The organism is Faecalibacterium sp. Marseille-Q3530 (assembly GCF_017377625.1).
GTDB classification, from domain to species: Bacteria; Bacillota; Clostridia; order Oscillospirales; family Ruminococcaceae; genus Faecalibacterium; species Faecalibacterium prausnitzii_E.
On sequence record NZ_JAFREH010000004.1, the window covers coordinates 57672 to 113387 of the forward strand.

Genomic DNA, 55716 nt, shown 5'->3' on the forward strand with positions numbered 1-55716 from the left:
CCCCCGGCCAGTATGACCTGATCCTGATGGACATCCAGATGCCCAATCTGGACGGTTACGAGGCCACGCGGCAGATCCGCGCCCTGCCGGACGCCGAGAAGGCCAACATTCCCATCTTTGCGATGACGGCGAATGCCTTTGAAGAAGACCGTCAGAACGCGCTGGAGGCCGGTATGAACGGCCATATCGCAAAGCCGCTGGACGTCCCGCACCTGCTGCGCGTCCTCGCAGATGCCCTGAAAAAATAACCCCCAATAAAGCCGAAACGGCCTGAACTCTGTGTCGCACAGGGTTCAGGCCGTTTGTGGTCTTATTCGGTTTTGGGAGCGCGGAAACAAGATCGGATCACTTCACCTGTGCCCCGGTGGTCAGCGCCTCGGACACGGCGTCCATCAGCGCGACCATGGTGCAGTAGTTGGCACCGTAGGTCTCGGTGTAGGCAGTGTAGGTGTCGATCTGCTCCTGGGTGGGGGCGATGTCCATCGCCTCAGCCACTGCCTGGTAGAGCAGCGCTTCGCGGGCATACTCGGTGATGCTGTCACTCATGGCATCCAGCAGGTCGTCGGCACTGTTGTAACCGGCAGCAGCCTGCAGGAAGCTGTCGAGATCATAGCCGTAATGCTGGGCCATGGTGTAGTAGTAGTTCAGGCACTGGTTGACCTGATAATCGGTCACTTCTTTGGGCAGGTCCTTAAAGGTGGAGTTTGCCAGCAGGTAATCCATCACCGCAGTGTTCAGGTTGTTCTGATACAGCATCTTCTGGTATTCGGCCCGCAGGTCTTCCACGGTGTGGACGCCGTCGGTGCTGCTGAAATTCTCCTCGACCCAGGCATCGGTCAGTTCCGGCAGGATTTCCTCGCTGATGTAGTTCAACGTGACGGAGAAGACCGCCTTTTTGTTGCTCAGGACCACCGCATTGCCCTCGGCGTCGGTGGAGTCGCTGTAGCCGTCCGGGAAGGTGACGTTGACATCAAAGGTCTCGCCGGGCTTGTGGCCCACGATCTGGTCTTCAAAGCCGTCGATGAAGGAACCGCTGCCCAGCGTCAGGCTGTAGCCGCTGTAGGTGCCGCCGGTAAAGGCCACGCCGTCCACGGTGCCCACATAGTCGATGTTGACGGTGTCGCCGTCGGCAGCAGCACGGTCGGTGATCTGCTGCGTGGTGGTGTTCTGGCTGAGCAGGCTGTCGATCTGGGACTGCACGTCCTCCTCGGTCGGCTCGATGTCCGCCTTTTTCAGCGGGATGGAAGCGTAGTCCTCCGGCAGGGTCACATAATCCAGTGCGCGGATGCCGGACCAGTAGCCGTTCTCGTCCAGACCGTCACTGTAGGCAAAATTCTGGTAGTCATAATCCGAAGCGCTGCCGTAGACAGACGCCTCCGAGCTGGCCGATGTGGAAGAGGACGCCGCAGACTTCGAGCAGCCCGCAGCCGTTAGCGCCAGCGCACCGGCGCAGAGAAGGCAGACTGCCTTCGAGATGATTCGTTTCAAGTGGATACCTCCTGTATCCCGGACGCCGCCGGGAACTGCAATTTTTTCAGACAAATCCTATTATAAAGGGTAAAAATGAAAAAGAAAAGGATTTTGCTAAATTTCCACAAGTTTCACGCAGCCTGCCACGTAAGGTCGTTGCTTTTTGTCAAAAGCTGTGATATCCTATAATTGCCGCAGCAAAGCGGCAAGGCGCTGTGTCCAGAACGCAGGCGGCAACTCCCTACCGGATGGCTTTGTTTCCATAAACAGGGCGCCGGGAGGGCGACTTTTGAACGTTTCTCCCCGGAGGCTCTGGCCGAAAGGGGGAATGTACCCATGACATTGACCGAGATTCTTGCGCTGTTGACGTTCCTCGTCACAACGGTTTACGACACGATCGACATCGTGCTCCGATTCCGAGAGTTTCGCACAAAAAATGGACAAAAGAAATGACCGCCCCACGTTTAGCACCCGTTGGCGGTCATTCTTTTGATTTGCTGGTAGGGAGCTAGCCGTTTGTTGGGCCAGCGCCTTTTCTATTTGTAGTATAATCGTTCTATCGTCGTTTGTCAAGCTGTCGCCCCGCACACGCAAAAATCCTCTTGCGCTGCCGGGTCTGCGGCTTTATTATAATAAGAGAAGCCCATCAACACAAGGAGGAACATCCATGGATTACAACAAAGCCGCTCTCGAAATGCACGAGAGCCACCACGGCAAAGTCGGCATCGTGAGCAAGGTCGAGGTCAGGACCCGCGACGACCTGTCCACGGCTTACACCCCCGGCGTCGCTGAGCCCTGCCGCAAGATCAAAGAGAACCCCGACGACGTGTACAAGTACACCTTCAAGAGCAACATGGTGGCCGTCGTGTCCAACGGCACCGCCGTGCTGGGCCTGGGCGACATCGGCCCCGAAGCCGGTCTGCCGGTCATGGAGGGCAAGGCCGTGCTGTTCAAGGAATTCGGCGGCGTGGATGCCTTCCCCATCTGCATCGACGCCCACGACGCCGCCAGCGTCATCGCGGCCTGCAAGGCCATCGCCCCGACCTTTGGCGGCATCAATCTGGAGGACATCAAAAGCCCGGAGTGCTTCGAGATCGAAGAAACGCTGGAGCGTGAGCTGGACATTCCCGTCTTCCATGACGACCAGCACGGCACCGCCATCGTCGTGACGGCTGCGCTCATCAACGCCCTGCGCGTGGTAGGCAAGAAGATGGAGGATGTCCACATCGTCCTGAACGGCCCCGGTGCTGCCGGCACGGCCATCATCAAGATGCTGATGACCGCCGGTGCCAAAGACATCGTGGCGGTGGACCAGTTCGGCACCCTGTACAAGGGCTGCAACAGCGCCGAGGCCCACAAGAACTGGCTGGGCGAAGTGACCAACCCCCGCCAGATCAAGGGCGGCCTGAAGGAGGCCATCGAGGGGGCCGATGTCTTCATCGGCGTGTCCCGCCCCGGCATCCTGACCACCGAGCTGTGCAAGACCATGAATCCGGACGCCATCGTTTTCGCCATGGCCAACCCCACCCCGGAGATCATGCCCGATGAGGCCAAGGCAGGCGGTGTGCGGGTCATGGCCACCGGCCGCAGCGACTTCCCGAATCAGGTGAACAACGTGCTCTGCTTTCCCGGCCTGTTCAAGGGTGCCCTGAGCGTCCGCGCACGGGACATCAACGATGCCATGAAGCTGGCCGCAGCCTACGCCATCGCCGACCTCATCACGGACGAGGACCGCAGCGAAGAGAACATCATCCCCGGCGCATTCGACCCCCGCGTGGCCGAGGCCGTGGCCTCTGCCGTGGCAAAAGCTGCCCGCGAGACCGGCGTGGCCCGTCTGTAAAGGAGGCACGGCATGAGGACGATCTCCGCACAGTCCATCACCGACACCGTCGCCCGCCTGTGCATCGAAGCCAACACCCGCCTGCCCCAAGACGTGGAAGCGGCTCTGGCCAGAGCGCGGGAGGAAGAGCCGTGGCCGCTGGCGAAAACCACCCTCGACCTGCTGTGGTCGAACCTCGGTGCGGCGCAGGAGAAGGCTCTGCCCATCTGTCAGGACACCGGCATGGCCTGCGTCTTCGTGGAGCTGGGAACGGATGTCCACATCGACGGCAGCTTTGAGGCCTCCATCCACGAGGGCGTCCGCCGGGGCTACACCGACGGCTACCTGCGCAAGAGCATCGTGGCCGACCCCCTGCGCCGGGGCAATACCGGCGACAACACCCCTGCCGCCATCACAGTCCACCTCGTGGACGGCGACGGCTGCACCATCACCGTGGCCCCCAAGGGCTTTGGCAGCGAGAACATGAGCCGCATCCAGATGCTCAAACCGGCCGACGGCGTGGAAGGGTTCAAGAAATTCGTGCTGGAAACGGTCACGCTGGCAGGCTCCAACCCCTGCCCGCCCATCGTGCTGGGCATCGGCGTGGGCGGCAGCTTCGACAAGGTCGCCTATCTGGCCAAAAAGGCTCTGCTCCGCCCACTGGACATCCCCAACCCGGACCCCTACTATGCCGCCCTCGAACGCGAACTGCTGGCCGCCGTCAACGAGACCGGCATCGGCCCGCAGGGCTTTGGCGGCAGGACCACCTGCCTGGGCCTTGCCATCGAGCAGATGCCCACCCATGTGGCGGGTCTGCCCGTGGCCGTGAACGTTTCCTGCCATGTCACCCGCCGTGCCAGCGCGACGCTGTAAACGATTCCCTTTCCGTCAAAGACATGAGCCTATTAGGAGGCTTGATGAACATGCAATACGAACTGACCACCCCCTGCACCGCGCAGGACCTGGCCCCGCTCCAGGCGGGCGACACCGTTCTGCTGTCCGGTGTGGTCTACACGGCCCGCGACCAGGCGCACAAACGGATGCTGGAAGCACTGGACCGGGGCGAACCGCTCCCCTTCGACCTCGAAGGCAGCGCCATCTACTACGTCGGCCCCACACCGGAGCGCCCCGGTGCGGTCATCGGCTCGGCCGGGCCCACCACCAGCGGCCGGATGGACGCGATGAGTCCCCGCCTGCTGGACCTGGGCAACAAGGTCATGATCGGCAAGGGCAAGCGGGATGCCGCCGTCAAGGAAGCCGTCGTGCGCAACGGCGCGGTCTATCTGGCCGCGCTGGGCGGGGCCGGTGCCCTGATGGCCAAGAGCGTCAAAACGCTGGAAGTCATCGCCTGGCCGGACCTCGGCTGCGAAGCCGTCCGCCGCCTGACCGTGGAGCAGATGCCCCTGACCGTCATTCTGGATGCCCACGGCGGCGACCTCTATCTCTCCGGCCCGGAAGCCTACCGCGCGTCCAGATAAGCACGTTCCACAAGATTTCAGGCCCTGTTTCCGGTCAAAATAGCAAAATCATGCAGAAGAAGCTCAGTTTGTTTTAGCAAACTTCCGCCGAACGACTTGCATCCCCCGGCAGAATGTGGTATCCTATAACAAACCGAACCGATGTGCGTTTTTCTGCTCCGGGCCGGAAATCAAGAAAGGCAGGAGGCCGACAACCATGCAGATCCACCAATCCGCAGAAGATTACCTTGAAACGATCCTGATGCTGAATCAGAGGATGGGCCGCGTCCGTTCCATCGACGTGGTCAACGAACTGGGCTACACCAAAGCCAGCGTCAGCATCGCGATGAAAAAGCTGCGGGAGAACGGCTACATTGCGGTGGACGGTGAGGGCAACCTGACCCTGCTGGAACCGGGCCGCGAGATCGCCGAACGCATTTACAGCCGCCACCGGCTGCTGACCCACTTCTTCGTGCAGCTGGGTGTGGAAGAGGACATCGCCGCAGAGGATGCCTGCAAGGCAGAGCATATCCTCAGCGAGCAGACGCTGGAAAAGATCCGCGAGTATGCCCTGCTCCACGACGCCGAGAGCACCCTGAAAAACGAAGACTGACCCAAAACCACAAAAGGGACTGCCCGAACCGGCAGTCCCTTTTCTGTTTTCACATCTTCAGTAGGCATCCAGCCCCAGGCTGACATCCAGTGCCTGATCGACCCGTTTCTGGTCTTCCGGCGTGATCTGCCCTGCGCGCTCCCGCAGGCGGTGTTTGTCCAGCGTGCGGATCTGCTCCAGCAGCACGACGCTGTCCTTGGCGAGGCCGGTGTCCGCTGCCCGGATATTGATATGAGTGGGCAGGCGGGCTTTGTCCAGCCGGGATGTAATGGCCGCCGCGATGACGGTGGGGCTGTGGCGGTTGCCGATCTCGTTCTGCACGATGAGCACCGGCCGGATGCCGCCCTGCTCGGACCCTACCACCGGCGAAAGGTCTGCGTAGAAAACTTCTCCTCTGTGTACTTCCATGGAATCAACCCTCCCTGTCTGCCTCTAGTATGGGCTGTGCCGGGCGGCGGTATGCACGCGGGGGCTTTCTTCCATTTTATGCAGCGGAGCGGATCAGGTTTCCGCCTGTTCCAGGACGCAGAACGCCAGCGCCATCCCGCCGTCGTGGCTGAGGGAAAGGCGGGCCATCACGTGATGCTCCTCCACCCAGGCCGCCGTCCGGCCGGAGAAGCAATACACCGGCGCCCCGGAGGGCAGGCGCAGCACCTCGATCTCACAGAGCGAAAACGGCTCCCGCAGGCCGGTGCCCGCCGCCTTGAGGAAGGCTTCCTTCGCCGCAAAATCTGCAGCGGCGCTGGCAGCTCTGTGGGCACGCCTGCGGGCGGAAGGGTCGGCCCGACACTCGGCCAGCGCAAGTGCCTGCCGCTCCCCGGTGCCAAATACCCGCGCCTCAAACGCCGCCCCGTACGCCCCAAACAGGCTTTTTTCCATCCGTGCCACCTCACAAAGATCACATCCTACCCCGAACAGCATGAAATCCTCCCCTTTCCAGGGCAAACGCCCCGTTGTTTTGACTTAAAATTTCCGTTGATTTTGGTGAATATGTGCAAATAGAGTCTGGAATCTTGAAGTTTACACTCGCTTCGTGTACAATGAACTATAGTTCTAGTTCCACTTCCGCTTTGGGCGTGGATAGAAATACCGAAGGGGGTGTACTGCGTGGGCGACGCAACTGCTATTTTTTCGATCCACGACAAAAAGGACGACGAAATTCATGAGATCATACAGCAAGTGTACGATGCATTGAAGGAAAAAGGCTACAATCCGGTCAATCAGCTGGTGGGCTACATCCTGTCCGAAGATCCCACTTATATCACGACCTACAAAGGAGCCCGCTCCCTCATCCGTAAAGTTGACCGGGACGATTTGCTGCAGGCTCTGCTCCGTAGCTACCTGAACGTCTGATCCGCTTTGTCCTTTCCGGCCCGCTGTCTCGCAGAAGACAGCGGGCTGTTTTCAGTTCAGCTGCCGCGTGAAGATCTGGTTCACCACCGTCTCATACTCCCACCCCTCGCGGGCCTTGCGGAGAGGCTTTTCCAGCGGGTCGGCCCCTTCGAACCGATGGATGAGATAGAACCAGTGCGCCTTCATCCGGCTGACGGCACAGCTGGCCGCGCCAAAGGCCTCGGTGTAGCCGTGGTAGAGGTCGTCACAGTAGCCGCGCAGTTCCTCTCTGGAAGCCGGTGCGCCGTCCCGCGCACGGCGGAACAGGGCCGGGTCTGCGATGAGCCCCCGCCCCACCATGATGCCCGACAGCTGCGGGAACTCCGCTTCCAGCGCGTGAAGCGCTTCCGGCGTCGTGACATCGCCGTTGTAGCAGACCGGCATCCGGCACTCCGGCAGCGCCGCGGCAAAGGCGGCACGGTCGGCCTGCCCCCGGTACAGCTGCTTCATCACGCGGGGATGGATGGTCAGCTCGCAGATGGGATAATGATTGTAGATATCCAGCAGAGCCGCAAACTCCTCCGGCTTCTGGACGCCAATGCGGGTCTTGACCGAGACCGGACCCTCCACCGCCGAAAAGACGGCGTCCAGAAAAGCGTCCAGCCGGGCGGGGTCCCGCAGCATCCCAGCTCCCTTGCCCTTGGCCGTCACCGTGCCGGAGGGGCAGCCGAAGTTCAGGTTGACCTCCGTGTAGCCCAGCTTCCGCACTTCGCCGATCATCCAGGCGGCCAGTTCGCCGTCTCTGGCCAGCAGCTGCGGGATCACGACCGTACCTGCATTGGCCTCCGGGGCCAGCTCCGCCATCTTTTTCGGGATGAGGACGCGGTTTTCCGGCGGCGACAGGAACGGCGCATAGTAGCGCGTGGGCGCATCGGCTGCGCCAAACCATTTCTGGTGCACCTGCCGCCAGATGCGGTCGGTCAGCCCCTCCATCGGGGCAGCATAATAGTTCATAGAAGACCTCACAATGTTAGAATGGCTCTATTGTAGCACAAAAAATGCCGCCGCGCATCTGTTTTGCGCAGCGGCATCGATCGATCTTGCAGGTTATTCGGCAAACAGCGGCGTGGACAGGTAGCGGTCGCCGGTATCGGGCAGGAGGACAACGATCTTCTTGCCTGCGTTTTCGGGGCGCTTTGCCAGCTCCAGAGCAGCCCAGACAGCTGCACCGGAGGAGATGCCCACCAGAACGCCCTCCTTGTGGCCGATCAGACGGCCGGTCGCAAAGGCGTCTTCGTTGGTGACGGGGATGATCTCATCGTAAATCTTGGTATCCAGCACAGCGGGGACGAAACCGGCACCGATGCCCTGGATCTTGTGTGCGCCTGCAACGCCCTGGCTCAGCACCGGAGAGGATGCAGGCTCCACGGCTACGACCTTGACGCCGGGGTTCTTGCTCTTGAGGTACTGGCCCACACCGGTGACGGTTCCGCCGGTGCCGACACCTGCCACGAAGATGTCCACTTCGCCGTCGGTGTCCTCCCAGATCTCCGGGCCGGTGGTCTCAATGTGCGCCTTGGGGTTGGCCGGGTTGACGAACTGACCGGGAATAAAGGCGTTCGGGATCTCCTTTGCCAGCTCATCGGCCTTGGCAATGGCACCCTTCATGCCCTTGGCACCCTCGCTCAGGACCAGCTCTGCGCCGTAGGCCTTCATCAGCTGGCGGCGCTCCACGCTCATGGTCTCCGGCATGACGATGATGATGCGGTAGCCCTTGGCCGCCGCCACAGCGGCCAGACCGATGCCGGTGTTGCCGGAGGTCGGCTCAATGATGACCGAACCGGGCTTCAGCTTGCCAGTGGCTTCTGCATCGTCGATCATCTTCTTGGCGATGCGGTCTTTGACCGAACCCGCCGGGTTGAAGTATTCCAGCTTTGCCAGGATGGTGGCCTTCAGGTCCTCCTGCTTCTCGATGTGGGTCAGCTCCAGCAGCGGAGTGTGACCGATCAGCTGATCTGCGGACGTATAAATCTTGCTCATAAGAATGTTCCTCCCTCTGCGGGCACCCGGCCCGGAACTATTTCGTCTCTCCATATTCCCTGCAAACCAACATCGTTTGTGGGTTTGATGGTATTATAGCCCTCTTTGCCCCGGTTGTCAATGGAAAAGTGCAAAAAACAGATTGAAAAGTTATAAACCCTGTTGTATAATAGGTTAAAATCAAAATTTCTCCCTCCCCTGCGGTGACATCTCCCCTGTTCGGAGGTCGGGCGGGCCGGTCTACGGCGTTGTCGCCTGCGGCTGCTGCCCATTTCCGCAGGACCAACGGTGAGACGGAGAGGTTGCTATACAATAAGGAGTGCACTATGATCGTTTCAACCAAAGGCCGCTATGCGCTGCGTGTGATGATCGACCTGGCCGAGCATCAGGCCGAACGCTATGTCCCGCTGAAGGAGGTCGCCGCGCGGCAGGATATCTCGGAAAAATATCTGGAGAACATCCTGAAAGTCCTGGTGCAGAACGGCTTTCTGGAAGGGCTGCGCGGCAAGGGCGGCGGCTACCGCCTGACCCGCAGCCCGGACCAGTACACGGTAGCAGAGATCCTGCTGCTGACGGAGGGCAGCCTTGCCCCGGTGAGCTGCCTGACGCCGGGAGCCCCGGCCTGCGAGCGGATGGCCAACTGCCGCACCTATACGATGTGGAAAGGTCTGAACGACCTCATCGCCGACTACTTCGGCAAGATCACCCTCGCCGACCTCGCCGCACCGGAGCAGGCGGGAAATGATTATGTGATCTGATCTGCATCCCCCGCATGAAAACGCAGGGGTGCAGAGCGGCCCCACAGCGGTCGTCATACCAGCCGCGCCCACGCCAGCCATCATTCAATGGCAGTGTGCGGAAAAGGAGAATATTTTATGTGGTTTGTTTTTGCGCTGGGCTCTGCGGTATTTGCCGCACTGACTTCCATTCTTGCGAAGATCGGCATTGACGGCGTGAACTCCACGCTGGCCACGGCCATTCGCACCGCCGTTGTGCTCCTGATGAGCTGGGGCATGGTGTTCCTGACCGGGACGCAGACCGGCATCGGGGATATTTCTCACAAAAGCTGGCTGTTCCTGATCCTATCCGGCCTTGCCACCGGTGCAAGCTGGCTGTGCTATTACCACGCATTGCAGATCGGTGCAGCATCCAAGGTGGTCCCCATTGATAAACTGAGCGTGGTCATCACGCTGGCACTGGCATTTTTCATCCTGCATGAACCGTTCACGGCCAAAAGCCTGATTGGCTGTGCGCTCATTGCTGCGGGGACTTTGTTCATGGTATTATAAAAGAGTATGAAAGCAGGAAAAGGGCGAAGCACGAGAAATTGACTATTTCAGTGCTGGAACGGTAGACAGTGTTATGCTCTGCATGAGACTTGCGCTGATTGATGCCCTTTTCAAGCAGGAAAAGCCTTTTGTTCTATTGGATGATCCTTTTGTAAATCTGGATGATGAGCATACAGAACGTGCGCTGGAGATGCTAAAGGAAATTGCAAAGAATAAGCAGGTCGTGTATATGGTTTGCAATAGTAGCAGGTGCTGATTTTCCACGGAAACTGGCATAATGAAAAGACGACCACTCACTACGCCTGCCGGCGGCGTGAGTGGTCGTTTGCTATATTGGATGATTATATTTCCAGTCTGCCATGGTCGCAACCAAGCGAGAGATAATGCTCAATCTCCCCTCTCAGCACAAGCTGAGCATACTCCAAGGGCTTATGGTACAGCAGCCAGTCCAGTTCTGCCCGCTGTGCCGGGGTGTTGCCGTACTCGTTCTCGACAGCGATGCAGTCAATGGCAATGGTAGTGCCACCCTCGAACCGGGCTTCCACCCGGTTGGTGTCCATGTTGTAGCGGCAGGAAAGTAGTTTGTTCATAAGAAAGCCTCCATGTTTTTCACATTTACTTCTTCTGCGGTGGAAAGTTCCGGCTGTCCGTTTGCAGATTCATGAACCCACTTTTTGATGTAGCCCTTTGCAGGTCTACACCCATCCACCACACGCCCGATTCTTACACCAAACGCAAACTTGTCGGGGCGGGGCCCCTCCATCTTGCTACGCAAGACCGTTCGGTCGCTTAAAAGCCCCACTGGGGCTTTCATTGCTCCGCTTCGCTGCGCAAACGCGAACAACGCTCTTTTTGCTCTGCACAAAATCATACATCATTTGGCGTAAAATTAGCGTATTGTGTAGTTTTCGCTGGAAATCCATCAAAAGAAAAAAACCGAAACTTCTCAGTGCATCAAGAAGTTTCAGGCTTTGTTTTGCTTAAATTGGAAATTTACTGCTCAATCGGCTTCATCGTGGGGATAGGTCAAGGAAGGCTCACAAATGGCTTTATTTTCCTTTATAAGCCTATCCATGCGGCTTCCTTTTTCCTGCTCCCGTACATCACCCTACGCAACTCTCCACAACTTACCGGCAATTTGGTGTAAAAGTGGTGTAGTAGTTGGTGTAGTGGATTTCAGACTGGAATGCCCAGTTTACCGTTCAGATTTGCAAAGGAATGGGCTTTGGCTTCCTTGGTGGCTTCCGCGTAAATCTCCATCGTGGTGCTGATGTCCCGGTGTCCCATGATGTCCTGAATGATCTTCAGGTTGGTTTCATTTTCACACAGCCGGGTGCAGAACGTGTGCCGGAGATTATGGCAGGAGAAAGGCGGCAGCAGCTGCGGCTCCCGTTTTTCCTTTTCGGCCTTTTCCAGTTCGGCTTCGTTGTATGCCACGCTGATGCGCTTGATGGCGCGGTTGACCGTCTGCGGGTTCTGCGGCTGGCCGAAGCGGTTCAGAAACACGAAGTCCGAGATTCCGTCGATTTCGTATTCGCATACCAGTTCCAGCTCCTGCTGGTTGATGCGTTCCTGCTCCAGTGCCTTCCGCACTTCGGGCAAGATCGGAATTGCCCGCTTGCCTGCGGCAGTCTTGGGTGTGGACATGGTGAAATAGCAGCCACCGTCCTCGTGGTCATGGTACACCAGATTGTGCTGGATGGTGATAAACCCACTCTCAAAGTCGATGTCGTTCCAGCACAGGCCAACCGTTTCCGAGATGCGGCATCCGGTACCCAGCATGAAGGTGAACATCGGGAGCCAGTGCTGGAACTTCGGCGTTTTCTTGATGAAATTCAGAAACGCCTGCTGCTGGGGCAGGGTCAGAGCGTGGCGTTTGGGCGTTTCGTACTGGTGGGCGGCTTTTATAGCCGTCAGGACACCATCCGTGGGATTCACACGGATGTACTCATCGTCCACCGCCACCGCAAAGACCTGATGAAGAACATTCTGAATGGTTTCCAGCGTGTTCAACGCCATCTTGCCGTTGCGGACGATGCCATTGTAGTAGCTGCGGATATCCGACTTGCGAATGTCCTTGAGCTTCATCATGCCGATCTCATCCCGGACGAACCGATTGTACATATAGACGTAATTGGCGAAGGTATGCTCTTTCAAGCCCACCTTGTTCTTACGCCACAGTTCAAACAGGTCATTCAGGGTCAGGCTGCACTCCGGAATGCGGATGCCATCTGCCAAGTCGTGCTGGATCTTCTCTTCCTTTTCGCGCAGCCCCTCCAAGGTTGCATCATAGATGGTATGGCGTTTTCCGTTTTTTGCAGTCCAACGGTACATATACAGCCCGTCGCTCTTGCGGTAGACCTCGCCATCTTTCAAAACACGGCCTTTATTATCTTTACGTCTTTGCATATAAACTCTCCTTTTCATTCACAGAATGTTGAAAAGGAGCCTTACGCCATGAGTATACCATGACGCAAGACTCCCTGCAACATCAAACGGTCAATTTTCTACACCGCATCAGATCGAGAATGCCGTGTCCAGATATTCGTCCAGCTTACGGCGTTTGATCAGCCGTTTGGTTCCGTTCCAAAGGACGAACTTGCATTCATCGCTATCGGTCATTGACCGCAGTTTATTGATACCGATCCCAGAGTAAGCCGCCGCTTCCTCCAAGGTCAGATTACTCTTTTGCCAAATCGGAACTTCTTTCACTTGCACCTCCATATCCTTGTAACCGGGTGCCGGGGCAGAAGGTGCCAGCTTTCTGCCCCAAACGCTCCCGATGAGGTTCAGATTTCCGAGTGCCCCTCCTGTGTGCGGGGTTGTGCCGCTGGTTTATTTTGTGCCTGTTCTGCCTGCAAGCGGTTCAGCAGTTGCAGAACGGAATCCCGTGCTTTCTCCTTGACCTGCTCCTTGCCTTTCTGCCGGGCCTCCGGTTTCAGGAGCTTCTCTTGCAGACGTGTAGCAGTGGTCTGCATAGTCTTGAGGAACTTGTCCAGCACGGTGTCCAATCGATGGGCGGCATACTCTCTCGTGGACTGCGGAGCCTTGCGTTCCGGGGACAGCACCCACTTCTTCGTTTCCTCGATCATCCGCATATCTTCCTTGCGGGTCTCGGTGCGTACTACATCCGTCACGACCTCCACCGCCTTGTCGTAGGCTGCTACCGAAACATCTTCCAGCAGGGTCTCCATGTCCGATACTTTCAGGGTCAATTCATCCAGCTTATTCTGCTGGGCGGCAAGTTGCTCCTTCTGCTTGGCAAGGATGAAATCCTGCTTTTCCAGATATTTGCGGCTGCCGTACTCCGCTTCTTCCTCCAAATCTAACCCATGACGTTTTGCAATCTCAAACAGCATTTTTCGACAGGCGGCATCGAAGGTGATTTTGCGGTTGTTGCGGCGGCTGAGGGGTTTGGCCGGGTCGGGCAGGTCGAAGCCCAACGCTTCCAGCGCCTTTTCCTGCTGGGGTGCCACCTCGCCGTACTTATTCTCACAGTCGAACACATGGCGCTCATGGATGTGGGGTGTGCTTTCGTCCAGATGCAGTGCCCAGTCCAGCACATGAACATGGTCGCCATACTTGGCTTTGAACGCCTCGATGAACTCGGTGACGATGTTCAGCAAATCCTCTGCGGAGGCATGGTCGTCCATTGTTCCCAGCTGATAGATAGTTTCTTCCGGGCAGGTCTTGCGGCTGGACAACAGGTCGGGAATGGAGCGGTTGCGCTCTGTGTGCCGGATCTTGGCGTTACGCTCATTCTGGCTTTCGACAAAGGCAGTGTAGTGGGTCTCATAGAATTGCCGTTCCACATCTGAAAAGGTCGCCGCCAGATCATCCGGGTCGGGTGGAGCGAGAGCCGAATGGAAGCCGTGGAAGCAGTCCCAGTAGATGTTGCCCTTGGCTCGTTCCGGGTCGATGTGCTCACTGTTAGCAAGGTTGAAACTGCGGTCATTGTGCTTGGGGTTGTAAGTGCCGTGTGCTCCGGCTCGTCCGTTGTGTCGTGTCAGTTTCAGATAGACATCCCTCCGTTTCAACAGCTTGGCGGGGAGAACGCAGCAGCGGAGCTGCTGGATCTGCCGCCGTTTTGCGCCAGATAATACCCAGTAGGATATGACGCACAGCATCATATCACTGGGGCAAAGAGCTGCGCTCTCTGCACTCTTGCTCCGGGCAAGCTGACAGGCAAAGATTTGCGAATCCCTGCCCGCAGCTCGTCCGGCTTTTTCAGTTGGCCAAATTGACCAACTGATTTTGCCTGTTCCCAAAATGGTAACAGGCAGATAGACGGTCTGATAACGGCCATCCCACCCTGATTCCCATTTTGGGGAATTGGGTAGGAGCTGGTAAGTACCGTTTCCCGTCACTTACCACTCTTGGCAAACTGTCAACCTGACACTTTGCCACCCCCCTATAAAGGAGAACTTTGGCGTTTTGCTGCGTACGTGCGTACGCAACAGGCGGCTTTCTTTGTACGCACGTACGCAGCGAAAGACCGAAAACGCACCATATAGGGGGATCAAAAGCGGGTCATGCCCGCCAGCTATTGGGGGTGAGGTCGGGCTGCACAAGGGCTTCGATGCCCACAAAGCCCCGGACACGCCGCCCGGACGAGTTGACGATGTTGTTGGTGGATTCCAGATTATACCTGCGCTGGTTGGCGATCAGCGCATCGCTGAACCCTCGTGCCTTGATCGCATTCAGGCTGTTCTCCTCGCACCACATCTTGTAGACCTCATACAGCTCTTTCGAGCTGGTGCAGGCATCCGCCTTCAGGCGGATGTAGCCCTCGGATTCGAGGAAATCGAACACATTGTTGTTGTCCCGCTTCACCAGTTCCCGGTTGCGCTTGGCACGGTCACTCTCGGTGAACTGGAAGCCATTCTTCACCAGCCGCTGCAAGCCCTCAAATGCCCACAGCAGGATGCCCTCGACCTCTGCCGCCATCTTCTCGGCAATGTCCGGGTCGTCCACACGAGACAGGGGCTTGTCCTTGGTGGTCAGGATGAGCTGACGGCGATAGAAACCGTCCGAGCGGTCATACAATGCCTGCAAATCGCCATTGCTAAACGCCAGCAGGCGGGCGTACATCCAACCCTGATAACTCTGCTTGCCCTTGCGCTCCAAGTCCATCTGCCCCTGTGCGGTCACGATGGACTTGACATAGTTGGTCTGGCGCAGGGCTTCCATCCGCATATCATCGTCCACGCAGAGCAGGGTGTGTTCGAGGTCGGCACGGGCAAAGCGGTTCTCCGAGATCTTGCCGATGCTGCCATCCTTCATGTTGCAGCCGAACAGCCGGGACAGCACCACGCCGATCTGCGACTTGCCCTCACCGCCGCTGCCCTTGATGACCATCATGCGCTGACCCTTGTTGCTGGGGATCAGGCAGTAGCCGATGAACTCCTGCACCGTGGGAACGTCCTCCGGGTAGAGCAGGTCGGACAGGAACCGCAGCCAATGGGTGGGCTGTGCAGCTTTCGGGTCATATTTGACCGGGAGCCGGTTGCGGACGATCTCCGGCTTGCCCTCCTGAAAGGTGCCGTCCAGATACAGGGTTCCGTTTGCCAGCGCAATGCGGTCGGTGACAGGTGGAAAGTCCTCCACCTGTGCCGCCAGTTTCAGCACATCCACCACATTGGTGACCTTCTTGGCAAGGTTTGCCCCGACATATTCACGCATCATCTCGAAAATCTCGCAGCGCAGGGGCATGGTATCGGTCATGCGGCCATCCGGGGTGAAAAATGCGCCATTCGAGTAAAGCAGCTGGTGGGTACTCAGAAAATCGTCACAGAACAGGGATTCGTTGAAAAAACCTTTCTTGAACCATGCAGGGGTAAAATTACTCATAGGCATTCCGTCCTTTCTTGGCGTTACGGAAAAACGATGTGATCATTTTGATCACATCGTTTTACTCCGCAACTGGGAAATCAACGTCCTGCCGTTCTCCCTGCATGGCTTTCCTGCCCCCCTTCCGGCGGCGTTTTCCGGCTCTCCTTCTCAGGGTCATCGCCGGGTATCCCATGCAGACGGTCATGTGGTTTTCAAGGTGCAACGGGCAAAACGGCAACAAAAAAGCCGTCACAAAACAGACCAGCCCTGCCTTCGCTTTTTCTGGAAGGTCATGCTAGTCGGTTATGTAACGGCTGAAAGCCAAAATGTTCAGCCCCGCAGGGCCAGAACGAATATGTAAAAATATGTTATATTCAATTGTTGGGATAGATTACCACAAAAATCGAGCCGTGTCAACAAAAAGTTTTGAGAACACGTCACTTTCGGCAGTGTGCAAGAAAAAACGAGGGAAACTTTGGCAAAAAGAGAGAGGGCTGGACAGTGCCAGCCCTCTTGACAAGCAGATTTATATAGTTTGAAGGCGATTTTTCAATGCTATGATATTTTGATGGATCTGCATGATCACATCCTTAAACGCAGCATCATCTTTTCCAGTCGGGTCTTCCAATCCCCAGTTATCATCAAATGGTCTACCAATAAAAGGACATCCCACATTGCAGCCCATGGAGATGGCGATATCCGGTTCTGGAATATCCGAAATCAGCTTAGAATACTGCGTCTGCTCCATGTCGATGCCATAAAGCTTCTTCATCAACCGCACGGCATCCTGATTGATTTGCGGCTTGGTTTCCGTTCCGGCAGAATAGCTTTCAAACACGTCGGACGCCAGTGCTTTGCCCAATGCCTCCGCAATCTGGCTGCGGCAGGAGTTATGGACACAGATAAATGCAACTTTTGGTTTGGTCATGCGGGAAACCTGCCTTTCGTTTTGTTTGCGATTTTTACGAGGAAAAGCATCACAGGCACTTCGGTCAATACACCAACCGTTGTGGCAAGTGCGGCAGGAGAAGTCGTTCCGAATAGAGCGACAGCTACCGCAACCGCCAATTCAAAGAAGTTGGATGTGTTACGTTCGTTCATGCTCTTACCTTCTTCAAAATAACGATGACTTCATCCTTTTTCAGCACCTTGCCATAGGACACCACCTGACCGTCCACCACCAAAGCGGGGGTGGTCATCACACCATAGGCGGCGATCTTTTCAAAGTCCCGCACATGGTCAATGGTCGTATCCATCCCAAGCTCCCGCAGTGCGTCTACAGTTGCCGCTTCCAGCGCATTACACTTGGCACAGCCGCCCCCAAGAATTTTGATCCCGGACTCCTTCTTTTCGGCTTCTGCCGCCTGCATGACTTCCGGCGTACAGCTCCCGCCGCAGCAGCAAGGCTGCTTTTGTTCTTCTTTTTTCTTACCAAATCCAAAAATTGACATTTTGATACCCTCCAATTATAAAATGAACCCCTGAAACAGGTTGAATAAGTAACCTACAACGATAATGCCCAAAGCGCAGATAGCGATAAAAACACCCAGCAGCTTCGGCTTAACTGCCTTGCGCAGCATGATCATTGACGGCAAAGACAGCGTGGTAACACCCATCATAAAGGCAAGCACCGTACCAAGCTGTGCGCCTTTTCCAAGCAAAGCCTCAGCAATGGGAATCGTGCCGAAAATATCGGCATACATAGGAATGCCGATGATGGTTGCTAATATTACGCCGAATGGGTTATGGCTGCCGAGAACCGCCACAACCCAGCTTTCTGGAATCCAGTTGTGAATGACAGCCCCGATGCCTACGCCGATGAGAATGTACGGAAAGACCTTCTTGAAGGTTTCCGCTACCTGATCCTTGGCATAAACTAGCCGTTCCTTCTGCGTCAGTGTTGGGGAGGCAATGTCCACGGCAGATGCCCTGCGGATAAATTCCTCCACCTGATTTTCCATGTGCAGCTTTTCAATCAGCGTACCGCCAGCCACAGCAATCACAAGCCCCAGCACCACATAGAGAATCGCAACCTTTGCCCCGAAAATACTCATCAGAAGAACAAGACTTCCCAAGTCCACCATAGGCGATGAAATCAGGAATGAGAAGGTCACACCCAGCGGCAGTCCGGCACTGGTAAATCCGATAAACAGTGGAATGGACGAGCAGGAGCAGAACGGTGTTACCGTGCCGAGCAGGGCTGCGATGCAGTTTGCCCAGATACCGTGAAACCGCCCCATAATTTTCTTACTGCGTTCCGGCGGAAAATAACTCTGAATGTAGGAGATCAGATAAATCAGCACACAGAGCAGCACGGTGATCTTAATCACATCATAGAGGAAGAACTGAATGCTCCCACCGATTCGGCTTGTTGCGTCCAATCCCAATGTGCCGAGTAGATTTCCAATCAGCGTATTCAGCCACTTCATGCCGAGGATTTGATCGGTGATAAACTTGCCCATCAGGAGCAGCACCCCCCTTCGCTATTAGAGCCGCAGCCGCAGCAGGTCAGTCCCTCTATAAATTCTTTGAACTGGGTCAGGGTTTCGCAGTTCAGGGAGTAGTGCTGCCACTTGCCATCCTTGCAGGCATTCACTAGTCCGCACTCCATCAGAATCTTCATGTGGTGAGAGAGGGTCGGCTGGGTAATTTCAAACCGTTCCAGCAGCTTACAGCCGCACTTCTCACCGTCCGACAGCATCTTTACGATTTCCAGCCGGTTCGCATCGCCCAGCGCCTTGCAGATCAAAGCCACATCCATAGCATTCATAGAAACACCTCACATTGATAATCGTCTATGCGTATAGTGTAGCATATACATAGATGATTGTCAATACATTTGTGCAAATAAAAGCAGGTACACCGCATTTCTACAGTGTACCTGCTTTTCATCATATTGTGGGTAGTTTGTCTACTACACCAATCCGCCTATTCACTTGTTACACCACACCGCTTTGTAAGGCTCCTTTTCGGGAAAACGTCCCAAAATTGGTGTAGTTGTGGTGTAGTACCGCAGATGCCGTCTGAAATCTATTCTGAATTTCATCGTATCTGCGTTTTAATTTTGCATTTCACTGGTCAATCGGCTTCATCGTGGGGAACAGCAGCACGTCACGGATGGAGGCGCTGTCGGTCAGGAGCATGACAAGGCGGTCCACGCCGAAGCCGAGGCCGCCCGTGGGAGGCAGGCCGTACTCCAGAGCGTTGACGTAGTCGTAATCGACCTGAGCCTTGCAGTCGGGCTCGATGGCCTTGCGCTCGGCAACCTGGCGCTCGAAGCGGCCCTTCTGGTCGATGGGGTCGTTCAGCTCGCTGAAGGCGTTGCCGTACTCGGTGCAGTCGATGAAATACTCGAACCGCTCGGTGAAGGCGGGATCATCCGGCTTGCGCTTTGCCAGCGGGCTGATCTCGACGGGATAATCGTAGATGAAGGTGGGCTGGATGAGCTTGTCCTCGACGAAGGCGTCGAAGAACTCGGCCAGGATGGCACCCTTGGTGGGCACTTCGGGCAGCTCAACGTGGTGCTCCTTGGCCGCAGCGATGGCATCCTCGTCGGTCTTCCAGTCGTTGAAATCCACGCCGGAATACTTCTTGACGGCCTCTATCATGGTCAGACGCTCCCAGTGGCCCATGTCGATCTGCTTGCCCTGATACGGGATGACCATACCGCCGCAGATCTTGAGGGCCAGGCGCTTGTACAGCTCCTCGACCAGGTCCATCATGCCGTGGAAATCAGTGAATGCCTGATACAGCTCGATGGTGGTGAACTCCGGGTTGTGCTTGGGGTCCATGCCCTCGTTGCGGAAGATACGGCCGACCTCATATACACGATCCATGCCGCCGACGATCAGACGCTTCAGATAAAGCTCCGTCTCGATGCGCAGGACCATATCCATGTTCAGGGTGTTGTGGTGGGTGTAGAAGGGGCGGGCCGAAGCGCCGATCTCAAACGGCGTCAGGATGGGGGTATCGACCTCCAGGAAGCCCTTCTCGTCCAGATATGCGCGGATCTCCTTCAGGATCTGACTGCGCTTGACGAAGGTCTCCTTGACTTCGGGGTTGGCGATGAGGTCCACATAGCGCTGACGGTAACGGGTCTCGGTATCGGTCAGGCCGTGGAACTTCTCCGGCAGGGGGCGCAGGCTCTTGGCCAGCAGGGTGAGCTCTTCTGCGCGGACGCTCAGCTCACCGGTCTTGGTTCGGAACACTTCACCCTTGACGCCGATGATATCGCCGACGTCCAGCTTCTTGAACGCAGCGTAGGACTCTTCGCCCAGCTCATCGCGGCGGACATACAGCTGGATATCGCCCTTATCGTCGCGCAGATGGGCAAAGCTGGCCTTGCCCATGACGCGCTTGGACATCATACGGCCGGCCAGAGCCGCCTTCTTGCCGGAATCGGTCTCGTTGGGCAGGTCCTTGAATTCTTCCTTCAGGTCAGCCGAATAGGCATCCTGCGGGAACTTGGTCAGGGTGAACGGGTCGTGACCCGCAGCCTGCAGGTCGGCCAGCTTCTGGCGGCGCACCTGCACCTGTTCGCTCTCGCTCAGGCCGGCAGCAGGATTTCTCTTTTGTTCTTCCATTGCTTCCTCCCGTGTTCTGCTCAGTTGGCTGCGTGGGTGATGCTCCGCACCGTGTACTCCACGGTGTGGCCGGTGGGCAGCAGGACCTCTGCCTTCTCGCCCACGGCCTTGCCCAGCAGAGCATGGCCGACGGGGCTTTCATCGCTGATCTTGCCGCTCAGGGGGTCTGCCTCGGTGCGGCCGACGATATCGTACTCCTCGGTCTCATCCTCGCCAGTCATCAGGATGGTGACATGGGTGCCGACGGCAACGTTCTCCACGCTCAGCTCGCTCTCATCGATGACGACAGCGTTCTTGACCATCTGCTCCAGCTCGGTGATGCGGTTCTCGACCAGGCCCTGGGTGTTCTTGGCCTCATCGTACTCGCTGTTTTCCGACAGGTCGCCGTGGCTGCGGGCTTCCTTGATCTCTTCTGCCAGCTCCTTGCGGCGGACAGTCTTGAGGTATTCCAGTTCATCCTGCACAGCCTTCAGGCCGGCAGCGGACATCTTGATTTCTTGTGCCATTTTGGGATTCTCTCCTTGTCTATTGGATTGACGCAGCCGCAAAGCCGCGCACGAGTGCTATTTTGACTGTTCTATTATAATGGCAAGCCGGGATATTGTCAACAAAAACGACGGTTCTGCAATGCAAAAAACTGCAAAAGGCCCCACCGGCAGAGGGAATTGCCGACGGGGCCTTGAAGATGTTGATGTTTACCCTCTCAGTCATCGCTGCGCGATGCCAGCTCTCCCGAAGGGCGAGCCATTGGCAGATCGGGCAGCGAATACGGACTGCTTGGGTTCAATTTTCGGTAAAATGGCGAGCGCTGTGCTCAATCATCCGCAGCTTCGTCCAGGTTGCCCAGCTTTCTGGCCTGCTCGACGACGGCGGGCACCAGCATTTCGGGCAGGATCTCATAGCGGGCAAACTCGGTGGTGAACCAGCCGCGGCCCTGCGTGGTCTGACGGATGAAGGTGGTGAAGCTGCTCAGCTCGGCCAGCGGCACTTCGGCGATGATGGTCTGCATTCCGTCCTCATCCGGCTCCATGCCCAGCACACGGCCGCGGCGCTTGGTGACGTCGCCCATGATATCGCCGGTGTTGTCGTTGGGAACGTGCGCTTTCAGGGTGTGGATGGGTTCCAGGATGACGGGGCCAGCTTCGGGCATCGCGGCCTTATAGGCCAGCTTGGCCGCCATGATGAAGGCCATTTCGGAGCTGTCCACGGGGTGGTAGCTGCCGTCCAGCAGGGTGGCCTTCAGGCCGACCACAGGATAACCGGCCAGCACACCCTTTTCTGCGGCCAGACGGACGCCCTTTTCAACGGCCGGGAAGAAGTTCTTCGGGACACTGCCGCCGAAGACCTTTTCCTCAAAGACGACCTGCTCGCTGTCGCAGGGCTCGAAGTTGATGACGACATCGCCGAACTGGCCATGACCGCCGGTCTGCTTCTTATGACGGCCCTGCTTCTGGCAGGCCTTGCGGATGGACTCGCGGTAGGCGATGCGGGGAGCCTCCAGGCCAATCTCGACGCCGAACTTGTTCTTCAGCTTGGCCTTGACGACGTCCAGATGCTGCTCACCCAGACCGCCGATGATCTGCTGGTGGGTCTCGGCGTTGTTCTCGTAGCTCAGGGTGGGGTCTTCTTCCATCAGGCGGGCCAGCGCACTGCTGATCTTGCCCTCGTCGCCCTTCTTGGCCACGGTGACGGCCATGAACAGGCTGGGCAGCGGGAAGACCGGTGCGGGCAGCTTGACCACGCGGGAAGCATCGCAGAGGGTATCGCCAGTCTTTGCGCTGACCAGCTTTGCCACAGCGCCGATGTCACCGGCACCGATGCCGTCGTTCTCAATCTGCTTCTTGCCGATGACAGTCAGGGGCTTGTTGATCTTTTCGGTGTCGCCGGTGCGGGCATTGGTCAGGGCCAAGCCTGCGGTGACCTTGCCGCTGATGACGCGCAGATAGCTCAGCTTGCCCACGAACGGGTCGGCCACGGTCTTGAAAACGTAGGCAGCGGTAGGCTCCGATTCGGTGCAGTGCAGTTCGACAGGCTCGCCGTTGGCGTCCTCGGCCATGGTGCACTCCTCGTGCTCCGGGCTGGGCAGCAGCTTGTGCATGTTGAACAGCAGCATATCCAGTGCCTGCTGGTTGACCGCACTGCCGCAGAAGACGGGGGTGATGAGGCCGTCCTTGACGCCCTTGCGCATTCCCTCGACGATCTCCTCGGTGGTGAAAGGCTCACCGCCGAAGAATTTCTCCATCAGCTCATCGTCGGTCTCAGCGATGGCCTCGCTCATGGCCTCGATCAGGCCCTGGAAGCGGTGGCCGATGTCGGGCAGATCCACCTGAATCTGTTTGCCGCCCTCATACTTGAAGGCCTTCTGGCTGAACAGATTGATGTACACCGGGGTGCCGTCGTCGAGCTTGGCCGGGACGACGCAGGGGCAGATCGTGGAGCCGAAGCGGATCTTCATGTCTTCCAGGATCTTGAAGTAGTTCGCGTTTTCCAGGTCGCACTTGGAAACAAAGACCATGGTGGCCTTGCCGTTCTTGCGGGCCAGCTGGAAAGCCTTCTCGGCACCAACGGTCACGCCGCTGCGGCCGGAGACGCACACCAGCACGCTCTCCGCAGCCCGGATGCCCTCATACTCACCGGCCTCAAAATCGAACAGGCCCGGTGCATCAATGAAGTTGTACTTGATGCCCTCGTACTCCACGGGGACGACCGACGCCGACAGGCTGGCCTTGCGCTTTGCTTCCTCAGGGTCAAAGTCCGAAATCGTGGTGCCGTCTTCGACCCGGCCCATACGCTCCGCTGCGCCCGAAAAATAGACCAATGCCTCAGTCAGCGTCGTTTTGCCGCTGCCGGCATGGCCTGCAATCAAGATATTACGGATGTTGTTGCTTGCGTATTTCATATCGGTTTTTCCCTCTTTCCGCCGCACGGAGCGTTCTCTCCGTTTTTGTGGCATATTTTACAAAGATAATACCACACTTCAGGCGATTTTCAAATAGATTGCTTGAAAATTTTGCTCCTTGACCCGCCAAACTTGCCGCCCTGCTTTTGTGCATTTTGACCGTCCGGCTCAAAAATCGACCGGAAAACGCGCAGAAAGTTCTCGTAAGCAGAGGGCCGCCCGCTCACTCCCGCCGTGCGCATCGACCAGCACATAGCCGTTCGGCTGCGTACTGGTTCGCCAATAAGCCCGGCGCAGCGGATAAGGAACTCCGGGAGCTGGAAGCGTTCTGCTTCCTCTCCGGCTCCTACGGCGGCTACCTTTCCCAGCGTATCTGCCTGATGCGCAAAAAGCAGAAGAACGAGAGCGGCGTTGGCTGGAAACTGCAATATTTCTGGCACCGGCTCTTTCCGCCCTTTGCTATTTTGTGTATGCGCTACCCCAAGCTGAAAACGGCCCCCTGGCTGCTGCCCTATTTCTGGCTCTGCCGCCTGTTCGATTTCAGCTATTGGAAAAACAACTTCCACCGCGAGATGGCGACCCTGCAGCAGGTGGAACAGAAGAAAATGTGACGGTCCGTCCGGGTACTCGATGAGGTGGTGCATCGCGCCGAAATCCCCGAATGGCACTTCGGCTGCAAGTTCCATCCCAAGGTGCTGATTTCTTTCGCACTTCGACTTCGCGTCGGTGTCCAGCACGACCGGGATGCCGAGGCGGTTCCCCTCCGCAAAGACGATATCCATGACCTTGCGCATAAGCCCTGCTCTTGGTACGGCTCGGTCACACAGACCCTGCCGACATAGACGCAGGGCTTTTTCTGTTCTTTTGAGTTCCCCTCGTCAACTTTTATTTTTATTCTATCATCATTGTTCTTGTACAGAAGACAGTTATTCCAGACTTCCGCAGCCGGGGCAGACAAAAAGAAGCCCGCTGCAACCATACAGCGGGCTTCGGGAAAGGATCTTATTTTGCGTAATCGACAGCGCGGCTCTCGCGGATGACGTTGACCTTGATCTGGCCAGGGTAATCCAGCGTGTCCTCGATCTTCTTTGCGATCTGGCGGGCCAGCAGGATGACCTGATCGTCGCTGATGACATCGGGCTTGACCATGATGCGCACTTCGCGGCCTGCCTGAACGGCAAAGGCCTGCTCGACGCCCTCGAAGCTGGAAGAGATCTCCTCCAGATTCTCCAGACGCTTGACGTAGCTCTCGACGTTCTCACGGCGGGCACCGGGGCGGGCGGCGCTGATAGCGTCGCAGGCCTGGATGATGAAGGCCAGCGGGGTCTTCGGCTCCACATCGCCGTGGTGGGCCTCGATGGCGTGGATGACCTGGGTGTTTTCCTTGTACTTGCGGCAGATGTCCACACCGATCTGCACATGGCTGCCCTCGATCTCGTGGTCGAGCGCCTTGCCGATATCATGCAGCAGACCGGCACGGCGGGCCAGCGTGACGTTCACGCCCATCTCGCCTGCCAGCAGGCCGGCCAACCAGGCCACCTCCATGCTGTGGGTCAGAGCATTCTGGCCGAAGCTGGTTCGGTACTTCAGGCGGCCGATGAGCTTGATGAGGTCGGGGTGCAGGCCATGGATACCAAGCTCCATCACGGCCTTCTCGCCCTCGCGCTTCATCTGCAGTTCCAGATCGTGGCGGCACTTTTCCACCGTTTCCTCGATGCGGGCGGGGTGGATGCGGCCGTCGCCGATCAGGCGTTCCAAGGTCATGCGGGCCACTTCGCGGCGGGTCTGGTCGAAGGAGGACAGGGTGATGGCCTCCGGGGTATCATCGATGATGAGGTCCACACCGGTGGCCGTTTCCAGCGCACGGATGTTGCGGCCCTCGCGGCCGATGATGCGGCCCTTCATCTCATCGCTGGGCAGCGGCACCACGCTGACGGTGGTCTCGCTGCAATGGTCGGCTGCACAGCGGGCAATGGCCTGCCCGATGAGGTTGCGGGCCAGATTGTCGCAGTTCTCCTTCAGGTCGGTCTCGTAGGCTGCCACACGGACGGCCTTTTCGTGGGTCAGTTCCTCGTCCACCTTGTGCAGCAGCACTTCGCGGGCGTCTTCCTGGCTCAGACCGGCCAGCGTTTCCAGCCGCTCCATCTCCTTGGCGCGGATGGCGTCCACCTCCGCCAGATGGGCGTCGGCTTCCTCGTTCTTCTTCTTCAGCTCTTCTTCTTTTTTCTCCAGAGCTTCGGTCTTGCGGTCCAGAGCTGTTTCTTTCTGGTCGATGCGGTTCTCCTGACGGGTGATCTCAGCGCGGCGCTGCTTGATCTCCTTGTCGGCTTCCGCCTTCTGGGCGTCCACCTCTGCTTTCAGGCGGAAGGCCTCGTCCTTTGCTTCCAGAACAGCTTCTTTTCGTTTTTGGTCTGCGGTCTTGATCGCTTCGTTCACCAGCCGGGTCGCCTCGGCTTCGGCGCTGCCGATCTGGGCCTCGGCGGTCTTTTTACGGTTGTTGTAACCAATAAAATAACCCCCGCCGATACCGGCAGCTGCTGCGATCACGGCCACGATCAAAACCAATGCGATCGTGGGCATCGTGTTCACTCTCCTTAACGTTAAAGTTCAAATTCAACGAAATGCTGGAGACGCTGCCAGGCAAGGCGTGGGCAACAAGACAAAATCAAGCTCTCAACACAAAAGAAGCCGGACCGGAACACACCACCGGAAAGACCCTTCGGGTGCGCGTTCTGCACTTCTTTTTTATTTACAAGGTTTTCATATAAAAACGGGCAGATGAAGCCCCATTGAAATTTGGTTGCGGAATACCCCTGCACACAGCGTCATGGATTCCATACTACTTCTTATATTACGAAACATTTGAAGCAATGTCAAGGGAAGCGGGCGCAATTTTGAAAATTTACTCCAGATACATCCGCCGCAGCCGCATCAGGCGGGCCGGGGTCAGGCCGTATTCGGCTTCGAGGTAGGCCTCGGCGCTGCCGCATTTTTCCCGGATGGCGGAGAGCACCAGGTCCACCGATTCGGGGTGCACCCCTGCGATGCCCTGATAAAACTTCTTCTGTTCCGGGCGGGCGGCGATCTCGTCGGCATGTTCGGCCCAGATCTTTTCCAGCTCCGGGCGGCGGCATTCGTTCGTCCGGACGAAATCCTGACGGATCGTCTCGTCCGAAGCGCCCAGCGCCAGCAGGATCAGCATAGCCGCCACACCGGTGCGGTCCTTGCCGCCGGAGCAGTGGAAGAGCACCGGGGTCTCGCCCACTTCCAGAGCACGGAACAGCTCCTTGTAGGCCTTGTTGCCGAAGAGCATCTGCCGGTACATGGCATCGGCCATCCGGCGGCCTTCGTCCGGCTTGCCTTCCAGCAGGCGCTCGCGGTCCTCCGGCGAAAAATCCACTTCCTTGCCGTCGTCCAGGCAGAGCCCGCAGATGCGCACCATCCGGGCACCGTCCGGCACATAATCCGGCATCTTCTCGGCCTCCTGCTCGCTGCGCAGGTCGAGGATGAGGCGCAGCCCCAGCGAATCCAGCAGCTTCCGGTCGGCGTCGCTCGTCAGCAGACCGGTGGGGATGCCCCGGTAGATCTGCCCCCAGCGGACGTGTTTGCCCTCATCGGCCGGGTAGCCGCCCAGCTCCCGGAAGTTGTTCCCGCCCGCAAAGGGCAGCTGGGTGCCGGGCGCGGGGTGGGGTGCAGGCTTTTCCACCGCCGTGCTGGACAGCACCGGGCGGCTGTAGAACGGTTTGGCCGGGCGGCCCCGCCGGGGCGGCAGCGATGCCGTACCGCCCAGCACCTCCATCAGGTAGCTGCGCAGCAGGTCCAGGTAGGCCGAGTTGTGGTCCCGCCGCTGCACCATCGAGACGCAGAGCGGCGGCATATCCTCGATGAGCACATCGCGCACCCGATCCAGTTCCCGCCGTGCCCCCGGCTCATACCGGGTCAGGCAGGTGCACAGCTGCTCCTGCACCAGATAATAGGCCTGATAGAAGCTGGGGCCGATCTCGGCGTCGGGCGCAAAACCCGCCTTGGCGCAGGCGTCCCACAGGGGCGCAAACAGGTCCTGCCGCAGGCTGGGCAGCAGCACCCGCTGCCCCCGCAGCGCTGCCAGCGGCACCCGCTCCTTTTCCCAGAAGGGGTGGCCGCGCGGCACCAGCAGGCAGGCGGGGTCTGCCCGCAGCGTGGTGCGGGCCAGCACCTGCGCCGCGCAGCCCAGGTCCATGACCAGCCCCGCATCCAGCTCGCCCTGCTCTACTCCGTCGGCCACGGCGTCGTTGTCCAGCAGGCGGAACCGCATCTCGATGTGGGGGTACTGCTGGCGGAACTTGTCCAGCTGGGTCTCCAGACCGGGCAGATAGTCCGGCACCAGCGAGACGCTGATGCCGATGCGCACCGGCTGGGCGGACTGGATCTCGGCATGGAGGGCCGCCTGCATCTGCTGGAACTGCTCCACCACCGGGGCCGCATGGCGCTGCAGACTCAGCCCCCGCTCGGTGAGCGAGAGCTTGTGATGGGCGCTGACGAACAGCGGCCCGCAGAGTTCGGCTTCCAGCGCGGTGATGCTCTGCCGCAGCGCCTGCCGCGACAAAAACAGCCGCTGGGCCGCGCGGGTGTAGTTCATCTCCTCGCACAGGACCAGAAAATAATGCAGCTGGCGGATATCCATGGGGTTCCTCCTGAAACAGTGGTTGGTACATAAAGAATACCGCCTTTTGCGCGGAATGTAAAGCCGGACGGTGAAAAAAGTGCCGAATGATTGACAGCACCCGCCCGCCGGGTGTAGACTCAGCATAGCAAACACATTTCACATCTCAGATGAAGAAAGAAGGAGTATCCTATGAAAGTGATCGCTACAGAAAAGGCCCCCGGCGCCATCGGCCCCTACTCGCAGGGCTTTCTCTCCAACGGTTTTGTTTACACCTCCGGCCAGATTCCGGTGAACCCCGCCGACGGCACCATCCCCGAAGGCATCGCCGCACAGGCGGAGCAGAGCTGCAAGAACGTCGGCGCCATTCTGGAAGCCGGCGGCAGCGGCTTTGACAAGGTGGTCAAGACCACCTGCTTCCTGGCCGACATCGCGGATTTTGCGGCCTTCAACGAGGTTTACGCCAAGTTCTTCACCTCCAAGCCCGCCCGCAGCTGTGTCGCCGTCAAGGACCTGCCCAAGGGCGTCCTGTGCGAGGTCGAGGCCATCGCAGAAGCGTGATCCGCCGTCCGTACCCGGTTCCGGGTGCTGCATGAAGCTGCAAAAAAGCCAGAACTGCGCTGCCGTTTGGCAGACCAGTTCTGGCTTTTGTTATTTTATGATCGGGCCGGACGCGCTGCCCTGACGTGTGGCGCGTCGGTTACTTCAAAAACTTGTGCACAGCACGGGCGACGATGCCGCCCAGGATGCCGGACACCAGGAACTCGGCCACGCCCTGCACGCCGACCAGCAGGACGACGAACATGAACGGGTTGGCCGCGCCCTTGACGGACACGAGGTTCTGGACATAGTCGCAGCCATAGAAGGCCAGCACGATGTAGCCCATGAAGAACAGGGTGTTCAGAGCCGGGGCGCACATGGCGCTGAGGATGTAGCTCCAGGTGCCGGGCTTGTCCAGCTTCTTCAGGCCGTTGAAGATGAAGCCGACGCACAGGCCCATCAGCACACGCATCCCCACGCAGAGGATGAAGGTGTTGACCGGGCTGACCTGGAACAGGGCACCGGTCATGGCAGAAGCGCCGGTGATGGCGTCATAGAAGCTCACCGCGCCGAACACGCCGCCCAGGATGGCACCCGCAGCGGGGCCCATGGTGATGGCACCCACGGCGATGGGAAGGGTCAAAAAGCTCATGTAAAGCGGGCCCATGGGCACACTGCCCAGGCCGATGGCCTTCATGACCAGCTCGATGGCGACCAGCAGTGCCAGCCGGGTGAGAGTACGAAGATCGTTGTTTTTCATTTTGTTTTCCTCCTGCTGCCGTTCCGCCCTTACGTCGGATACGGCGCAAACCTGCCCGCTTTATGCGGGATAAATTTTGTTGATACGGACTTCAGACACGCTTGTCAGGGCATTGTCCGTGGTCAGAACTTGAGTCCTGCTGACCGCCGGGCCACGGTCAGCACCTTGCTGACGGCCACAGAGGTATCCAGCATCCGGCTGCAAAGCTCCTGGTCGCCGCCCTCGATGGCGCGGGCGAACGCATGGAACTCAGCCGCCTGCCGGGGGCGGCCGCCGTTGAGGTTGTAGTGCTCTTCCTTGCCCTCATTGGGGTGGAAGGTCACACCGCCGCACCAGTTGGCGGTGGATTTCTGCAAAATATAGCCCTTCGTGCCCTGGATGACATACCGGGCCGGGGCGCCGCAGTCCTTGGCGGCGATGCTCACCGCGCGGAAACTGTTATACTCCATGGTCAGGATGCCGCTGGTGTCGATGCCGCGCTCGATGTTGGCGGTGTAGTGCACCTGATTCGGCTCACCGAACAGGCCCACGATGTAGCTGATGTTGTAGACGTTCAGGTCCATCAGTGCGCCGCCCGCACGGGCCGGGTCAAAGGAGACCGGTGTCTCCCCGGCGCAGAAAGCATCGTACCGGCTGGAATACTGGCTGAAGTTGCACTGCACCAGCTTCACTTTGCCCACGCGGGGCAGCAGTTCGCGGATCTTGTTGTAATTTTCCAGATACTGGGTGGTCATGGCCTCGAACAGGAAGACCTTCCTGCGGCGGGCCAGATTCGCCAGCTCCTCTGCCTGCAAGGCATTGATGGCCATTGGCTTTTCCACGATGACGTGCTTTCCCGCCTCGATGGCCACCTTGGCATAGCGGGCGTGCTGGTTGTTCGGCACGGCCAGATAGACCACGTCCACGTCCTGTAACAACTCAAAATAGTTGGTGGTATGCTGGGGGATGCCGTACTGTTCGCACAGCTCCCCCGCCGCCTCTGCGCTGCGCTGGGTGCTGCAGATGGACTGCACCGTAAAAGGCGAGTCCGCCCCGGTCAGCCACGGCAAAAATTCCCGCACGATCATGCCCGTGCCCAGAATCCCTAATTTCATTCTCTTCTCCATCCTGTCTGTCGTCAGCCTGCTTTGGCCTCATCCTCGCGGCGCTCCCGGCGCTGCGGGTGGGGTCGGCGGACGCGGCGGAAGTTCTGGTTCCGCTTTTTGCCGCCGCCTGCGTGGTGCTGCGGCGCGTTCATCTGGTACAGGAGCGCCAGACCCTTCATCAGCAGTTCGGGGTCGTAGGTCAGCGGGTGGCGGCAGAGCGGGGTGACGTATTTGGCCAGACCGCCGGTCACGACCAGCGTTGCCGGGCGGCCCAGTTCTTCTTCGATGCGCTGGGCGATGCCGTCCAGCAGCACCGCCGTGCCCAGCACCGAGCCGGACAGCATACAGCTCTCCGTGTTCACACCAATGGCGCTCTTCGGGGAGCCGAGGCGCACCTGCGGCAGCTGGGCGCAGCGCTCCCCCAGAGCCCGCAGCCCGGTGGACAGGCCGGGGCAGATGACGCCGCCCCGGAACACCCGGTCCTCATCCACTACATTGAAGGTGGTGGCCGTGCCCAGGTCCACCGTGATGACCGGCAGCGGGAACTTTGCCGCCGCATAGGCAGCATCGACCAGACGGTCCTTGCCCACGGTATGGGGGTCGGGCACGCCCATGGTCAGGCCGGTGCGGATGTCCGGCGATACGATGACCGGCTTTTTGCCGGTGTAATGGCGGGCGCACTCGGCCAGCGCCCCCGTGATCTGGGGCACAACGCTGGTCAGCACCGCGCCCTCAAAGCGCATGGGGCGCTCCGGGTGGCGGCGGTGCGAAAACACCTTTTCCATCTCGGCGCGGTACTCCGCCGCCGTGCGGGTGCGCACCGTATCCATGTGGGCCACAAAGCATACACGTCCGTCCTTGATGCCCCCCAGGGCGACGGTGGTGTTGCCTATATCAATGGCTAAGATCATATTTGGGAAACCTTTCTGAAGATACGTACAACCTCTCAGTCTCGCCTTCGGCTCGCCAGCTCCCCTGGTAGGGGAGCCACTGGCGAGTCGGTAATGGCTGCGCTGAACGAGCAAAGTTTCTCGCGTTCGGAAACGACCGGGCTCCGCTGCCGAGATTCACGGCTGCTTGTCCCGCGCTCCTTGGTAGAGCGTAGTTCCGCTGTTGCTACCAATGAGGACAGGGCCCGGCACTTTGCGCCCAATTGGGCCTATGCGGACAGCAGGGCTTGCCCGGCCTGCCAAGGGCTCCCCCGATAGGGGAGCTGGCAATGCGAAGCATTGACTGAGAGGTTCCTTTCACTCTAAGTCAAGGGTTATTTTACCGCATTTTGCCTTCCGATACAAGTGCTGCAAAAAGATTTTATTGTGCTGGCGGCAATTTTGCATTATACTAAGGAGAGCAAACCAGAGATTTGGGAGGTTTTTGGATGGATCTGAACGGAAAATGCGTCCTTTTGGGCGTCACCGGCGGCATTGCCGCCTATAAAATGGCGAATGTCGCCAGCGCACTGCGCAAGCTGGGGGCCGACGTCGAGGTCATCATGACCCGGAACGCCACCCAGTTCATCACCCCCATCACGTTCGAAACGCTCACCGGCCACAAGTGCATGGTGGACACCTTCGACCGGGATTTCAAGTTCGAGGTCACCCATATCGCGCTGGCCAAAAAGGCCGACGTCATCCTCGTTGCACCGGCCACGGCCAACGTCATCGCCAAGATGGCCCACGGCATTGCCGACGACATGCTGACCACGACCGTCCTCGCGGCCAAGTGCCCGAAGCTGGTCTCCCCTGCCATGAACACCGGGATGCTGGAAAACCCCATCACCCAGGACAACATCGCCACGCTGGAGCGCTACGGCTTCACCGTCATCCCGTCCGAGAGCGGTATGCTGGCCTGCAAAGATGTAGGCAGCGGCCGCCTGCCGAAGGAAGATGTCCTCATCGAGTACATCCTCCACGCCATTGCCCGCCCGAAGGACCTGGCCGGGCTGCGCATCGCCGTGACAGCCGGCCCCACGCAGGAGCCGCTGGACCCCGTGCGCTACCTGACCAACCACTCCACCGGCAAGATGGGCTATGCCGTGGCCCGCGCCGCCGCGATGCGTGGCGCAGACGTCACCCTCATCCACGGCCCCACAGCCCTGCCGCCGGTTCGGTTCACCGAGGATGTGCCCATCACCACCGCACAGGACATGTACGACGCCGTGACCAGCCGCTTTGACGCAATGGACATCCTCGTCATGGCCGCTGCCGTAGCCGACTACCGCCCCGCCACCGTCGCCGACGACAAGATCAAGAAAAAGGACGGCGACCTGTCCATCCCGGTGGAGCGCACCGCCGACATCCTCGGCACCATCGGCCCCCGGAAGACCCGGCAGTTCCTCTGCGGCTTCTCAATGGAGACCCGCGACATGCTGGAAAACTCCTCGGCCAAGCTGACCCGGAAGAACCTCGACATGGTGGTCGCCAACAACCTGAAGGTGGCCGGTGCCGGTTTCGGCGTGGACACCAACGTCGTCACCTTCATCACCCCGGACGGTGCCCGCGAACTGCCCCTCATGAGCAAATCGGACGTCGCCGACGCCATTCTGGACGAGATCCTGAAGCGGCGGAACGGCTGAACAGACGGTTCGCATCCCACAAAAAAGCTCCCTGCCGCACATTTTGTGTCCGGCAGGGAGCTTTGGTTTTATTGGTCACCGGATGCGGCGGCTTCAGTCCTTTGCCACCATCATCTTGCTGGCCTTATAGATATCGCCGCAGCCGAGGGTGATGACGAGGTCACCTTCGCGGGCATTGTCCTTGACCCACTGCGCCGCAGCTTCCAGGCTGTCCACCAGGACTGCGTTCGGGATCTGGGCGGCCAGCTTGGCGCTGGTGATGGAGGGGTCGTTCGGCTCACGGCTGCCCATGATGGGGGTCAGCACTGTGATGTCGGGGATCTTGAAGACATCCACGAAGTCGTTGAACAGCATCTTGGTCCGGCTGTATGTAAACGGCTGGTGGACCGCGATGAGGCGCTTGTAGCCCATCTCGCGGGCCGTGGTCAGGGTCGCACGGATCTCGGTGGGGTGGTGTGCGTAGTCGTCCACGACCACTGCACCGTTGCACTCACCGTACAGCTCAAAGCGGCGGCCTGCCCCCTTGAAGTTCAGGGCTGCATCGGCGCACTGCTCCACGGTCAGGCCCACAAAGCGGCAGACGGCGCACATGGCCAGCGCATTGTACACGTTGTGACGGCCGGGCACCGCCAGACGGATGTGGCCGGTGACTTTGCCCCACTCCTGGAGGTCGAACTCAAAGAAGCCGGGCTTGTACTCCTGCACATTGACGGCACGGTAGTCACCGTCGTTGTCGATGCCAAAGGTGCGGACGCGGCGGTCCAGGGTGTACATGACATCCATGGTGTTCTTATCGTCGGCGTTGGCAAAGATCATGAACTGGGTCATCAGGGCGAAGCGCTTGAAGGCGAACTTCAGCTCGCCCATGCTGCCGTAGTAGTCCAGATGGTCGTTGTCGATGTTCAGCACGACCGACAGATACGGGGTCAGCTTGAGGAAGGTCTCGGAATACTCGCAGGCCTCGATGACGATGTCGTCGCCCTTGCCGGCCTTGCCGTAGCCGCCGATGAGGGGCAGCTTGCCGCCGATGACGGCAGAGGGGTCGCGGCCTGCCAGCTCCAGCGCCGTGGTGATCATGGACGTGGTGGTCGTCTTGCCGTGGGTGCCGGAAACGCAGATGCTGTCCTTATACAGGCGGCTGACGTAGCCCAGCAGGACGCTGCGCTCCACGGTGGGGATGCCGTAGGAAGCCGCCGCATTCAGCTCCACATTGTCCTTCGAGATGGCAGCCGAGTAGACCACGAGGTCGGTGCCGATGACGTTGTCGGCACTGTGGCCCAGCGAGACTTTGACGCCCATCTCCCGCTCGTACTGAATGATGCTTCCGTCCAGCACATCGCTACCGGAGATCACATAGCCCTTGGCGTTGAGGATCTGGATCAGCGGATACATGCCGCTGCCGCCGCAGCCAATGAAGTGGATCTTCTTCACATGATCAAGCAGATGCTTGGTATAGTCGGTAACAAACATAATAAGGCAACCTCCAAATAAACATAAAACGGCCGCAGCGCAGACCGATCTCATTTTGATCCATCGTGTGGTACTACTTATTATATAATTTTTGGCGGACAAAATAAACAGTTCCGAGCGAATTTTCGGAAAGAACCATAAAAAACCGGTTTATTTTGTGACAACTGTACACAAATGCCAGCCTTTTTCCGCCAGAATCAGCGATTCACAAAAGATTCACATTTCATTTTTGTGATCGCCTAACAAACTTTAAGCTTTTGTGCTATGATAATTCAGGATTTTGAAGAAACCAACGCGCTGCGGCCCGGCCCGGCGAACAGAAGAGGAGTATCGAACATGAAGATCAAGATCACTGCGGACAGCACCTGTGACCTGTCCGAAACGCTGCTGCGGCAGTGGAATATCTCGCTCATCCCCATGCACATCCTGATGGGCGAAGAAAGCCTGCTGGACGGCGTTACCGTCCGCCCCGCCGATGTGTTCACCCATGTGCAGAACGGCGGCAAGATGCCGAAATCCGCTGCCCCGAACCTCGTGGAGTACACGGATTTCTTTGCGCCCTTTGCTAAAGACTACGATGCCGTCATCCACATCTGTGTCGGGTCCAAGTTCTCGTCCTGCTGCCAGAACGCAAAACTCGCCGCGCAGGAGTTCGGGAACGTCTCGGTCGTGGATAGCGAGAACATCTGCACCGGGCAGGGCTATCTCGTCCTGCGGGCAGCCAAGCTCGCGGCGGACGGCCTGCCGCCCCGGAACATCTGTATGCGGCTGCAAGCCCTTGCCAAGAAGGTCGATCTGAGCTTCGTGCTCAACCAGTTGGACTACATGGCCAAGAGTGGCCGCTGCTCCGGTGTGCTGGCCTTCGGGGCCAACATTCTGGGCATCAAGCCCAGTCTGGCCGTCATCGACGGCGAGCTGAAGGTGGTCAAGAAGTACCGCGGTCAGCTTCCCATCTGCGTGGGCAAATACATCACCGAGAAGCTGGCTGACCGAGACGACATTGATACCAGTGTCGTCTTCCTCTCCTCCTGCCAGCCCAAACCCGGCTGTTTGGAGGCCGTCAAGGCCGGGCTTGCACAGTACGGCAAGTTCGAGCAGATCATCGAGACGGACATCGGTACCACCATCGGCGGCTACTCCGGCCCCGGCACCATCGGTATCGTTTTTGCCACAAAGTAAATCGCACCGCACAAAAGCACCCCACCGGCAGCAGGCGCTGCGGATGGGGTGCTGTTTGCTGTTACGGGTGGATGGAGGTGCGGACGAGGGCGCGCTTCAGGCGGGCCTGAGCCAGCTCATAGTCGCGCTTGTCCAGGTTCTTCTGTGCCAGAAGCTCCTCGGCGCGCTTTTTGGAGGCCTCGGCGCGGGCCTGGTCGATCTCCTCGGCCCACTCCCAGGTGGTGGCGACCAGCCGGACAGTTCCGTCCAGCACGGTGAGCATCCCGCCCATGCAGGCAGCACGGCGGCGCTGGCCCTCCGCGTCCACGATGTGGGCCTCGCCCATGCCCAGCGCGGTGCAGTAGTCGCCGTGCTTGGCCAGAATGGCAAGGTCACCGTCGATGGCGCGGCAGACCACCCGCTCGGCCTGCCCGTCAAAGGCACAGCCGTCCGGCGTGACCACCGTCAGATGAAAGGTCGTCATGGTTTACCCTTTCTTCGCCTTGGCGAACACATCGTCGATGGTGCCGGCGAACAGGAATGCGCTCTCCGGCAGGTCATCGCACTCGCCGTTCAGGATCATCTTAAAGCCGCGCAGCGTCTCCTTGAGCGGCACATACTGGCCGGGCATACCGGTGAACTGTTCGGCCACATGGAAGCTCTGGGACAGGAAGCGCTGCACCTTGCGGGCGCGGCTGACGGTCCGCTTGTCTTCCTCGCTCAGCTCGTCCATGCCCATGATGGCGATGATGTCCTGCAGCTCCTTGTAGCGCTGCAGCACCTTCTGGACGGCGCGGGCGATCTCGTAGTGCTCCTGACCCACGACTTCGGGGCTCAGGATGCGGCTGGTGGAATCCAGCGGGTCCACAGCCGGGTAGATGCCCTGGGATGCGATGTCACGGCTCAGGACGGTGGTGGCATCCAGATGGGTGAAGGTAGTGGCAGGGGCCGGGTCGGTCAGGTCGTCGGCGGGAACGTAGACGGCCTGAACGGAGGTGATGGAACCCTTGCGGGTGGAGGTGATGCGCTCCTGCAAAGCACCCATCTCGGTGGCCAGCGTGGGCTGGTAGCCGACGGCGGAGGGCATACGGCCCAGCAGAGCCGACACCTCAGAACCGGCCTGGGTGAAGCGGAAGATGTTGTCGATGAAGAGCAACACGTCCTGATTCTTGACATCACGGAAATACTCCGCCATGGTCAGGCCGGACAGTGCCACACGCATACGGGCTCCGGGAGGCTCGTTCATCTGGCCGTAGACCAGCGCCGTCTTGTTGATGACGCCGCTCTCGGTCATTTCGCCGTAGAGGTCGTTGCCCTCACGGGTGCGCTCGCCGACGCCGGTGAAGACCGAGTAGCCGTTGTGCTCGGTGGCGATGTTATAGATCAGCTCCTGGATCAGAACGGTCTTGCCGACACCGGCACCGCCGAACAGGCCGATCTTGCCGCCCTTGGCGTAGGGGCAGATCAGGTCAACGACCTTGATGCCGGTCTCCAGGATCTCGGTGGTGGACTGCTGCTCCTCATAGCTGGGAGCCGGGCGGTGGATGGGCCAGTAGGCCTCGGCCTCCGGGGCGGGCTTGTTGTCCACCGGTTCGCCCAGCAGGTTGAACACGCGGCCCAGGCACTGGTCGCCCACCGGCACTTTGATGGACTCGCCGGTATCCACGGCGTCGGTGCCGCGCACCAGACCATCGGTGCTGCTCATGGCGATGCAGCGCGCCACATTGTCGCCGGTGAGCTGGGCTACCTCGACGATGAGCTTCTCGCCGTGATTGTCGATCTCAATGGCGTTGAGCAGCTCCGGCAGCTCGCCATCCTTGAACTGGATGTCCAGCACCGGGCCGATGACCTGGATCACCTTGCCGATGTGTTTTTCGGACATAGGCTACAACTCCTTACTTTCAAATCTCCGCGCCGGCCACGATCTCGGTGATCTCCTGCGTGATGGCAGCCTGACGGGCGCGGTTGTAATACAGATTCAGATGGTCGATCATTTCGCCCGCATTCTTGGTCGCGGCGTCCATGGCGGTGCGGCGGGCGGCCAGCTCGCTGGCCACGCTCTCGCACACGGCACCGTAGACGATGCCAGCGACGTATTCGGGGATGATGGCACGGAACACTTCCTCGCTGCTGGGCTTGTACAGGATCTGGCTGCGGCGGGCCGCTGCCTTCTGCTCCTCGGTCGGCTCGATGCTCAGGGGCAGCACCTCCATTGTGGCGGCCGTCTGGGTCATCATGGAGTCGAACCGGGTGTAGCAGATCTTCACGGCGTCGTAATCGCCCTTCAGAAAGCCCTCGGTGATCTTCCGGGAGAGCGAGAAGCACTCGCCCACCGAGATCTCCGCCGCCAGCAGCACCTTGTCGGTGAACAGGTCGGCCTCGTGGTGGGCGAAATACTCCGCCGACCGCTTGCCGATGGGCAGCACGGTCACGGGGCCCTGCTGGGCCTCGGCCTGTTTCAGCACGTTGCTGTTGTAGCCGCCCGCCAGGCCGCGGTCGCCCGCGATGACGATGAGCAGCGTCCGCCGGATCTCGTCCCGGCGCAGATACGGGCTGCGGGCGCGAGGGTCCGCTGCCGCAATGCCGGTCAGTGTTTCGTGCAGGGTCTCAAAATAGGGGCGGCTGTGTTCGACACGCTCCTTGGCACGGCGCATTTTGGAGGAAGCCACCAGCTCCATGGCCTTGGTGATCTGCATGGTACTTTCTACGCTTTTGATGCGCAGCTTGATGTCCTTCATGGAACCTGCCATGCGTTACGCCTCCTTCCCTCAGTGCGCCTTGACGAAGCTCTCGGTGTAGGTGGACAGAACGCCCTTGAGTGCTTCCTCGGTATCCTTGTCCAGATTGCCGGTGGTGCGGATGGTCTCCATGACCTTAGCACCGTCAGCACTGTTGTCGAGATATTCGTACAGGCCCTTTTCGTATTCCGCCACGTCCGGCACCTTGACCTTGACGAGGTAGTCGTGGATGGTGGCATACAGAATGGCCACCTGCTTTTCCACTGCCACGGGAGCCGAACGGTTCTGCTTCAGCACCTCCACGATGCGCTCGCCCTGTGCCAGGCGGGCCTTGGTGTCGGCGTCCAGATCGGAGCCGAACTGTGCAAAGGACTGCAGCTCGCGGTACTGGGAGTAGATCAGCTTCAGGGTGCCCGCGACCTTCTTCATGGCCTTGATCTGTGCGTTGCCGCCGACGCGCGACACCGAGATGCCGGGGTTGACGGCCGGCATGACGCCGGAGTGGAACAGCTCGGTCTCCAGGAAGATCTGGCCGTCGGTGATGGAGATGACGTTCGTCGGGATGTAGGCGGAAACGTCACCCGCCTGCGTCTCGATGATGGGCAGAGCCGTCAGGCTGCCGCCGCCCAGCTCATTGGAGAGCTTGGCCGCGCGTTCCAGCAGACGGGAATGCAGATAGAAAACGTCGCCGGGGTAAGCTTCACGTCCCGGCGGACGGCGGATCAGCAGCGACAGGGCGCGGTAAGCGACGGCGTGCTTGGACAGGTCGTCGTAAATGATGAGGACATGCTTGCCCTTGTGCATGAAATATTCGCCCATGGCACAGCCGGAATAGGGAGCGATATACTGCAGCGGCGACAGCTCGGACGCCGTGGCGGACACCACGATGGTGTAGCCCATGGCACCGGCTTCGGTCAGGCTCTGCACGAGGTTCGCAACGGTCGAGCGCTTCTGGCCGATGGCGACGTAGATGCAGAGGACGTCCTTGCCCTTCTGGTTGATGATGGTATCGGCTGCGATGGTGGTCTTGCCGGTCTGGCGGTCGCCGATGATCAGCTCACGCTGGCCGCGGCCGATGGGGATCATCGAGTCGATGGCCTTGATGCCGGTCTGGAGCGGCTCCTTGACGGGCTGGCGGTCGATGATGCCGGGGGCCTTGCTCTCGATGGCGCGGAACTCGGTGGTCTCGATGGGGCCTGCACCGTCGATGGGCTGGCCCAGTGCGTTGACGACACGGCCGATCAGTGCGTCGCCCACCGGCACGGAAACGACCTTGCCGGTGCGCTTGACGGTGCTGCCTTCCTTGATGCCGACGTCGGAGCCCAGCAGAACGATGGAGACAGTGTTCTCCTCCAGGTTCTGGGCCATGCCGTATTCGCCGTTGTCAAACTGAAGCAGCTCGCCTGCCATGCACTTTTCCAGACCGCTGGCGCGGGCGATGCCGTCGCCCACCATGATGACCGTGCCGACTTCGCTCTGCTCGATCACGTTCTCATAGTGCTTGATCTGCGCCCGGATGATCTTGGAGATTTCTTCAGGTTTCAGTTGCATTGTCTTGTGTTCACCACTCAATTCTTTTGTTCAAAATCTTGGGGCGGATTAAACGGTAATGCCTGCAATGCTGCGGCGCAGGCTGGCCAGCCGGTTTTTGACCGTGCCGTCCAGCTCGGTGCCCTCGATGTCCAGCCGGATGCCGCCCAGAACGGCTGCATCCACTTTGGTCCTGAGGTCGATCGTTTTGCCGGTGACAGCCTCCAGCTTCTCGTGCAGGCGGGCGGTCTGGTCTGCCGACATGGGCACGGCCGTGACCGCAGTTGCTTCGAGGATGCCATGCGCCTGATTGTATTTCACGCGGAAGGCCCGTGCGCAGCCGGGCAGCTCCCGCAGGGTGCCCTTTTCGCAGAGGATCTTCACAAAGTTCAGCACATAGAGGTGGACTTTGCCCCGGAACGCCTCGTCCAGCAGGGCGCAGCGCTCCTTTTTGGGGATGCTGGGGATGCTGAGCAGGTGGAGGTACTCCGGGTCCTGTTTCAGGATGTCCGCCACCGCGTCCAGCTCTTCCAGGATGCGGGTCTCAAGCCCTTCCTCCGCGGCCAGGTCGTACAGACTTCCGCCGTACATCCTTGCGATCTCGGTCATGATGCTTCACCCACATTTTTGATAAATTCGTCGATCAGGTCCTTGTGGTCGGCTTCCTTGATCTCGCGCTCGACCACCTTGGAGGCGATCTCCATCGCCATGCCGCCGATCTCGTCCTTGGCCTCGTTGACGGCCTTCTTGCGCTCCTGCGCAATGTCGGCCTCGGCCTTCTGCTTCAGGGCAGCGGCCTGGGCGCGGGCCTCACCCAGCAGCTCTTCGCTGCGGGCTGCGGCGGTCTTCTGCGCCGACGCCACGATCTGGTTGGCCTCGTTGCGGGCATTCTGCAGGTTCTGCTCATACTCCGCCTTCATGGCCTCGGCCTCGGTGCGGAGCTTCTGCGCGTCCGCGATCTGGCTGTCGGCCTTGGCCTTGCGCTCGGCGATGACCTTTTTGACCGGGTTCAGCAGCAGCTTTTTGAAGATCACCAGCTGGATCATCAGGTTGCAGATCTGGGCCAGAAAGGTCCAGCCATCCAGCGTGATCAATGCCTGATAAAGTTGCATAAGCGTCTCCCCTTTCGTTTCTTATTGTTCGGGGAGTGCTCAGCCCAGATAGTTCATGAACATGCCGGGTGCGAGGAAGATCAGCAGCAGGCCGGTGACGAAGCCGTAGATACCGGTCGTCTCAGACAGTGCAACACCCAGGATCAGGGTGCTGGTGACGTCGCTCTTGCATTCGGGCTGGCGGCCAACGGCCTCACAAGCCGCAGCGGCGGCGTTGCCTTCGCCGATACCAGGGCCGATACCTGCAATCAGTGCCAGGCCTGCGCCGATGCCGCAGCCTGCCAGAGCGATACCACGAGCCAGAAGTTGAAAGTCAGTCATAATAGTGTCCTCCTGAAAAAATGTTTTTGGGGGATGCCGGCTCATTCTTCACCGGCAGCACGTTTGATGAAAATGGTGGTCAGGGTACAGAAGATGAATGCCTGGATGCAGCCGCCGAACCAGTCGAAATACAGGCCCGTAAAGGCCGGGATGCCGATCTGGAACAGCTGGATCTGGCTCAGGAAGCCGGGCAGCCAGCCGAATATGACATGGCTCAGGCTTGCCAGCGCCCAGTACAGCAGGGTGGAGATGACTGTGCCGGACAGGATGTTGCCAAAGTGACGGAACGCCATGCTGACGGGGGTCGAAAGCTCCGACAGGACGTTGATGGGTGCCATGATGAAGATGGGGTCGAGCAGGCCCTTCAGATACGAGAGGATGCCGTTCGTCGTGATCTTGTAGTACATGATGAGGACGAAGACGACGATGGCCCACGCAGCCTCGGTGTTGAGGTCGGCCGTGGGGCTCCACAGGCCCACCACGCTGATCAGGTTGCACCCGATGCTCAGCGCGAAGATCGCGCCGACCAGCGGGATATACCGGTCAAAGTGTGTGCCCATGTTTTCGTGCACGAACTGATCGAGCCGTTCCACGATGAACTCGGCGGCGGCCTGCCGCTTGGAGACATTTTCCAGTTTCAGGTCATGCCCCAGCCAGAAGGCCAGCGCCGTCAGCAGCGCCATCACGATCCAGGTACTCACAAGGGTCTGGGTGATCTTGAAATCGCCCAGAATGGGGATATCCGTATGGATGGTATACAGGATCTTTGCGCCGTTCAGTTCCATTTGTTAGGTTTCACCCCCTTTTTCGCCGGGAGCTTCGGCCTGCGCGGCGGCCTGCACCGGTTCGTCTTCCACCGAGACGTCCTGTGCGGGGGCTGCCTGCGCAAGGGGCTTGTACTTGCCCGTTATTTGCAGGTAATAAATGGTGATCCGCGGGAAAAACAGCGGCAGGACACTGGCAAACGGCTGGAAGCAGGGCGCGGCGATGGCCACGATGACCCAGACGGCCTGCAACAGCATCCGGCTGTTGTGGGAAAGCTGTAGTTTGGCTTTGCGGCGCTTCTCATCCTGCTCGTCGATGATCTTCTGCACCACGAAGCAGATGCCCGCAAAGTTTGCGATGGCGACGGCTGCACCCACCAGACCGCCCAGCACGACCGTGTAGTCGAACCGGACCCAGCCCACCAGGTGCAGCGCTGCAAAAAGCACCCACATGGCCGCCGTACAGATGGCGGTGCCGCAGGCGATGCGCAGCAGTTCCTTTTTGGACTCCGGCTGCAATTTCATAGCAAACCCTCCAACGTTCATTGATGCGAATTGAAGCCGACACGAGAAGTCTTCTCCTTTTTGGCGCGTTCCATCCGCTCCCTGGCAAAGACCCAGAAATTTTGTGCCCCTGCGGCCAGCCCCAGAAAAACGCCCGGAAGATACACCCACTCCGGCCAGCCCCAGCGGTTCACTGCCCACCAGCAGCCGCCCAGACAGAGCAGCAGCGGCAGCAGCATGGACAAACCCAGCTGCGTCAGCCACACGATATCCTCCAGTGCTTTGTATAAGCCCTTCAACGGCGTTCCTCCTTCTGGTCTGCCCGCCGCAGGCACCCCATGCGGCGGCTCTTTCGCAAAGGATCTCTTCCATGCAAGACCCTCATAGGGATAGTATAATTCAAACCGTCGGTTTTTTCAATCAATTCTCCACCAAATTCTGTGAAATCTTCATAGTTTGTTTATACTTACTTCACAACTGTCCTCCCCCGGTGGATTTTTGTCCGCCGTTCATCGCATCCTCCACAAAAAAGTGATAGAGTCTTTGTTCAGTCTGCCCCTTGACAGCAAAAAGCCCCGCCGGGCCCCTGTGCAGTACAGAGGCCCGGCAGGGCTGGAGTGTATGGAATTGGTCGAATTTACCAGAGGTTTGCGGTCTCGTTGTACAGACCCTCATAGCTCTTGGCCGAGAGGTCCCAGCTGAAGTCGCATTCCATGTCGTGCTTGACGAGGTTGTGCCAGTCCTCCTTGTTGTAGTAGCGGTCCTGTGCACGGCAGCAGGCGTCATACAGCTCGTGGGCGCTGTAGCCCGCAAAGGTGAAGCCGTTGCCCTCGCCGAGGGTGCAGTCGTGGATGGAGTCGCGCAGGCCGCCGGTCTCGCGGACGATGGGAGGTGTGCCGTAACGGCAGGCGACCATCTGGGCCAGACCGCAGGGCTCGCTCTTGGACGGCATGATGAAGACGTCTGCACCGGCGTAGATCTCCTGCGACAGTGCCGGCTCGAAGCCGATGTAGGTGCCAACGCGGCCGGGGTGGCGGGCGCACAGCTCGGAGAAGAAGTTCTCATACTGGCTCTCGCCGCTGCCCAGGATGACCAGCTCGATGCCGCGGTCCACCAGACCGTCGGCGATGCTCTGCACCAGGTCGAAGCCCTTCATGCCGACCATGCGGCTGACCATGGCGAAGACGGGGCTGCCGTCCTTGTTCAGGCCGAACTTGTCCTGCAATGCTTCCTTGCACTTTGCCTTGCCCTCTTCAAAGTTGGTGATGTCGTAGTTGAAGGGGATCTTCGGGTCGGTGGCGGGATCATTCGCCTCCATGTCGATGCCGTTCAGGATGCCGCACAGCTTATACTGCTTCTCGCGCAGCAGGGCATCCAGACCGTAGCTGAACCAGGGGTCCAGGATCTCCTGCGCATAGGTGGGGCTGACGGTGGTGATCTTGTCAGCCGTCTCGAAGGCACCCTTCATGAAGTTGGCGCAGCCATCGTACTCGACGATGTGCTGGTCGCGGCGGCCGATGCCGCAGGTGTCCTCCAGAATGTCGGTGCCGTACTTGCCCTGATAGGCGATGTTGTGGATGGTGAAGATGGTCTTGATCCGGTTGAACTTGTCCAGATGACGGTAGTACAGATTCAGGTAAACGGGCACCAGAGCGGTCTGCCAGTCGTTGCAGTTGATGATGTCCGGGGTGAAGTCGATGTAGAACAGGGTCTCCAGCACGGCGCGGGAGAAGAAGGCGAAGCGCTCACCGTCATCGTAGAAGCCGTACAGACCACGGCGGCGGAAGTAATATTCGTTGTCGAGGAAGTAGTAGGTCACGCCGTTCACTTCGGCCTTGAACAGGCCGCAGTACTGGCTGCGCCAGCCCACCGGCACCGAGTAGTTGGTGACGTATTCCAGCCGGTCACGCATCTTCAGGTCGCCGTACAGCGGCATGATGACGCGGGCATCCACGCCATCCTTGACCAGAGCCTTGGGCAGAGAGCCTGCAACATCGGCCAGACCGCCGGATTTCGCAAAGGGAGTTGCTTCCGAAGCAGCATAGAGGATTTTCATAAGATCGCTCCTTTCAGAAAAGCGGTTGAAACAAAGAGTGGGCGGGGGCAAAGCTGCCCCCGCCCCTCTTTCCGAGAGGGGCTACCGGGGAGGGAGCCGCCCCTGTGAAAAAATCAAAGGAAGCGCATCAGACCATGTGGTTCTTCTGCACGTAAACAGGGAAGCTCTCGGTGCCGGACAGCTTCTTGCCAGCGGTCACGCGGACATTCTTGTCGGTGACGACGCACTCCAGCTGCGCATTGGCTTCCACGATGGTGTCCTGCATCAGGACGCAGTTCTTGACGACCGCACCCTTCTTGACCTTGACGCCGCGGAAGAGCACACAGTTCTCAACCGTGCCCTCGATGACGCAGCCGTCGGCCAGCAGAGAGTTCTCCACGCAGGAACCGTTGACGTAGCGGACGGGGTTGTCGTCGCGGATCTTGGTGTAGATGGGGCTCCCCTTGGGGAACAGAGCGTCCAGGTTCTTCTCGTCGATGAGCTTCAGGTTCTCGTCGAAGTAGCTCTTCATATCGCAGATGTGAGCCACATAGCCGGTGTACTCCACAGCGCGGATGTTCAGGATGTTGACGTTGTGTGCCAGGATGTCGCGCTCAAAGTAGATCAGGCCGCGGGCGGTGGCGTCCTTGACCAGCTTGATCAGGGTCTCGCGCTCCAGAACGTAGATGTTCAGGTCCAGATTCTGGACGCCGGGGCGGTAATCGTTGAACAGCAGCTCGGTCACGCGGCCGTCGGCATCAACGGTCAGGGTGTAGTTGTCGTTCTTGCGGCCTTCGGGGATCTCGGTCTTCTGGTATGCGATGGTCACATCGGCACCACTGGCCTGATGAGCGGCCAGCAGGGTGTTGAAGTCGTAGTTGATGGCGATGTTGGCATCGCTCATGACGACGTAGCGCTCCTTCTGATTCTCCAGGAAGTTCAGGATGGAGCCCAGAGCCTCGACACGGCCGGAATAGATGCGCACACCCTTTTCTGCAAAGGGAGGCACGATGTTCAGGCCGCCGTGACGGCGGGCCATATCCCACTCACGGCCGGTGCCCAGATGGTCCATCAGAGAGTGGTAGTTCTTGCGCACGACGATGGACACGTTGGAAATGCCGCAGTTCGCCATGCTGGACAGCACGAAGTCCACCATGCGGTAACGGCCTGCAAACGGGATGGATGCCATCGCGCGCTCGGTCACGAGTTCAGGCACGGTGGTGTCATAGCTGTTGGGGAAAATGATACCCAACGCATTGTTGTTCTGGCTCAGCATACTTCCTCGCCCTCCTTGACGGAATCAAATACTTTGGCGCCCTCTTTGACGGTCGCGCCTGCACCGACGGTCAGGCCGGTGCCCACATGTGCGATGGCGCCGTCGCCGCCGATCTTTGCACCGGCACCCACGACGACATCCTCAGCGAGGATGCAGCGCTTGACCACAGCGCCCGCCTTGACCACGACGCCGTCCATCAGAACGGCATCTTCCACGGTAGCGCCCTCTTCCACGACGACGCCTGCGCTCAGGACCGAGTGCCGGACATTGCCGTAGATCTTGCAGCCCTCCGTGACGAGGGAGTCCTGCACGACGGCGCGGGGGCCGATCTTCTGGGCCGGCAGAACGGGGTTGCGGCTGTAGATCTTCCAGGTCTTATCGAAGATGTCGATGCCGGAGTTCTCCGGGTCGAGGACCTCCATGTTGGCCTCCCACAGGCTGTCGATGGTGCCGACGTCGCGCCAGTAGCCTGCAAAGCGGTACGCATACATCTTGCGGCCGTCACGCAGCAGGGCCGGGATGATGTTCATGCCGAAGTCGTTCTTGGAGTTGGGGTCTGCCTCGTCCTCTTCCAGATACTTCTTCAGGACGTCCCAGTTGAAGATGTAGATGCCCATGGAAGCCAGGTTGGACTTCGGGACCGGAGGCTTCTCCTGGAACTCGGTGATCTTGTCGTTCTCGTCTGCGACCATCAGGCCGAAGCGGGAAGCTTCCTTCCAATCGACTTCCATGACGGCGACCGAGAACTCTGCGCCCTTCTCCTTGTGGAAGCGGAGGAAGTCTGCATAGTCCTGCTTGCAGATCTGGTCGCCGGACAGGATGATGACATACTCCGGGTCATAATTGTCGATGAAGCTGATGTTCTGGTAGATGGCGTTTGCGGTGCCCTTGTACCAGTCGGTGCCCTTGGCCTGCTCATACGGCGGCAGGGTGTGCACACCGCCGTGCAGGCGGTCAAGGTCCCAGGGCTGGCCGTTGCCGATGTACTCGTTCAACTTCTGGGGCTGATACTGGGTCGCGATGCCAACGGTATCAATGTTGGAGTTGACGCAGTTGGACAGCGGGAAGTCCACGATGCGGTATTTGCCGCCGAAACCGACCGCCGGTTTTGCCGTTTTCTGTGTCAGCGCATACAAGCGCGAACCACGTCCGCCGGCAAGGATCATTGCCACAATTTCTTTTGCCATAGCTTTATTCTCCCCTTTTACACATTTCCGAGTTGGTTTGGAATTGGAAATGGTCTAACGATGTGAATGGTCTGTGCGCACGGCTCACTCTTTGGGCTCTGCTGCCTTTTTGGCGCGGGGCTTGCGGGTGGGCTTTGCCGGTGCAGCGTCTGCCGCAGGGGCAGCTTCTGCTTTGGTCTTGCGGGTGCGCTTGGGCTTTTCCGCAGGCGCAGCCTTCTCGGCCGGTTCGGCCTTTGCGGAGGTCTTTCTGGGTTTTGCGGCCTTGGCCGGTTTCTCTGCCTTGGCAGGCTTTTCGGCCTTTGCAGGCTTTTCCTCCGCGGCCTTCTCCGTCTTCGCCTTGGTGGCGCGGGTGGTCTTCTTGGGTGCCTTCTCCGCCTTTTCGGCCTTGGCAGCGTTCTTCTTGGGTGCTGCCTTTTCGTCGGCCTTGGCCGGGTCTGCCGCCTTGCGGGTGCGCTTGGTGGGCACCTCGAAGTAGAGGGTGCTCATGGGCGGCAGGGTGATGGTGATGCTCTGTTCAAAGCCGTGCAGCGGCTTCTTGTGGGTGCGGACGGCCTTGTTGTGGACAGCGCCCGAACCGCCGAAGGCTTCGTCGTCGCTGTTCAGCACTTCCCTGTAGGTCCCCGCCACCGGTGCGCCCAGGGTGTAGCCCTCACGCAGGACGGGGTTGAAGTTGCAGACGATCAGGATCTGCTTGCCCGCCGCATCCTTGCGCAGGAAGGCGACCACGCTCTGCTGCGAGTCGTCCGGCACGATCCACTGGAAGCCCTCCCAGCTGTAATCGATCTGCCAGAACGCCGGATGCTCTTTGTAGAAGGCGTTCAGGGTCTTGACGTAGTTCTGCAGCTCGGTGTGCTTGTCGTAGCCCAGCAGCATCCAGTCCAGCTGCTTGTTCTCGTTCCACTCGGCGAACTGGCCGAACTCCTGGCCCATGAACAGCAGCTTCTTGCCGGGGTGGGCCATCATGTAGCCGAAGAAGGTGCGCAGGTTGGCGAACTTGGCCTCGTACTCACCGGGCATTTTATTGATGAGGCTCCCCTTGCCGTGGACGACTTCGTCGTGGCTGATGGGCAGTACGAAGTTCTCACTGAAGGCATAGAAGAAGCTGAAGGTGACTTTGTTGTGGTTGCCGGCGCGGAAGAGCGGGTCGGTCTTCATGTAGCTGAGCATGTCGTTCATCCAGCCCATGTTCCACTTGAAGTTGAAGCCCAAGCCGCCGTCCGATGCAGGCTTGGTGACCATCGGCCAGGCCGTGGATTCCTCCGCGATCATGTACTTGTGGGGGTGGCGGCCCAGGACGGTATCGTTCAGCTTGCGCAGGAACGCAACGGCTTCCAGATTCTCCTTGCCGCCGTCCTTGTTGGGCTCCCATTCACCCTGCTTGCGGTTATAGTCCAGATACAGCATGGAGGCCACGGCGTCCACGCGCAGGCCGTCGATGTGGTACTGTTCCAGCCAGTACAGTGCGCTGGAGATGAGGAAGCTCTGCACCTCGCTGCGGCCGAAGTCGAACACCATGGTACCCCACTCCTTGTGCTCGCCGCGCTTGGGGTTCGGGTCCTCGTAGCAGGGCTCGCCGTCAAACCGGTACAGGCCGAACTGGTCCTTCGGGAAGTGCGCGGGCACCCAGTCCATGATGACGCCGATGCCGGCGGCATGGAGCTTATCCACAAAGGCCATGAGATCCTTGGGGGTGCCGTAGCGGCTGGTGGGGGCAAAATAGCCCGTGACCTGATAGCCCCAGCTGCCGTCAAAGGGATATTCCATGACTGGCAGCAGCTCGACATGGGTGTAGCCCATCTCGGTGATGTACGGGATAAGCTGGTCGGCCAGCTCGGAATAGTTGTAGGGAATATTCTCGCCCTTGGTCTTCCAGCTGCCAACGTGCATCTCGTAGATGTTCATCGGGCCGTTGATGACATCGGCCTTCTTCTGGGCCTCCTGCCATGCGGCATCGTGCCACGCAAAGCCGTTCAGGTCGTAGACCTTGCTGCCGTTGGACGGCCGGGTCTCGGCGTGGAAGGCATACGGGTCAGCCTTGTAGACAAGGTCGCCCGCGCGGGTGGTCACGCAATATTTGTAAACGTCATATTCCTTCATGCCGGGGATGAACAGCTCCCAGACCGAGTCCTGATCCACCTTATGCATCGGGTGGCTGCCCGGCTTCCAGCTGTTGAAATCACCCACCACGCTGATGGCGGCGGCATGAGGTGCCCAGACGCGGAACACGACACCGGACTCTCCGGCGCGGGTCTCGATGTGTGCACCGAAGTAGCGGTATGCTTCGCAGTTATTGCCCTGCTTGAACAGATAGATCGGCAGATCCGATGGATCCGTATGGATTTTTTCTTCCGTCGGTTTCATAAACAGCTCCTCCCCGTACAGGCCGCAGAGGGGCCTATACCTTTTTACTCTCTTATATTAAAGAATTTTGGCACATTTTTCAAGGCTTTTTCCGGAAAATGTACCATAATCTTTTCGAGGATATTTTAGTGATATAGACAACCTAGCTAAATTTATGCAAAAATTATAGGTAAACCTGACGGAATATAAAACAAAAAAGAACATCTGCACCCGTTCTCTGTGCAAAATGCAACAAAGAGCGGGGGCAGATGTTCTGTTCATTCCGTGTGCGCGGGGGTTCCAAAGACTCAGTTCACAACGTAAACATTGACCTGGATCGCCCCATTGATGACCGACTCGGCGTAGGTCTCGTAGAACAGGTCCACGAGGATCTCGCCCTTTTGAACGGCGATGCCGGTGTCGGTCGCGATGGCGTAGCCGTAAACGAAGCGGCCATCGGTGGAAGTGATATACAGCAGCGTACCGTAGGGGATGACGTCCGGGTCCACGGCGACCGTGCCGTAGCCCAGGCCCAGACCGGAAGAGCCCTTACCGGACTTGGAATAGTAGCCGGTGGCTTTGCCGGTGAGGACCCTGCTGTAGGAAGCGGGCGCATTGGTGGTGCCGTCCGTGCCGGTCAGCGGCGAAACAGGCGCACCGGCACCGTAGGTCTTGACGACATGATTGGTGGGCTCCACCGTGGTGGTCACATCGACCACCATGCTGTTTTCCAGCTCACCGTCCACCCAGCGTTCGCGGGTGGTCACGGCCTGCTGGCCCTCCGAGCCGTGCTGTAACGTGGTGGCACGGCCGGTGTTGCGGAAGTACAGGCTGGTGTAGACATACTCGGTATCGTAGGGGATGGCCTGCGTCTCGACCTTATCCTGATAATCGACGCGGTGGACCACGATGCTGCTGCCTGCTGTGACCAGCTGATCCAGTGCAGGCTCGGTGTAGTCCTCTTCATCCAGGGTGATGCCGGCGCGTTCCAGCGCATCGGCAACGGTGCCAAAGGCCATCTTCACCGGATACTCCTGGTCGTCGGCCTGGATGGTCACGGTGAATGCGCGCTCGATGTTCAGGGAAGCCAGGCTGCCGCTGAACGCGGTGTAATAGACATGGTCGCCCTCTTCGGCCTCCATGCCGGAAAGGCTCATCACGCGGGCGGGGTCGCTGTCAGCGTCAGTGCTGACCACCAGTTGCCGCGCACCATAGGAGTCAGTGACGTAGGTCAGCCGCAGATTCGCGGCGGTCACGGCCAGCGTGAACAACAGGCTCACGGCCATGACGCAGAACGCCAGCACACGGGGGGCGGCGGCACGGGTGCGGCCGCTCAATGCTTTTTGAAATTTGACGGAAGCGATACGGAACAACTCCTCTCTTTTTACAGTTTGGAATACGATGCGGGCCTTCCAATACCCGCCGTGGCACGGAGTTTCTTCACTCCGTATTCGGGAGCCGCAGTGCGGCTTTTCACTTCAATGTGATGAATTTTATACGCTGCAACGTCCGTTGAGCGGAAGCTATTTTAGCAGACCAAAACCGATTTGTCAAATTTGACATTTCCAGTTTGCTAGATTCTTAACATAGTTTTTTGTGAATTTTGTACACAGTTTTCCCGTATGCGCGAAATTTTCGAGCGATTCTTCCCGATTTTTTTGCAAAATCCGGGCATGATTTGTTCATAATTTTTTAACATTCAAGTGCTGTTTCAAAGCCGGAAATCGACCGAATTTCCCTTGATTTTTGTCATCACAAACCATTCACAGACGCCATTTTCCGCCCGAAAATGCACCCAGAATTACTCCCAAAAAGGCCCTGTTCTGCCCCTGCTTTTCTGCCCCGGAAACATCCCTTGGCAAAATGCCGAACGGCAAAGATCCGCAAGAAAAAAGACCACACTTTCGCATTTCGTATCCCGGCTGTACAATCGGGACAACAGCAGAAAGGAGGTCTGTTCCATGACACAAACACCGTATCCGGCCCACCGCCCGGAGGCCATCCGATGACCCCGCTGCGGGTGCTGGATGTCTCCCGCTGGCAGGGCTGCATAGACTGGGACGCGGTGCAGCGTTCCGGTGCCATCGACGGCGTGATGCTGCGGGTGCTGGGCAGCCGAAACGGCCAGCCCTACCCTGACCCGCAGTTCGAGCGCAATCATGCTGCCTGCACAGCGCGCGGCATCCCGGTGGGCGGCTACTATTACACCTGCGCCGTCACCTCCCGTCAGACCGAAGCCGAGCTCAACGCCCTGCGGGCCGCGCTGCGCGGGAAAACGTTCCAGCTGCCCCTTGCCATTGATGTGGAGGACGCCCGGCTGCGCTTCCTCTCCCCTGCCGCGCTCGCGCAGCGGGTGACCCAGGCCGCCGCCCAGCTCGAAGCCTGGAATCTCTACGCCATGGTCTACACCTACACGAATTTTGCGGACACCGCCCTTGCGATGGATGCACTCACCGCCTACGACCTCTGGCTCGCCGATTACCGCGGCAAGCGCCCCACCCGCCCCCACGGGATGTGGCAGTACACCAGCACAGGCCATGTGGCGGGCATCGACGGCCCTGTCGATCTGAGCCGCGCCTACAAGGACTACCCCGCCCTCTGCCGCCGCGCGGGGCTTGGCCGCTTCTCCGGCTGAGCCCCGCACATCACCCGGAACGAAAGGAGTTTTTATGAAGCACAAGATCTCGCCCTCGACCATTGCCCGCACCGCCGCGCTGGCGCTGGCCCTGACCAACCAGATCCTCAGCACCACCGGCCACGCGGTGCTGCCCATCGAGTCGGCCCAGCTGGAGCAGCTGGTCTCCACCGGCCTGACCGTGGCCGCCGCCCTCGTCAGCTGGTGGAAGAACAACTCGTTCACCCCGGAGGCCATCGAAGCCGATGACTACTTCTACAAACTGAAGAGCGGCCAGTAAACAGATGAGGGCCCGGTGCATGGCGCACCGGGCCCTCCGTGCTGTCCGGGGCCGCGATGCAGCCGCGCACCCCCGTTCAGCGAAAAACCAGCTATAACAAAAACAACCCTGCCGAAGCAGGGTTGCAAACGTACAGTTTGAGGGTATCCCTCCTTTCTGAGAAGATAAATTCGTTTGTCAGCCCATATCGGCGGCAAGAGCCTGGTCGATGAGCTTTTGCAGCGTCTCCGCCTGCTTCTTTTCCGTGATGGCGCCTACGATGGGGTCACCCACGATATTGCCGTTGCGGTCAACCACATAGGTGGTGGGGTAGGCAAAAATGTTTGTAGTGAACTTTCCCGCCTCGCCGTCGGAAGCGAAATACACATTCTGGTAAGTCACGCCCTTCTTGGCCAGTACATCTTTTGCTTCGGAAATTGCCGTTTCATCGCCATCCAATGTGAAGGTGTTGACACCGATGAGTGCGCCGCCCTTCTTCGCAAGTTCCTTGTTCAGTGCGTCCAGCTCGGAAAGCTCGCCCACGCAGGGATTGCAGGTGGTGAACCAGAAATTCACCACGGTGACGGCGTTGGCGGAAAACAGCTCGTCGCTCTTCACCGGATTCCCATCCAAGTCTTTGCCCTCAAATGCGGGGAACTTCTGCATACTGCCGTCGTCGGGCGGATTGGTCATGTCGCTGCCTGCGGGCACGCTCATATCGCCGTCGATGGATTCCTGCATGATCTCGGGGTACTTGTTTTCCAGCTCGGTCAGCTTGTTCTCGATATTGCTGATCTCCGTGGCCGACTCCTTCAGCATCTCATACTCTTCGTCGGTGAACTGGTCTTTGGCACCCTCGATGGTATCCAGCAGGAACTCGCCGTAATTTTTTCCGTCCTCCTGCAAGGTCATGCCCTTATCAGCCGCCATGAAAACCTTTTCCCAGAGCGCAGTGTTCTGCGAGAGAATCGTGTTCTCCTGTTCCATCAGCTTTTTGTGTAGGGCAAGCGCCTCCTCGGCATTTTTTTGCTCGTCGGTCATGGCAGAATCATTGCTGCTCATATCCGCTTTTTTTTCGTTGTCCTTTGTGCCGCACGCCGCCAAAGACAGCACCAGCAGGACCGCCAGCAGCAGCGCAGTAAACTTTTGAAACTTCATTTTGATTCCTCCGTATTTATTTTTGTTGTAGTTTCTTTTCCATCGCCAAAGCCGTAGCGGAAGCTGACGGCGTTCGTCGGACAGGCACGGATGCACATCCCGCAGCGGATGCACTCGGTATGGTTGGGCGTTTTCGTCACATCCACGTCCATCTTGCAGGCTCTGGCGCATTTCCCGCAGGAGACGCACTTGTTTTTATCCACCTTCATCTGGAAGAGGGACACCCGGTTGAACAGTGCGTAAAACGCGCCAAGCGGGCACAGCCACTTGCAGAAGGGACGGTAGAATACCACGCTCAGCACGATCACCGCCAGCAAGATACCGAATTTCCATGTAAATAGGCTACCCAGCGCCGCCCGGATGCCGGAATCGGCAAGGGACAGCGGGATGGCCCCCTCCAGCACGCCCTGGGGACAGAGGTATTTGCAGAAGAAGGGGTCGCCCATGCCAACGTCGTTCACAAGGAACGCCGGCAGCAGGAGGACCATCACCAGCAGGACAGCGTACTTGAGGTATGTCAGGGGCTTGAGTTTCTTTGTGGAGAGCTTCTTCGTCGGGATCTTATGCAGCAGCTCCTGAAGCCAGCCGAAGGGACACAGAAAACCACAGATAAAGCGTCCCAGCAGGACTCCCAGCAAAATGAGAAAGCCTGTGATATAATAGGAGAAGCTGAACTTGGAAGACCCCACCACCGCCTGAAACGCCCCGATGGGACAGGCTCCGGAGGCCGCTGGACAGGAGTAGCAGTTCAGCCCCGGCACGCAAACGGTTTTCCCAGCGCCCTGATACAGTCCTCCCTTAAGGAAGTTTGGCAGGTGCAGGTTGGTCAGCAGCGTCGCACCCGCCTGAATCCAGCCCCGGAAGCGGGACATGGTCTGCGAAACGCCTGAAAGCTTCTTATCCAATGCCCACACACTCCAGACATAGCTTGATGGCTTTGCTCAGCACCGTCGCCGCCTCGCCCCGCCATACGCCGAAGCACAGCATGGCGACTCCGGCCATCAGCAGCGCGATCTGCGCCGCAGCCTTTTTCCCGCAGCTCATTTTTCATCATCCTTTCCGATTTTCTGCCCCCATCATAGCGCGGGAGAGTTAAAGTCTCTGTTAAGAACGAAAACTTAACGCAAACCTTATCTATTTCTGCTATAATGAAAGCAACATAAAAACGGAGAAATAAAAAGGAGGGCTCTCATGCACCTTTTAGTAATTGAAGACGAACGCGCTCTGTGTGAAACAATCGTCCGCAGCCTGCGACGGCTGGCCTACAGCGTGGACTACTGCTACGACGGGGAGAAGGCTCTGGAGTTGCTGGGCGTGGAGTGCTACGATCTGGTACTTCTTGATCTGAATCTGCCGAAAAAGGACGGCATGACGGTGCTGCGCGCCCTGCGGCAGACCGACCGAGAGACGCGGGTGCTGATCCTCTCCGCCCGCAGCGAGGTGGAGGACAAGGTGCAGGGGCTGGACGCCGGGGCAAACGACTATCTTGCAAAGCCCTTTCATCTTGCCGAGCTGGAGGCCCGCATCCGCAGCCTGACATTGCGGCAGTTCACCCAGCAGGATGTGCTGCTAAGCTGCGGAGCTTTAACCTTTGACACTCGCTCCCGCACCGCCGCTGTCAACGGGCAGCTGCTGACGCTCACCCGCAAGGAAACGGGGATACTCGAATACCTAATGGTGCATCAGGGGCGGCCCGTGAGTCAGGAGGAGCTGATGGAGCATGTTTGGGACAACAGCGTGGACAGCTTCAGCAATTCCATTCGCGTCCATATCTCCGCCCTGCGTAAGAAGCTGCGGGCCGTGCTGGGCTATGACCCCATCCGCAACCGCATCGGCGAGGGCTATCTGATGGGAGGCGAGGAGGAATGAAGCGGCTTTCCTTGCAGTGGCGCATCACGCTGATGTCCGTCCTGCTCATCGGCGTCACCTGCGTGGCCATGAATCTGCTGCTGTGCTCCTCCGGTGTGTACTATATGGACACCATTGCGGACAGCTTACAGGGCGGCGGCACGGTGATCCTGAATGATAGCGGAGCGGCGAGCTTTGACCCGCAGCTCATAGCGCCCAACGAAGAGTTGACCATCGTCGTCGATGGGGTACAGGGGCGCTTCCGCACCACCAACTGGTACATCACGGCGGCGGTAACGCTGCTCAGCGGCATCCTCGCCTATTTCGTCAGCGGACGCGCTCTCAAGCCCCTGCGCAGCTTTACCTCGCAGGTGGAGCAGGTGCAGCTGAACAATCTTGCCGATATGAGGATCGATGAAGATGCTATTTCGGAGTTCCGGCAGCT

General features: G+C 58.9%; 57 protein-coding genes and 1 pseudogene (2 of these 58 running past the window's edge). 15 read left to right on the top strand and 43 right to left on the bottom strand.

Annotated elements, in window-relative coordinates; genetic code table 11:
* Positions 1–248 carry the final stretch of a response regulator gene (locus J3350_RS05400; RefSeq protein ID WP_207685971.1) on the top strand. It extends 2332 nt beyond the left edge of the window, so the window shows 248 of its 2580 coding nt (coding positions 2333–2580); its start codon lies off the left edge, out of view; it ends in the stop codon at positions 246–248.
* 97 nt (positions 249–345) lie between these two features.
* Here J3350_RS05400 and tig read toward each other — a convergent pair whose 3' ends face one another.
* Entirely contained in the window at positions 346–1488 is a 1143-nt protein-coding gene (tig, locus tag J3350_RS05405) for a trigger factor (RefSeq protein WP_242700148.1), read from the bottom strand.
* A 649-nt stretch (positions 1489–2137) separates the two neighbouring features.
* Here tig and J3350_RS05410 point away from each other — a divergent pair.
* The 4 genes from J3350_RS05410 to J3350_RS05425 all read left to right on the top strand — a co-directional run bounded on the left by J3350_RS05410 (position 2138) and on the right by J3350_RS05425 (position 5359).
* On the top strand, positions 2138–3310 hold the full coding sequence (locus J3350_RS05410) for an NADP-dependent malic enzyme (RefSeq protein ID WP_207685972.1): 1173 nt from the start codon (positions 2138–2140) through the stop codon (positions 3308–3310).
* Between the two features lie 12 nt (positions 3311–3322).
* Complete coding sequence (locus tag J3350_RS05415; protein WP_207685973.1) at positions 3323–4162, top strand: fumarate hydratase; 840 nt, start codon at positions 3323–3325, stop codon at positions 4160–4162.
* 50 nt (positions 4163–4212) lie between these two features.
* On the top strand, positions 4213–4767 hold the full coding sequence (locus tag J3350_RS05420) for a Fe-S-containing hydro-lyase (RefSeq protein WP_097791722.1): 555 nt from the start codon (positions 4213–4215) through the stop codon (positions 4765–4767).
* Positions 4768–4963: 196 nt separating this feature from the next.
* Positions 4964–5359, top strand: coding sequence for a metal-dependent transcriptional regulator (locus J3350_RS05425; RefSeq protein ID WP_097791655.1), 396 nt, complete (start codon positions 4964–4966; stop codon positions 5357–5359).
* 57 nt (positions 5360–5416) lie between these two features.
* On the opposite strand, the gene J3350_RS05430 is transcribed toward J3350_RS05425, so the two are convergent.
* Together J3350_RS05430 and J3350_RS05435 are read right to left on the bottom strand one after the other, a co-directional pair.
* Positions 5417–5767, bottom strand: a complete 351-nt coding sequence (locus J3350_RS05430; protein WP_097791654.1) for a type II toxin-antitoxin system PemK/MazF family toxin — start codon at positions 5765–5767, stop codon at positions 5417–5419.
* Positions 5768–5860: 93 nt separating this feature from the next.
* Positions 5861–6280 (bottom strand): holo-ACP synthase, encoded by a 420-nt coding sequence (locus J3350_RS05435; protein WP_207685974.1) that lies wholly within the window; start codon positions 6278–6280, stop codon positions 5861–5863.
* A 186-nt stretch (positions 6281–6466) separates the two neighbouring features.
* Here J3350_RS05435 and J3350_RS05440 point away from each other — a divergent pair, with 186 nt between their 5' ends.
* Positions 6467–6712 (top strand): IreB family regulatory phosphoprotein, encoded by a 246-nt coding sequence (locus J3350_RS05440; RefSeq protein WP_207685975.1) that lies wholly within the window; start codon positions 6467–6469, stop codon positions 6710–6712.
* A gap of 51 nt (positions 6713–6763) precedes the next feature.
* Here the strand turns inward: J3350_RS05440 and J3350_RS05445 are convergent, their stop codons facing one another.
* Both J3350_RS05445 and cysK read right to left on the bottom strand, forming a co-directional pair.
* Positions 6764–7705, bottom strand: coding sequence for a tRNA-dihydrouridine synthase (locus tag J3350_RS05445; protein ID WP_207685976.1), 942 nt, complete (start codon positions 7703–7705; stop codon positions 6764–6766).
* Positions 7706–7798: 93 nt separating this feature from the next.
* Positions 7799–8731, bottom strand: coding sequence for a cysteine synthase A (gene cysK / locus J3350_RS05450; protein WP_097791650.1), 933 nt, complete (start codon positions 8729–8731; stop codon positions 7799–7801).
* Between the two features lie 326 nt (positions 8732–9057).
* Between cysK and J3350_RS05455 the strand changes: the two genes are divergently transcribed.
* Complete coding sequence (locus J3350_RS05455; protein WP_097791649.1) at positions 9058–9489, top strand: Rrf2 family transcriptional regulator; 432 nt, start codon at positions 9058–9060, stop codon at positions 9487–9489.
* Between the two features lie 117 nt (positions 9490–9606).
* Positions 9607–10020 carry an EamA family transporter gene (locus J3350_RS05460; protein WP_207685977.1) on the top strand — a complete coding sequence of 138 codons (414 nt, stop codon included), beginning with the start codon at positions 9607–9609 and terminating at the stop codon, positions 10018–10020.
* A 341-nt stretch (positions 10021–10361) separates the two neighbouring features.
* Here J3350_RS05460 and J3350_RS05465 read toward each other — a convergent pair whose 3' ends face one another.
* The 16 genes and pseudogenes from J3350_RS05465 to J3350_RS05540 form a co-directional block, all read right to left on the bottom strand.
* Complete coding sequence (locus tag J3350_RS05465; RefSeq protein ID WP_207685978.1) at positions 10362–10610, bottom strand: DUF6061 family protein; 249 nt, start codon at positions 10608–10610, stop codon at positions 10362–10364.
* A gap of 586 nt (positions 10611–11196) precedes the next feature.
* Positions 11197–12429: a tyrosine-type recombinase/integrase gene (locus tag J3350_RS05470; protein WP_242700150.1), complete on the bottom strand. Its 1233-nt coding sequence runs from the start codon at positions 12427–12429 to the stop codon at positions 11197–11199.
* A gap of 108 nt (positions 12430–12537) precedes the next feature.
* Positions 12538–12744: an excisionase gene (locus J3350_RS05475; protein WP_207685980.1), complete on the bottom strand. Its 207-nt coding sequence runs from the start codon at positions 12742–12744 to the stop codon at positions 12538–12540.
* Positions 12745–12809: 65 nt separating this feature from the next.
* The gene (locus J3350_RS05480) at positions 12810–14150 is read right to left on the bottom strand and encodes a hypothetical protein (RefSeq protein WP_207685981.1); all 1341 of its coding nucleotides are present in this window, start codon (positions 14148–14150) and stop codon (positions 12810–12812) included.
* A 400-nt stretch (positions 14151–14550) separates the two neighbouring features.
* Positions 14551–15870, bottom strand: a complete 1320-nt coding sequence (locus J3350_RS05485) for a phage/plasmid primase, P4 family (protein WP_207685982.1) — start codon at positions 15868–15870, stop codon at positions 14551–14553.
* Positions 15871–16378: 508 nt separating this feature from the next.
* Positions 16379–16780 carry an arsenate reductase ArsC gene (locus J3350_RS05490; protein WP_113621411.1) on the bottom strand — a complete coding sequence of 134 codons (402 nt, stop codon included), beginning with the start codon at positions 16778–16780 and terminating at the stop codon, positions 16379–16381.
* Positions 16777–16935, bottom strand: a pseudogene (locus J3350_RS05495) (arsenic resistance protein); the annotation flags it as partial. The gene J3350_RS05490 and the pseudogene J3350_RS05495, both read right to left, overlap by 4 nt.
* A gap of 14 nt (positions 16936–16949) precedes the next feature.
* Positions 16950–17303, bottom strand: a complete 354-nt coding sequence (locus J3350_RS05500) for a thioredoxin family protein (protein ID WP_044959572.1) — start codon at positions 17301–17303, stop codon at positions 16950–16952.
* A 15-nt stretch (positions 17304–17318) separates the two neighbouring features.
* Complete coding sequence (locus J3350_RS05505) at positions 17319–18314, bottom strand: permease (RefSeq protein WP_005920644.1); 996 nt, start codon at positions 18312–18314, stop codon at positions 17319–17321.
* Positions 18314–18622: a helix-turn-helix transcriptional regulator gene (locus J3350_RS05510; RefSeq protein WP_207685983.1), complete on the bottom strand. Its 309-nt coding sequence runs from the start codon at positions 18620–18622 to the stop codon at positions 18314–18316. Before J3350_RS05510 ends, J3350_RS05505 begins: the two co-directional genes overlap by 1 nt.
* Before the next feature lie 301 nt (positions 18623–18923).
* Positions 18924–20435: a lysine--tRNA ligase gene (gene lysS / locus J3350_RS05515; protein WP_207685984.1), complete on the bottom strand. Its 1512-nt coding sequence runs from the start codon at positions 20433–20435 to the stop codon at positions 18924–18926.
* Positions 20436–20455: 20 nt separating this feature from the next.
* On the bottom strand, positions 20456–20941 hold the full coding sequence (gene greA, locus J3350_RS05520) for a transcription elongation factor GreA (protein WP_118552388.1): 486 nt from the start codon (positions 20939–20941) through the stop codon (positions 20456–20458).
* Positions 20942–21249: 308 nt separating this feature from the next.
* The gene (locus tag J3350_RS05525; RefSeq protein WP_207685985.1) at positions 21250–23334 is read right to left on the bottom strand and encodes an elongation factor G; all 2085 of its coding nucleotides are present in this window, start codon (positions 23332–23334) and stop codon (positions 21250–21252) included.
* A gap of 89 nt (positions 23335–23423) precedes the next feature.
* Entirely contained in the window at positions 23424–24128 is a 705-nt protein-coding gene (locus J3350_RS05530; protein WP_207685986.1) for a hypothetical protein, read from the bottom strand.
* A 208-nt stretch (positions 24129–24336) separates the two neighbouring features.
* A complete protein-coding gene (gene rny, locus J3350_RS05535; RefSeq protein ID WP_097791613.1) occupies positions 24337–25914 on the bottom strand; it encodes a ribonuclease Y in 1578 nt (525 codons plus the stop codon).
* 322 nt (positions 25915–26236) lie between these two features.
* On the bottom strand, positions 26237–27997 hold the full coding sequence (locus tag J3350_RS05540) for a tyrosine-protein phosphatase (protein ID WP_207685987.1): 1761 nt from the start codon (positions 27995–27997) through the stop codon (positions 26237–26239).
* Positions 27998–28168: 171 nt separating this feature from the next.
* On the opposite strand from J3350_RS05540, the gene J3350_RS05545 reads away from it, so the two are divergent.
* The gene (locus J3350_RS05545) at positions 28169–28537 is read left to right on the top strand and encodes a RidA family protein (protein ID WP_207685988.1); all 369 of its coding nucleotides are present in this window, start codon (positions 28169–28171) and stop codon (positions 28535–28537) included.
* 139 nt (positions 28538–28676) lie between these two features.
* Here the strand turns inward: J3350_RS05545 and J3350_RS05550 are convergent, their stop codons facing one another.
* The 3 genes from J3350_RS05550 to J3350_RS05560 all read right to left on the bottom strand — a co-directional run bounded on the left by J3350_RS05550 (position 28677) and on the right by J3350_RS05560 (position 31272).
* Positions 28677–29276, bottom strand: a complete 600-nt coding sequence (locus J3350_RS05550) for an ECF transporter S component (protein ID WP_207685989.1) — start codon at positions 29274–29276, stop codon at positions 28677–28679.
* Between the two features lie 122 nt (positions 29277–29398).
* A complete protein-coding gene (locus J3350_RS05555) occupies positions 29399–30370 on the bottom strand; it encodes a Gfo/Idh/MocA family protein (protein WP_207685990.1) in 972 nt (323 codons plus the stop codon).
* A gap of 23 nt (positions 30371–30393) precedes the next feature.
* Positions 30394–31272, bottom strand: a complete 879-nt coding sequence (locus J3350_RS05560) for a type III pantothenate kinase (RefSeq protein ID WP_207685991.1) — start codon at positions 31270–31272, stop codon at positions 30394–30396.
* 467 nt (positions 31273–31739) lie between these two features.
* Between J3350_RS05560 and coaBC the strand changes: the two genes are divergently transcribed.
* Positions 31740–32936 carry a bifunctional phosphopantothenoylcysteine decarboxylase/phosphopantothenate--cysteine ligase CoaBC gene (coaBC, locus tag J3350_RS05565; protein ID WP_207685992.1) on the top strand — a complete coding sequence of 399 codons (1197 nt, stop codon included), beginning with the start codon at positions 31740–31742 and terminating at the stop codon, positions 32934–32936.
* 93 nt (positions 32937–33029) lie between these two features.
* Here the strand turns inward: coaBC and murC are convergent, their stop codons facing one another.
* Entirely contained in the window at positions 33030–34406 is a 1377-nt protein-coding gene (gene murC / locus J3350_RS05570; protein ID WP_207685993.1) for a UDP-N-acetylmuramate--L-alanine ligase, read from the bottom strand.
* Positions 34407–34742: 336 nt separating this feature from the next.
* Between murC and J3350_RS05575 the strand changes: the two genes are divergently transcribed.
* Positions 34743–35585 carry a DegV family protein gene (locus tag J3350_RS05575; RefSeq protein ID WP_097791605.1) on the top strand — a complete coding sequence of 281 codons (843 nt, stop codon included), beginning with the start codon at positions 34743–34745 and terminating at the stop codon, positions 35583–35585.
* 61 nt (positions 35586–35646) lie between these two features.
* Here J3350_RS05575 and atpC read toward each other — a convergent pair whose 3' ends face one another.
* From atpC to J3350_RS05650, 15 genes are all read right to left on the bottom strand, one after another.
* Entirely contained in the window at positions 35647–36048 is a 402-nt protein-coding gene (gene atpC, locus J3350_RS05580) for an ATP synthase F1 subunit epsilon (RefSeq protein ID WP_097791604.1), read from the bottom strand.
* 3 nt (positions 36049–36051) lie between these two features.
* Positions 36052–37446, bottom strand: a complete 1395-nt coding sequence (atpD, locus tag J3350_RS05585) for a F0F1 ATP synthase subunit beta (RefSeq protein WP_097791603.1) — start codon at positions 37444–37446, stop codon at positions 36052–36054.
* Between the two features lie 19 nt (positions 37447–37465).
* Entirely contained in the window at positions 37466–38314 is an 849-nt protein-coding gene (gene atpG / locus J3350_RS05590) for an ATP synthase F1 subunit gamma (protein ID WP_207685994.1), read from the bottom strand.
* An 18-nt stretch (positions 38315–38332) separates the two neighbouring features.
* Positions 38333–39853: a F0F1 ATP synthase subunit alpha gene (gene atpA / locus J3350_RS05595; RefSeq protein WP_097791601.1), complete on the bottom strand. Its 1521-nt coding sequence runs from the start codon at positions 39851–39853 to the stop codon at positions 38333–38335.
* Positions 39854–39901: 48 nt separating this feature from the next.
* A complete protein-coding gene (gene atpH, locus J3350_RS05600) occupies positions 39902–40441 on the bottom strand; it encodes an ATP synthase F1 subunit delta (RefSeq protein ID WP_097791600.1) in 540 nt (179 codons plus the stop codon).
* Positions 40438–40944, bottom strand: coding sequence for a F0F1 ATP synthase subunit B (gene atpF / locus J3350_RS05605; protein WP_097791599.1), 507 nt, complete (start codon positions 40942–40944; stop codon positions 40438–40440). Before atpF ends, atpH begins: the two co-directional genes overlap by 4 nt.
* Positions 40945–40983: 39 nt before the next feature.
* Positions 40984–41265 carry an ATP synthase F0 subunit C gene (atpE, locus tag J3350_RS05610; RefSeq protein ID WP_055187653.1) on the bottom strand — a complete coding sequence of 94 codons (282 nt, stop codon included), beginning with the start codon at positions 41263–41265 and terminating at the stop codon, positions 40984–40986.
* A gap of 41 nt (positions 41266–41306) precedes the next feature.
* Positions 41307–42050 carry a F0F1 ATP synthase subunit A gene (locus J3350_RS05615; protein WP_207685995.1) on the bottom strand — a complete coding sequence of 248 codons (744 nt, stop codon included), beginning with the start codon at positions 42048–42050 and terminating at the stop codon, positions 41307–41309.
* Between the two features lie 3 nt (positions 42051–42053).
* On the bottom strand, positions 42054–42554 hold the full coding sequence (locus tag J3350_RS05620) for an ATP synthase subunit I (RefSeq protein ID WP_097791597.1): 501 nt from the start codon (positions 42552–42554) through the stop codon (positions 42054–42056).
* A gap of 17 nt (positions 42555–42571) precedes the next feature.
* Positions 42572–42832 (bottom strand): AtpZ/AtpI family protein, encoded by a 261-nt coding sequence (locus J3350_RS05625; RefSeq protein WP_097791596.1) that lies wholly within the window; start codon positions 42830–42832, stop codon positions 42572–42574.
* A gap of 338 nt (positions 42833–43170) precedes the next feature.
* Positions 43171–44589, bottom strand: coding sequence for a glycogen synthase (locus tag J3350_RS05630; protein ID WP_097791595.1), 1419 nt, complete (start codon positions 44587–44589; stop codon positions 43171–43173).
* A 127-nt stretch (positions 44590–44716) separates the two neighbouring features.
* A complete protein-coding gene (gene glgD, locus J3350_RS05635; protein WP_097791594.1) occupies positions 44717–45844 on the bottom strand; it encodes a glucose-1-phosphate adenylyltransferase subunit GlgD in 1128 nt (375 codons plus the stop codon).
* Positions 45838–47031: a glucose-1-phosphate adenylyltransferase gene (locus tag J3350_RS05640; protein ID WP_207685996.1), complete on the bottom strand. Its 1194-nt coding sequence runs from the start codon at positions 47029–47031 to the stop codon at positions 45838–45840. The genes glgD and J3350_RS05640 overlap by 7 nt, the downstream gene beginning before the upstream one ends.
* Positions 47032–47115: 84 nt before the next feature.
* A complete protein-coding gene (glgB, locus tag J3350_RS05645; RefSeq protein ID WP_207685997.1) occupies positions 47116–49392 on the bottom strand; it encodes a 1,4-alpha-glucan branching protein GlgB in 2277 nt (758 codons plus the stop codon).
* A 287-nt stretch (positions 49393–49679) separates the two neighbouring features.
* On the bottom strand, positions 49680–50744 hold the full coding sequence (locus J3350_RS05650) for a 3D domain-containing protein (RefSeq protein ID WP_242700151.1): 1065 nt from the start codon (positions 50742–50744) through the stop codon (positions 49680–49682).
* Positions 50745–51376: 632 nt separating this feature from the next.
* Between J3350_RS05650 and J3350_RS05655 the strand changes: the two genes are divergently transcribed.
* Both J3350_RS05655 and J3350_RS05660 read left to right on the top strand, forming a co-directional pair.
* On the top strand, positions 51377–52006 hold the full coding sequence (locus J3350_RS05655) for a GH25 family lysozyme (RefSeq protein WP_207685998.1): 630 nt from the start codon (positions 51377–51379) through the stop codon (positions 52004–52006).
* A gap of 34 nt (positions 52007–52040) precedes the next feature.
* Positions 52041–52286: a phage holin gene (locus J3350_RS05660; RefSeq protein WP_207685999.1), complete on the top strand. Its 246-nt coding sequence runs from the start codon at positions 52041–52043 to the stop codon at positions 52284–52286.
* A 177-nt stretch (positions 52287–52463) separates the two neighbouring features.
* On the opposite strand, the gene J3350_RS05665 is transcribed toward J3350_RS05660, so the two are convergent.
* Genes J3350_RS05665 through J3350_RS05675 form a run of 3 tightly spaced genes read right to left on the bottom strand, consistent with a single transcriptional unit; the run spans position 52464 to position 54467 of the window.
* Positions 52464–53423: a TlpA disulfide reductase family protein gene (locus tag J3350_RS05665; RefSeq protein ID WP_207686000.1), complete on the bottom strand. Its 960-nt coding sequence runs from the start codon at positions 53421–53423 to the stop codon at positions 52464–52466.
* On the bottom strand, positions 53420–54295 hold the full coding sequence (locus tag J3350_RS05670) for a 4Fe-4S binding protein (protein WP_207686020.1): 876 nt from the start codon (positions 54293–54295) through the stop codon (positions 53420–53422). Before J3350_RS05670 ends, J3350_RS05665 begins: the two co-directional genes overlap by 4 nt.
* Before the next feature lie 25 nt (positions 54296–54320).
* On the bottom strand, positions 54321–54467 hold the full coding sequence (locus J3350_RS05675) for a CD1871A family CXXC motif-containing protein (RefSeq protein ID WP_005933048.1): 147 nt from the start codon (positions 54465–54467) through the stop codon (positions 54321–54323).
* A gap of 147 nt (positions 54468–54614) precedes the next feature.
* On the opposite strand from J3350_RS05675, the gene J3350_RS05680 reads away from it, so the two are divergent.
* Positions 54615–55292 (top strand): response regulator transcription factor, encoded by a 678-nt coding sequence (locus J3350_RS05680; RefSeq protein ID WP_207686001.1) that lies wholly within the window; start codon positions 54615–54617, stop codon positions 55290–55292.
* On the top strand, positions 55289–55716 hold the 5' end (the start) of the coding sequence (locus J3350_RS05685; protein WP_207686002.1) for a cell wall metabolism sensor histidine kinase WalK. Its footprint extends 724 nt past the window's final position; 428 of the gene's 1152 nt are visible here — the first part of the coding sequence; it begins with the start codon at positions 55289–55291; the stop codon falls past the right edge of the window. Before J3350_RS05680 ends, J3350_RS05685 begins: the two co-directional genes overlap by 4 nt.

What these genes read in the sequence shown, in the direction of transcription:
- J3350_RS05640 (WP_207685996.1), bottom strand. Translation starts at nt 47,031, where the DNA reads ATGGCAAAAGAAATTGTGGCAATGATCCTTGCCGGCGGACGTGGTTCG.
- J3350_RS05615 (WP_207685995.1), bottom strand. Translation starts at nt 42,050, where the DNA reads ATGGAACTGAACGGCGCAAAGATCCTGTATACCATCCATACGGATATC.
- J3350_RS05630 (WP_097791595.1), bottom strand. Translation starts at nt 44,589, where the DNA reads ATGAAAATCCTCTATGCTGCTTCGGAAGCAACTCCCTTTGCGAAATCC.
- greA (WP_118552388.1), bottom strand. Translation starts at nt 20,941, where the DNA reads ATGGCACAAGAAATCAAGATGTCCGCTGCCGGCCTGAAGGCTGTGCAG.
- murC (WP_207685993.1), bottom strand. Translation starts at nt 34,406, where the DNA reads ATGTTTGTTACCGACTATACCAAGCATCTGCTTGATCATGTGAAGAAG.
- atpD (WP_097791603.1), bottom strand. Translation starts at nt 37,446, where the DNA reads ATGTCCGAAAAACACATCGGCAAGGTGATCCAGGTCATCGGCCCGGTG.
- J3350_RS05575 (WP_097791605.1), top strand. Translation starts at nt 34,743, where the DNA reads ATGAAGATCAAGATCACTGCGGACAGCACCTGTGACCTGTCCGAAACG.
- J3350_RS05455 (WP_097791649.1), top strand. Translation starts at nt 9,058, where the DNA reads ATGATCGTTTCAACCAAAGGCCGCTATGCGCTGCGTGTGATGATCGAC.
- J3350_RS05490 (WP_113621411.1), bottom strand. Translation starts at nt 16,780, where the DNA reads ATGACCAAACCAAAAGTTGCATTTATCTGTGTCCATAACTCCTGCCGC.
- glgD (WP_097791594.1), bottom strand. Translation starts at nt 45,844, where the DNA reads ATGCTGAGCCAGAACAACAATGCGTTGGGTATCATTTTCCCCAACAGC.
- J3350_RS05435 (WP_207685974.1), bottom strand. Translation starts at nt 6,280, where the DNA reads ATGCTGTTCGGGGTAGGATGTGATCTTTGTGAGGTGGCACGGATGGAA.
- lysS (WP_207685984.1), bottom strand. Translation starts at nt 20,435, where the DNA reads ATGGAAGAACAAAAGAGAAATCCTGCTGCCGGCCTGAGCGAGAGCGAA.
- atpA (WP_097791601.1), bottom strand. Translation starts at nt 39,853, where the DNA reads ATGCAACTGAAACCTGAAGAAATCTCCAAGATCATCCGGGCGCAGATC.
- cysK (WP_097791650.1), bottom strand. Translation starts at nt 8,731, where the DNA reads ATGAGCAAGATTTATACGTCCGCAGATCAGCTGATCGGTCACACTCCG.
- J3350_RS05485 (WP_207685982.1), bottom strand. Translation starts at nt 15,870, where the DNA reads ATGAGTAATTTTACCCCTGCATGGTTCAAGAAAGGTTTTTTCAACGAA.
- J3350_RS05550 (WP_207685989.1), bottom strand. Translation starts at nt 29,276, where the DNA reads ATGAAAAACAACGATCTTCGTACTCTCACCCGGCTGGCACTGCTGGTC.
- J3350_RS05620 (WP_097791597.1), bottom strand. Translation starts at nt 42,554, where the DNA reads ATGAAATTGCAGCCGGAGTCCAAAAAGGAACTGCTGCGCATCGCCTGC.
- atpH (WP_097791600.1), bottom strand. Translation starts at nt 40,441, where the DNA reads ATGACCGAGATCGCAAGGATGTACGGCGGAAGTCTGTACGACCTGGCC.
- J3350_RS05510 (WP_207685983.1), bottom strand. Translation starts at nt 18,622, where the DNA reads ATGAATGCTATGGATGTGGCTTTGATCTGCAAGGCGCTGGGCGATGCG.
- atpF (WP_097791599.1), bottom strand. Translation starts at nt 40,944, where the DNA reads ATGCAACTTTATCAGGCATTGATCACGCTGGATGGCTGGACCTTTCTG.
- J3350_RS05465 (WP_207685978.1), bottom strand. Translation starts at nt 10,610, where the DNA reads ATGAACAAACTACTTTCCTGCCGCTACAACATGGACACCAACCGGGTG.
- J3350_RS05410 (WP_207685972.1), top strand. Translation starts at nt 2,138, where the DNA reads ATGGATTACAACAAAGCCGCTCTCGAAATGCACGAGAGCCACCACGGC.
- atpE (WP_055187653.1), bottom strand. Translation starts at nt 41,265, where the DNA reads ATGACTGACTTTCAACTTCTGGCTCGTGGTATCGCTCTGGCAGGCTGC.
- J3350_RS05670 (WP_207686020.1), bottom strand. Translation starts at nt 54,295, where the DNA reads ATGTCCCGCTTCCGGGGCTGGATTCAGGCGGGTGCGACGCTGCTGACC.
- J3350_RS05660 (WP_207685999.1), top strand. Translation starts at nt 52,041, where the DNA reads ATGAAGCACAAGATCTCGCCCTCGACCATTGCCCGCACCGCCGCGCTG.
- J3350_RS05500 (WP_044959572.1), bottom strand. Translation starts at nt 17,303, where the DNA reads ATGTCAATTTTTGGATTTGGTAAGAAAAAAGAAGAACAAAAGCAGCCT.
- J3350_RS05560 (WP_207685991.1), bottom strand. Translation starts at nt 31,272, where the DNA reads ATGATCTTAGCCATTGATATAGGCAACACCACCGTCGCCCTGGGGGGC.
- atpC (WP_097791604.1), bottom strand. Translation starts at nt 36,048, where the DNA reads ATGACGACCTTTCATCTGACGGTGGTCACGCCGGACGGCTGTGCCTTT.
- J3350_RS05555 (WP_207685990.1), bottom strand. Translation starts at nt 30,370, where the DNA reads ATGAAATTAGGGATTCTGGGCACGGGCATGATCGTGCGGGAATTTTTG.
- J3350_RS05525 (WP_207685985.1), bottom strand. Translation starts at nt 23,334, where the DNA reads ATGAAATACGCAAGCAACAACATCCGTAATATCTTGATTGCAGGCCAT.
- J3350_RS05545 (WP_207685988.1), top strand. Translation starts at nt 28,169, where the DNA reads ATGAAAGTGATCGCTACAGAAAAGGCCCCCGGCGCCATCGGCCCCTAC.
- J3350_RS05680 (WP_207686001.1), top strand. Translation starts at nt 54,615, where the DNA reads ATGCACCTTTTAGTAATTGAAGACGAACGCGCTCTGTGTGAAACAATC.
- J3350_RS05530 (WP_207685986.1), bottom strand. Translation starts at nt 24,128, where the DNA reads ATGCGCAAGGTCATGGATATCGTCTTTGCGGAGGGGAACCGCCTCGGC.
- J3350_RS05430 (WP_097791654.1), bottom strand. Translation starts at nt 5,767, where the DNA reads ATGGAAGTACACAGAGGAGAAGTTTTCTACGCAGACCTTTCGCCGGTG.
- atpG (WP_207685994.1), bottom strand. Translation starts at nt 38,314, where the DNA reads ATGGCAGGTTCCATGAAGGACATCAAGCTGCGCATCAAAAGCGTAGAA.
- J3350_RS05675 (WP_005933048.1), bottom strand. Translation starts at nt 54,467, where the DNA reads ATGAGCTGCGGGAAAAAGGCTGCGGCGCAGATCGCGCTGCTGATGGCC.
- J3350_RS05445 (WP_207685976.1), bottom strand. Translation starts at nt 7,705, where the DNA reads ATGAACTATTATGCTGCCCCGATGGAGGGGCTGACCGACCGCATCTGG.
- J3350_RS05655 (WP_207685998.1), top strand. Translation starts at nt 51,377, where the DNA reads ATGACCCCGCTGCGGGTGCTGGATGTCTCCCGCTGGCAGGGCTGCATA.
- J3350_RS05420 (WP_097791722.1), top strand. Translation starts at nt 4,213, where the DNA reads ATGCAATACGAACTGACCACCCCCTGCACCGCGCAGGACCTGGCCCCG.
- J3350_RS05665 (WP_207686000.1), bottom strand. Translation starts at nt 53,423, where the DNA reads ATGAAGTTTCAAAAGTTTACTGCGCTGCTGCTGGCGGTCCTGCTGGTG.
- coaBC (WP_207685992.1), top strand. Translation starts at nt 31,740, where the DNA reads ATGGATCTGAACGGAAAATGCGTCCTTTTGGGCGTCACCGGCGGCATT.
- J3350_RS05475 (WP_207685980.1), bottom strand. Translation starts at nt 12,744, where the DNA reads ATGGAGGTGCAAGTGAAAGAAGTTCCGATTTGGCAAAAGAGTAATCTG.
- J3350_RS05540 (WP_207685987.1), bottom strand. Translation starts at nt 27,997, where the DNA reads ATGGATATCCGCCAGCTGCATTATTTTCTGGTCCTGTGCGAGGAGATG.
- J3350_RS05480 (WP_207685981.1), bottom strand. Translation starts at nt 14,150, where the DNA reads ATGATGCTGTGCGTCATATCCTACTGGGTATTATCTGGCGCAAAACGG.
- glgB (WP_207685997.1), bottom strand. Translation starts at nt 49,392, where the DNA reads ATGAAACCGACGGAAGAAAAAATCCATACGGATCCATCGGATCTGCCG.
- J3350_RS05470 (WP_242700150.1), bottom strand. Translation starts at nt 12,429, where the DNA reads ATGCAAAGACGTAAAGATAATAAAGGCCGTGTTTTGAAAGATGGCGAG.
- J3350_RS05460 (WP_207685977.1), top strand. Translation starts at nt 9,607, where the DNA reads ATGTGGTTTGTTTTTGCGCTGGGCTCTGCGGTATTTGCCGCACTGACT.
- J3350_RS05415 (WP_207685973.1), top strand. Translation starts at nt 3,323, where the DNA reads ATGAGGACGATCTCCGCACAGTCCATCACCGACACCGTCGCCCGCCTG.
- rny (WP_097791613.1), bottom strand. Translation starts at nt 25,914, where the DNA reads ATGCCCACGATCGCATTGGTTTTGATCGTGGCCGTGATCGCAGCAGCT.
- J3350_RS05505 (WP_005920644.1), bottom strand. Translation starts at nt 18,314, where the DNA reads ATGGGCAAGTTTATCACCGATCAAATCCTCGGCATGAAGTGGCTGAAT.
- J3350_RS05425 (WP_097791655.1), top strand. Translation starts at nt 4,964, where the DNA reads ATGCAGATCCACCAATCCGCAGAAGATTACCTTGAAACGATCCTGATG.